The organism is Vibrio sp. 811, from assembly GCF_033339195.1.
This window is the reverse complement of the sequence record NZ_JAWOUB010000017.1, coordinates 57,672-100,081: the sequence shown is the minus strand read 5'-3', so window position 1 is coordinate 100,081 and position 42,410 is coordinate 57,672. Positions and strand designations below refer to the sequence as shown.

32 protein-coding genes and 1 riboswitch (1 of these 33 only partly in view) are annotated in these 42,410 nt (G+C 44.6%); of the genes, 26 read left to right on the top strand and 6 right to left on the bottom strand.

Annotated elements, in window-relative coordinates; translation table 11 throughout:
• Nucleotides 1-810: 810 nt before the first annotated feature.
• A complete protein-coding gene (locus tag R7Q46_RS20110; protein WP_053306797.1) occupies nucleotides 811-2,142 on the bottom strand; it encodes a cation:proton antiporter in 1,332 nt (443 codons plus the stop codon).
• A 191-nt stretch (nucleotides 2,143-2,333) separates the two neighbouring features.
• Between R7Q46_RS20110 and metH the strand changes: the two genes are divergently transcribed.
• The gene (metH, locus tag R7Q46_RS20105) at nucleotides 2,334-6,014 is read left to right on the top strand and encodes a methionine synthase (protein ID WP_318077737.1); all 3,681 of its coding nucleotides are present in this window, start codon (nucleotides 2,334-2,336) and stop codon (nucleotides 6,012-6,014) included.
• 86 nt (nucleotides 6,015-6,100) lie between these two features.
• On the opposite strand, the gene lysC is transcribed toward metH, so the two are convergent.
• The gene (gene lysC, locus R7Q46_RS20100; protein WP_042523508.1) at nucleotides 6,101-7,453 is read right to left on the bottom strand and encodes a lysine-sensitive aspartokinase 3; all 1,353 of its coding nucleotides are present in this window, start codon (nucleotides 7,451-7,453) and stop codon (nucleotides 6,101-6,103) included.
• Nucleotides 7,454-7,554: 101 nt separating this feature from the next.
• Nucleotides 7,555-7,733, bottom strand: a riboswitch (Lysine riboswitch).
• Nucleotides 7,734-7,953: 220 nt separating this feature from the next.
• Between lysC and R7Q46_RS20095 the strand changes: the two genes are divergently transcribed.
• Nucleotides 7,954-9,075, top strand: coding sequence for a pyridoxal-phosphate-dependent aminotransferase family protein (locus R7Q46_RS20095; protein WP_017821323.1), 1,122 nt, complete (start codon nucleotides 7,954-7,956; stop codon nucleotides 9,073-9,075).
• Between the two features lie 59 nt (nucleotides 9,076-9,134).
• On the opposite strand, the gene R7Q46_RS20090 is transcribed toward R7Q46_RS20095, so the two are convergent.
• From R7Q46_RS20090 to R7Q46_RS20075, 4 genes are all read right to left on the bottom strand, one after another.
• On the bottom strand, nucleotides 9,135-10,916 hold the full coding sequence (locus R7Q46_RS20090) for a PglL family O-oligosaccharyltransferase (RefSeq protein WP_031779063.1): 1,782 nt from the start codon (nucleotides 10,914-10,916) through the stop codon (nucleotides 9,135-9,137).
• A 67-nt stretch (nucleotides 10,917-10,983) separates the two neighbouring features.
• A complete protein-coding gene (gene uvrA / locus R7Q46_RS20085) occupies nucleotides 10,984-13,806 on the bottom strand; it encodes an excinuclease ABC subunit UvrA (protein ID WP_017636207.1) in 2,823 nt (940 codons plus the stop codon).
• A gap of 149 nt (nucleotides 13,807-13,955) precedes the next feature.
• Nucleotides 13,956-14,828, bottom strand: a complete 873-nt coding sequence (gene galU / locus R7Q46_RS20080; RefSeq protein ID WP_005381239.1) for a UTP--glucose-1-phosphate uridylyltransferase GalU — start codon at nucleotides 14,826-14,828, stop codon at nucleotides 13,956-13,958.
• Between the two features lie 159 nt (nucleotides 14,829-14,987).
• A complete protein-coding gene (locus R7Q46_RS20075; protein WP_318077736.1) occupies nucleotides 14,988-15,632 on the bottom strand; it encodes a LuxR C-terminal-related transcriptional regulator in 645 nt (214 codons plus the stop codon).
• Between the two features lie 277 nt (nucleotides 15,633-15,909).
• Between R7Q46_RS20075 and R7Q46_RS20070 the strand changes: the two genes are divergently transcribed.
• The 24 genes from R7Q46_RS20070 to R7Q46_RS19955 all read left to right on the top strand — a co-directional run.
• Nucleotides 15,910-16,452 (top strand): single-stranded DNA-binding protein, encoded by a 543-nt coding sequence (locus R7Q46_RS20070; RefSeq protein WP_318077735.1) that lies wholly within the window; start codon nucleotides 15,910-15,912, stop codon nucleotides 16,450-16,452.
• A gap of 242 nt (nucleotides 16,453-16,694) precedes the next feature.
• Nucleotides 16,695-18,704 (top strand): RNase E specificity factor CsrD, encoded by a 2,010-nt coding sequence (csrD, locus tag R7Q46_RS20065; protein ID WP_054728884.1) that lies wholly within the window; start codon nucleotides 16,695-16,697, stop codon nucleotides 18,702-18,704.
• Nucleotides 18,705-18,715: 11 nt separating this feature from the next.
• Nucleotides 18,716-20,161, top strand: a complete 1,446-nt coding sequence (locus R7Q46_RS20060; RefSeq protein WP_167415479.1) for an MSHA biogenesis protein MshI — start codon at nucleotides 18,716-18,718, stop codon at nucleotides 20,159-20,161.
• Entirely contained in the window at nucleotides 20,158-20,808 is a 651-nt protein-coding gene (gene gspM, locus R7Q46_RS20055) for a type II secretion system protein GspM (protein ID WP_005381197.1), read from the top strand. The genes R7Q46_RS20060 and gspM overlap by 4 nt, the downstream gene beginning before the upstream one ends.
• Nucleotides 20,801-21,133 carry a hypothetical protein gene (locus tag R7Q46_RS20050; RefSeq protein WP_005381196.1) on the top strand — a complete coding sequence of 111 codons (333 nt, stop codon included), beginning with the start codon at nucleotides 20,801-20,803 and terminating at the stop codon, nucleotides 21,131-21,133. Before gspM ends, R7Q46_RS20050 begins: the two co-directional genes overlap by 8 nt.
• Nucleotides 21,134-21,153: 20 nt before the next feature.
• A complete protein-coding gene (mshL, locus tag R7Q46_RS20045) occupies nucleotides 21,154-22,794 on the top strand; it encodes a pilus (MSHA type) biogenesis protein MshL (RefSeq protein ID WP_005388471.1) in 1,641 nt (546 codons plus the stop codon).
• A 44-nt stretch (nucleotides 22,795-22,838) separates the two neighbouring features.
• Nucleotides 22,839-23,684: an ExeA family protein gene (locus tag R7Q46_RS20040; RefSeq protein ID WP_005381192.1), complete on the top strand. Its 846-nt coding sequence runs from the start codon at nucleotides 22,839-22,841 to the stop codon at nucleotides 23,682-23,684.
• Nucleotides 23,681-24,775 (top strand): tetratricopeptide repeat protein, encoded by a 1,095-nt coding sequence (locus R7Q46_RS20035; RefSeq protein ID WP_318077734.1) that lies wholly within the window; start codon nucleotides 23,681-23,683, stop codon nucleotides 24,773-24,775. The genes R7Q46_RS20040 and R7Q46_RS20035 overlap by 4 nt, the downstream gene beginning before the upstream one ends.
• Nucleotides 24,772-26,496 (top strand): GspE/PulE family protein, encoded by a 1,725-nt coding sequence (locus R7Q46_RS20030; protein WP_318077733.1) that lies wholly within the window; start codon nucleotides 24,772-24,774, stop codon nucleotides 26,494-26,496. Before R7Q46_RS20035 ends, R7Q46_RS20030 begins: the two co-directional genes overlap by 4 nt.
• Before the next feature lie 8 nt (nucleotides 26,497-26,504).
• Nucleotides 26,505-27,728, top strand: coding sequence for a type II secretion system F family protein (locus tag R7Q46_RS20025; RefSeq protein ID WP_318077731.1), 1,224 nt, complete (start codon nucleotides 26,505-26,507; stop codon nucleotides 27,726-27,728).
• 3 nt (nucleotides 27,729-27,731) lie between these two features.
• Nucleotides 27,732-28,193 carry an MSHA biogenesis protein MshF gene (locus tag R7Q46_RS20020; protein ID WP_225455789.1) on the top strand — a complete coding sequence of 154 codons (462 nt, stop codon included), beginning with the start codon at nucleotides 27,732-27,734 and terminating at the stop codon, nucleotides 28,191-28,193.
• 291 nt (nucleotides 28,194-28,484) lie between these two features.
• A complete protein-coding gene (locus R7Q46_RS20015) occupies nucleotides 28,485-28,979 on the top strand; it encodes a type II secretion system protein (RefSeq protein WP_104969843.1) in 495 nt (164 codons plus the stop codon).
• 73 nt (nucleotides 28,980-29,052) lie between these two features.
• Nucleotides 29,053-29,286, top strand: coding sequence for a Tfp pilus assembly protein FimT/FimU (locus tag R7Q46_RS20010; RefSeq protein ID WP_171058470.1), 234 nt, complete (start codon nucleotides 29,053-29,055; stop codon nucleotides 29,284-29,286).
• Between the two features lie 115 nt (nucleotides 29,287-29,401).
• Nucleotides 29,402-29,941, top strand: a complete 540-nt coding sequence (locus tag R7Q46_RS20005) for a type II secretion system protein (protein ID WP_213871924.1) — start codon at nucleotides 29,402-29,404, stop codon at nucleotides 29,939-29,941.
• Nucleotides 29,938-30,513 (top strand): type II secretion system protein, encoded by a 576-nt coding sequence (locus R7Q46_RS20000; protein WP_158156929.1) that lies wholly within the window; start codon nucleotides 29,938-29,940, stop codon nucleotides 30,511-30,513. The genes R7Q46_RS20005 and R7Q46_RS20000 overlap by 4 nt, the downstream gene beginning before the upstream one ends.
• On the top strand, nucleotides 30,513-31,250 hold the full coding sequence (locus R7Q46_RS19995; protein ID WP_213871925.1) for a PilW family protein: 738 nt from the start codon (nucleotides 30,513-30,515) through the stop codon (nucleotides 31,248-31,250). The genes R7Q46_RS20000 and R7Q46_RS19995 overlap by 1 nt, the downstream gene beginning before the upstream one ends.
• Nucleotides 31,240-31,674, top strand: coding sequence for an MSHA biogenesis protein MshP (locus R7Q46_RS19990; protein WP_213871926.1), 435 nt, complete (start codon nucleotides 31,240-31,242; stop codon nucleotides 31,672-31,674). The genes R7Q46_RS19995 and R7Q46_RS19990 overlap by 11 nt, the downstream gene beginning before the upstream one ends.
• Before the next feature lie 4 nt (nucleotides 31,675-31,678).
• Complete coding sequence (locus R7Q46_RS19985; RefSeq protein ID WP_318077729.1) at nucleotides 31,679-36,226, top strand: DUF6701 domain-containing protein; 4,548 nt, start codon at nucleotides 31,679-31,681, stop codon at nucleotides 36,224-36,226.
• Between the two features lie 151 nt (nucleotides 36,227-36,377).
• Nucleotides 36,378-37,421 (top strand): rod shape-determining protein, encoded by a 1,044-nt coding sequence (locus R7Q46_RS19980; protein ID WP_005381144.1) that lies wholly within the window; start codon nucleotides 36,378-36,380, stop codon nucleotides 37,419-37,421.
• 150 nt (nucleotides 37,422-37,571) lie between these two features.
• A complete protein-coding gene (mreC, locus tag R7Q46_RS19975; RefSeq protein ID WP_005381142.1) occupies nucleotides 37,572-38,468 on the top strand; it encodes a rod shape-determining protein MreC in 897 nt (298 codons plus the stop codon).
• Complete coding sequence (gene mreD, locus R7Q46_RS19970) at nucleotides 38,458-38,946, top strand: rod shape-determining protein MreD (protein WP_005381141.1); 489 nt, start codon at nucleotides 38,458-38,460, stop codon at nucleotides 38,944-38,946. The genes mreC and mreD overlap by 11 nt, the downstream gene beginning before the upstream one ends.
• A 4-nt stretch (nucleotides 38,947-38,950) precedes the next feature.
• Entirely contained in the window at nucleotides 38,951-39,520 is a 570-nt protein-coding gene (locus tag R7Q46_RS19965; protein WP_005381139.1) for a Maf family protein, read from the top strand.
• Between the two features lie 18 nt (nucleotides 39,521-39,538).
• A complete protein-coding gene (gene rng / locus R7Q46_RS19960) occupies nucleotides 39,539-41,008 on the top strand; it encodes a ribonuclease G (RefSeq protein ID WP_005381138.1) in 1,470 nt (489 codons plus the stop codon).
• A gap of 12 nt (nucleotides 41,009-41,020) precedes the next feature.
• A protein-coding gene (locus tag R7Q46_RS19955) for a YhdP family protein (RefSeq protein ID WP_213871928.1) crosses the window boundary here: on the top strand, nucleotides 41,021-42,410 show its 5' portion. It continues 2,492 nt past the right edge of the window; only the first 1,390 of its 3,882 coding nucleotides appear in the window; its start codon is at nucleotides 41,021-41,023; its stop codon lies off the right edge, out of view.

The following is a 42,410-nucleotide window of genomic DNA, read 5'->3' as shown; positions in this document are numbered from 1 at the left end:
GGTAGTTCAGTTGGTTAGAATACCGGCCTGTCACGCCGGGGGTCGCGGGTTCGAGTCCCGTCCACTCCGCCACTTATATTAAGCCTCAGTCGAAAGACTGAGGCTTTTTTCGTTCTGGTTCCCCCGACTTACCTGAAACTCACTTTCATATTGAAACCTTGCATCTAGAGTTACGCTACCCTCTTCACATGGTTTTAATATCGTCGTGAACGAGCTAGCATGTAACTCTGTGCCTTAGTCTTAGCCTTATTCCGATACCAAGCTCTAACCAAAGCTCCTTTTATTCGATATTAGAAAATCTAGTTATGTGACAGAGTTTAATTGTTTGAGGTGTCACTTGTTCCAATTTTGAAAACAGGACGACTTTGAATACAAGTTTAGTCTCACTGAGATCAAGAGGGAAGGGATTTAAACTTCCGTTAAGGCTTTGCTACCTGGGTGCCAGCTCAGTTTTATCTCGGTGAGGTTTCTAACCTGTTTGGGTTCTGAACGCAATCACCCTAAATGTCTCTTTCTCATAAAAATACAAACTCGCTCATTGCTAAGTATTGTGGAAGTTTAGCTTTGATATTTGCGAGGAGCCTATATTGCCAAGAGAAGAGAAGTGATAAATGGGTAAATTAAAAGGCACGTCTATGAATACTATCTATCGGCAATAGTTAGTATCTATGAAAATGCAGCGTAGCGATTCTTCGTATATTTGAAGGTATATCAAAGAATAAGGAGCATTCGTCCTTGAAGGGGAGTCTGAAAATTAGTTATGAAAAAAGCAGCTAGGTAGCTGCTTTTTATCTATTAAGTAACGTGTCTTTAAGAGTCCACTGGCTCCGTATGTTCCGGAGTGGTTATTGCTTGGTTATTCTCTTCCATCTTCTTCTCTTCTGCTTTTGCTTTTTCAATCATTGGGGTGATTGTTGAACCTTGAATGAGGATAGAGAAAACAACGACGGAGTAGGTCATTACAAGAATAATCTCTTTTACATCGATTAACTTATCTTGAATCACCCAAATACCAGATGGAATGGAAAGTGCCATTGCCAATGCAAGGCCCCCGCGTAAGCCGCCCCACGTCAAAATACGTACTGACCACGGGTTATATTTTCTGTAACGCTTAAAGCCAATGTACGAGAGAAATACGCTTAAATAGCGAGCTGCTAGTACAAGAGGGACTGAAATAGCCATCATAATCCAGTCTTCTTTGTGGAATTCAAATAGCAGCATCGACATGCCGATTAGTAGGAATAACACGCCATTCAAGAACTCATCAACAAGCTCCCAAAAATGGTCAAGGTGATCTTCACTCTCTTTTGAAAAGCCAATAAAGCGTGTCCAGTTGCCAATCATAATACCGGATACAACCATCGCGAGTGGGCCTGATACATGGATGTATTCAGCAAATGCGTAACCTGCTGTTGGGACACCAATGGTAAGTAACAATTCCATTGAGTGATCATCGGTGGCACTGATCAAGTAGTGGAATAGCAAACCGAGGACGAAACCATATGTGATACCACCGATAGCTTCTTGGATGAAGAGCAAGGTGACACTACCTACAGTTGGTGCCTCAGTGCCAAATGCAATCGTAAATAGAGTGACGAAGATAACCAAACCGAAGCCATCATTGAAGAGCGATTCTCCTTCAATCTGAGTGGAGATACGTTTAGGAGCATCTAGTTTTTTCACAATAGCCAATACAGCGATTGGGTCAGTTGGCGATATTAGAGCACCAAATAGTAAGCAGTAGACCAAATCAAATTGGATGCCAATTAACTGACAAAACCCATACAGTGCAAATCCAATAAAGAACGTGGAAAACAGTGTGGCTCCAAGGGCTAAAACAGTGATCTCCCACTTTTGATCTTTAAGGTTCGGGAGTTTGATGCCTAGTCCACCAGCAAATAGTAAGAAGCCAAGAATGCCTTTGAGCAAGAAATCTTCGAAGTTAATCCTTGTGACCGTCTCCGTCGCAATTTCGGTGAGATGGAACCAGTTGTTTTGACCCGCAATTAAGATTAGAAGTGAAAGCACCATTGAACCTGCAGTAATCGCAATGGTGGTTTGCATCTTTCCTATCTTGCTGTTTACAAAAGCAATTAGCATCGCAGCTGCGGATAGAAAACATAAAGTATGATAGACCGACATAGAGCTCTCTATTTGTAACATTTTATGAATGGAATTCTCGGCTGATGCTGCTTAAATAGCAAACATTTTTTCGTGATTATTTTGTAAGTTAAGAAGGAGATAAAATAATCATTAATTCCACGTTTAGACGTCTAGACTCCTGAATTTTGTGTGATAGGATGGAAAGATAACTAAAGGAATGAGGCTGTACTGTGGGAAGTAACGTAAGACAACAGATTGAAGCTCAATTGAAGCAACGTATTCTTTTGATTGATGGTGGTATGGGAACCATGATTCAAGGGTACAAACTTGAAGAGCAAGACTATCGAGGAACGCGCTTTGCGGATTGGCATTGTGATCTAAAAGGTAACAACGACCTGTTGGTTCTAAGTCAGCCTCAACTTATCAAGGAAATTCACGCTGCATATTTAGAAGCGGGTGCAGATATTCTTGAGACCAACACTTTTAACGCAACAACCATTGCGATGGCTGACTACGAGATGGAAAGCCTAAGTGAAGAAATTAACTTTGCAGCTGCCAAGCTTGCACGTGAAGTTGCAGACGAATGGACCGAAAAAACACCCGATAAACCGCGTTATGTCGCAGGGGTTTTAGGGCCGACGAACCGCACTTGTTCTATCTCTCCTGATGTAAACGACCCTGGATATCGAAATGTTTCTTTCGACGAGTTAGTTGAGGCTTACTCTGAATCGACTCGAGCGCTGATTAAAGGTGGTTCTGATCTTATTCTTATCGAGACCATCTTCGATACTCTTAACGCTAAGGCTTGTTCATTTGCTGTTGAAAGTGTGTTTGAAGAGATGGGTATTGAGTTACCTGTGATGATCTCGGGGACTATTACTGATGCTTCCGGTAGAACATTATCCGGTCAAACCACAGAAGCGTTTTACAACTCATTACGTCATGTTAAACCGATTTCGTTTGGTTTGAACTGTGCACTTGGCCCGGATGAACTGCGTCCTTATGTTGAAGAGCTCTCGCGTATATCAGAATCTTTTGTTTCCGCTCACCCAAATGCTGGGCTTCCGAATGCATTCGGCGAATACGATTTGTCGCCAGAAGATATGGCTAAGCATGTTAAAGAGTGGGCTCAAAGTGGCTTTTTAAACTTGATTGGTGGGTGTTGTGGTACAACTCCTGAGCACATTCGCCAAATGGCACTCGCGGTTGAAAATATCGCCCCTCGTCAATTACCTGAACTTTCCGTTGCTTGTCGCTTGTCTGGCCTAGAGCCACTCGCTATTGATAAAGACTCTTTATTTATCAATGTCGGTGAGCGTACGAATGTAACCGGTTCTGCGCGTTTTAAGCGCTTGATTAAAGAAGAACTGTACGATGAAGCGCTCGATGTGGCTCGTCAACAAGTTGAAAATGGCGCTCAAATTATCGATATCAACATGGATGAAGGCATGTTGGATGCACAAGCTTGTATGGTTCGCTTTTTAAACCTTTGTGCGTCAGAACCTGAAATCTCAAAAGTACCAATCATGGTTGACTCTTCCAAGTGGGAGGTTATTGAAGCTGGTCTTAAGTGCATCCAAGGCAAAGGCATTGTTAATTCGATCTCACTCAAGGAAGGCAAAGAGAAATTCGTTGAACAAGCTAAGTTGATCCGCCGTTACGGTGCGGCTGTGATTGTGATGGCGTTTGATGAGATTGGGCAAGCAGATACACGTGAGCGCAAAGTAGAAATTTGTACCAACGCTTACCGAATTCTTGTTGATGAAGTGGGCTTTCCACCAGAAGACATCATTTTTGACCCAAACATTTTTGCCATTGCTACGGGGATCGAGGAGCATAATAACTACGCGGTGGATTTCATTGAAGCCGTTGGCGATATCAAACGTGATTTACCACACGCGATGATCTCGGGTGGTGTTTCTAACGTCTCATTCTCTTTCCGTGGCAATAACTATGTACGTGAAGCGATTCACGCGGTGTTCCTCTACCACTGTTTTAAAAACGGTATGGATATGGGGATTGTGAATGCGGGTCAGTTAGAAATCTACGATAACGTGCCTGAAAAATTGCGTGAGGCTGTGGAAGATGTCGTTCTTAACCGTCGCGATGATGCCACTGAGAGGTTGTTAGATATCGCGGCGGAATACGCAGGCAAAGGGGTAGGTAAAGAGGAGGATGCCTCTGCACTTGAGTGGAGAACTTGGCCTGTTGAAAAGCGTTTAGAACACGCGTTAGTGAAAGGAATAACCGAGTTTATCGTTGATGATACCGAAGAGGCACGTGTCAATGCTTCAAAGCCATTAGAGGTGATTGAAGGCCCACTCATGGATGGGATGAACGTCGTCGGAGATTTGTTTGGTGAAGGTAAAATGTTCCTTCCTCAAGTCGTAAAATCTGCACGAGTGATGAAGCAAGCAGTCGCGCATCTGGAGCCCTACATCAATGCAGAAAAGCAGGTGGGACAAACAAACGGTAAGATTTTGCTAGCGACGGTCAAAGGTGATGTACATGATATCGGGAAAAATATCGTTGGCGTTGTATTGCAGTGCAATAACTACGAAATTATCGATCTTGGTGTCATGGTTCCTTGCGAAAAGATCTTAAAAGTAGCGCAAGAAGAGAACGTCGATATTATTGGTTTATCAGGGTTGATCACACCTTCATTAGACGAAATGGTGCATGTTGCAAAAGAGATGGAGCGTCTCGACTTTAACTTACCTCTTCTCATCGGTGGCGCAACAACGTCAAAAGCCCATACAGCAGTTAAGATTGAGCAAAATTACAAGCATCCAGTGGTTTACGTGAACAACGCCTCACGTGCAGTGGGCGTATGTACTTCTCTTCTGTCAGATGAACGTCGCCCTGAATTTGTTGAAAAACTTGAAGCTGATTACGAACGAGTACGTGATCAACATAATCGAAAGAAACCGAGAACCAAACCAGTGACATTAGAAGCGGCTCGAGCGAATAAAGTTGCTATCGATTGGGAAGCTTACACCCCTCCAGTGCCTGTTAAGCCTGGCATTCATATCTTCGATGATTTTGATGTGGCTATATTACGTCAATACATCGATTGGACACCATTCTTTATGACTTGGTCACTTGTGGGTAAGTATCCAACAATTTTCCAACATGAAGAAGTTGGTGAAGAAGCAAAACGTTTATTCGAAGATGCCAACGAGATACTTGATCGAGTTGAGCGAGAAGGTCTGTTAAAAGCGCGTGGAATGTGTGGCTTATTCCCTGCTGCTAGCGTGGGGGACGACATTGAAGTTTATGCTGATGAAACTCGTACCGACGTTGTGAAAGTATTACGTAACTTGCGACAACAGACCGAGAAACCAAAAGGATTCAACTATTGTTTATCCGACTACATCGCACCTAAAGAGTCGGGTAAGCATGATTGGATAGGGGCATTTGCTGTCACTGGTGGTATTGGTGAACGAGAGCTTGCTGATGAATACAAAGCACAGGGAGATGATTACAACGCAATTATGATTCAAGCGGTGGCGGATCGCCTAGCCGAAGCGTTTGCTGAGTATTTGCATGAGCGTGTCCGTAAAGAAATTTGGGGTTATGCTGCGGATGAAGATTTATCTAACGATGATCTCATTCGTGAAAAATACCAAGGTATTCGCCCTGCACCAGGTTATCCAGCGTGCCCTGAGCATACTGAAAAAGGACCGCTTTGGGAGCTACTTAATGTGGAAGAGAATATTGGCATGACTCTAACCTCCAGCTATGCAATGTATCCGGGCGCGTCAGTCTCTGGTTGGTATTTCTCTCATCCTGACTCACGTTACTTTGCGATCGCACAGATCCAAGAAGATCAGCTAGAGAGTTACGCCGATCGTAAGGGGTGGGATAGGATCGAGGCTGAAAAATGGTTAGGGCCAAACATTAACGGTTAAATTGATGTTTACCTCGTCCAAATGTAACAACTAATGAAACAACAAAGGGCTGCAGATACGCAGCTCTTTGTTTTATTGAGTTGAACTTACTTCTCAAACAACTCGGTGTGGAGTTTTTGTATGGCTTGTTTCGATACCGATTCATGGAGCAAGAAGCATAAGTTGTGAGGGCTAGCGCCATAACAAATCATGCGTAGGTTAAAGTCTTCTAGCGTGCCAAAAACCTGTTTCGCGTAGCCTTTACTCTCACTCATGTTGTTACCAATGAGAGCAACGAGGCATAGGTCATGTTCAACTTCTACCTTACATAGCTCTTCTAACTCTTCTCGTACAGCTTGCGGCAGCTGCGGCGCGCCGCCGGATGTATCGGTTTGATCAAGTGTTAACGATACACTGATTTCAGATGTTGTGATCAAATCGACAGATATCTTATGCTTTGCAAGGATCTCAAAAACCTTCGCTAAGAATCCGTATGCGTGGAACATATTGGCGCTGCGTAGCGTTACCATGGTTTGGTTACAACGCAAAGCTAGCGCACGGAATAACGGTGAGCTTTCGACTTGGTGGCGAATCCAAGTTCCCCCTTTTTCAGGCTCTTTCGATGACCCTACAAATACCGGAATGTCGTGGCGTAATGCGGGTACTAGCGTAGAAGGGTGAAGGATTTTAGCGCCAAAGTTAGCCATTTCTGAAGCTTCACTAAAGCTGATCTCGGGAATTGGTGAGGCTTTTGGTGCAATTCGCGGGTCTGTTGTGTAGATACCCGGAACATCAGTCCAGATTTCTAGCCCTGCCGCTTTAACGCTCTCAGCAATTAAGGCGGCGCTGTAATCGCTGCCCCCTCGACCTAATGTTGTTGTATTACCGGCTTCGTCAGATCCTATGAAGCCTTGAGTAACAACAACGGATTGTTGGCAAAGTGGTACGAGTTTATCTTGCGCAAGCGTCGAAATTGCTTCAATGTTTGGCTCCGCGCGACCAAAGTTGTCATCAGTACGCAGCACATCGCGGATATCAAAGCGCACAGCTTGAATGCCTCGCTCACACATTAACTGAGTTAGAATATGCGTCGACATGAGTTCGCCACATGCGACTAAATGATCGGTTAACTTCGCACTAGCTTGGATAGATGCAGCCTCGGCCAGGCTGGTTACGGTATCTAATATGCCATACACCTCGGCAGCAGTTTTCGTGCTGTCTTCGAGCTGAGTTAAAATGGCGTCATGAATGTTGGCCAGATTTTGCAGCAGCTCAGTACGGTGCGTTTGATCCTGAACACCGTTGGCGAGTTCTACCAATAGGTTGGTGACGCCAGAGCAAGCGCTGCTCACGACCAGGCGAGTATTTGGATTGTTTTCGATAATGGTGGCGCAACGACTCATTGCCTCAAAGTTGGCAACACTGGTTCCACCGAATTTAGCTACGTTAAATGCGCTCACTGCGTTCTCCCACGACTTCCTAAAAAATTGTACATCCAATGTTTAGTGAGAAAAGGAACAGAGCAAAAAGAGAGGTATTTAGAATGCTATTTGAAAAATTTACCCTCAGAAGCCCTTCATCAGACTGCGCTGATGACAGTTGATGGGATTCAGCCCAATTCAACCGACAAGTCAAATCCTGCAACTTTGACTTACCTCGGCACTACTCCCCCTCAATGATTGGTGTTGGAATTGCGGTTCCACAAATCATCTACCTGGGTAGCGCTCCTCTTCTACATAAAGCTCAAACATTGAACGGTTTTGAGGCCTTAATGTCAATCAATATTTCAACCTTTATGGTGTTTTTTATTAACGATTTTGTGACACTGGTTTGACCTCTATACTTACGGCTAATTGCTGATAGAGGAAAAATCTATTAGGGTGAAGAACCCTACACCTGAGCCATGTTATTGAATAGAACTTTTAGAATGCTCAGGATAAAAGATAATCAAGGAGCTGACATGTCGATCCAAAGCTTTATTCCACCTCACCGTATTTTAATGGGACCTGGTCCTTCTGATATTTATCCTCAAGTGTTACAAGCACTAAGCCGTCCTACTGTAGGTCACCTTGACCCTCTGTTTATCGGTATGATGGATGAGCTCAAGCAGCTATTGAAGTATGCCTTTCAAACTGACAATGAATTCACTATTGCGGTTTCAGCGCCAGGTAGTGCAGGGATGGAAACCTGCTTTGTAAACTTGATCGAGAAAGGCGACAAAGTGATCGTCTGCCGTAACGGTGTATTTGGTGAACGCATGCGCGAAAATGTCGTCCGTGCTGGTGGCGAAGTTGTTATCGTCGATGATGAGTGGGGGACGCCTGTTTCCATTGATAAAGTCGAGCAAGCACTCGAACAGCACCCAGATACAAAAATTCTTGCTTTTGTGCATGCGGAAACCTCAACTGGTGCAGTCAGTGATGCTCAAGCATTGGGTAAGCTGGCGAAACAGCATAATGCATTATCTATTGTTGATGCGGTGACATCGCTTGGTGGTGTGCCGTTAAAAGTGGATGAATGGCAACTGGATGCGGTTTACTCTGGTAGTCAAAAATGTTTGTCATGTGTACCTGGACTCTCACCAGTGACGTTTTCTCCTGCCGCGATTGAAAAGATTCAAGCAAGAACAACACCAGTACAGAGTTGGTTCCTCGATCAGAGTTTAGTTTTGGGGTATTGGAGTGGAGAAGGCAAGCGTAGTTACCATCATACGGCGCCAGTTAATAGCTTGTATGCGCTTCATGAAGCTTTATTGATACTGAAAAATGAAGGATTAGAAAACGCTTGGGCTCGTCACCAACTGATGCATGAAAAACTCAAAAATGGCTTACAAAAGTTAGGCTTTGAATTTGTTGTGGACGAAGCCCATCGGTTGCCACAATTAAATGCGATTTACGTGCCTGAAGGAATTGATGAAGCAAAAGTTCGTGCTCACTTGCTAGAAACCTATAACCTAGAAATTGGTGCAGGCCTTGGGGCATTAGCTGGTAAAGCGTGGCGTATTGGCTTAATGGGTTACGGCGCTCGATCTGAAAACGTTGCGCTGTGCTTAAAAGCGTTAGAAGAGTCACTCACTGAATAAAATCATACAGCAATGAGATAAAGAAAAGCGAAGGTCATCCCTTCGCTTTTTGGTATTTATTACTCAGCTCCTGAAGTGGGGGCTGGTGAGGCAGAGATTGCTTGAGAAGGTGGTTGGTAATTGACGTCACTGAAATCAATCTTCGGGAACAAAAACTGCGCTTCAGCTCTAATTTGCTCCGCTTTACTTGAGTCATCTAAGCCTTGGTAGGCCAAAATCAAATTATTATAAAATGCAGGGCGAGGCTTATCTTTGATGATTTTTAGCGACCAATCGATATAAGGCTTGATCAAGGTTGCGTCTTGTTGGTACAGCCCAAGGTTTAAAAAAGTGCTATAGACATCCCAATCAAACCTGTCTTTCCAAACTACAGGGTTACTGACTTGATTCAGAATATCAGGGTTAGTTGGTCTAGTGGTCTCAAACTTCGTCAATACATAATTCGTATGTAATGCGCTTACCATGTAAAACGTAAACGCAACGGGAAGTACCAAACTAAAAACACGCAGCAAGCTTTTGGTCACATTACTAAAGCCGACTTGTCGATAACGAGAGACGCGCTGATCGACCCAGTACAGTAGGATAACGAAGATCAACCAATGCACGAGAGAGTGGTAGAAAGGGTATTCCAGTTGTGAGTGCAATACGATAGGTATAAACAAGGCCAGCAACGCAAGACGAGTTCCGCGTTTGGCTTGATAGATTCGATACAGTACTAGTGCCATCGCTAAGAAGATGCCGAGTATTGGCAGCAAGCCACCTTCTACTCCCCAGTAAAGTAGCTCATTATGCGGATGATCCATGGCTGGCAAACCAGCTGGGTAATTCTCATTTAAGGCATGTTGACGAGCCGTATACAGCATGTACTCAGATTCAAACTTGCCATATCCATAACCAGTAAAAGGCTTTTCAATCACCATGTCTAATGTTTGTGGAAAAGTATACGCTCGAGGAGACTCCATATTTACTTTTTCTGCGGCTAACCCACCTCCATCAGGAAAGGCAAGATGCATGACAACGACTGAGAGTAAGAGCCCACTTACAAGTGACACAACCCAGCGGATAAAGCGCCCTTTGGTTGCAAAGCGGTACATGTATGGAATGACCAACAACACGGCGATGACCGAGGCTAACCAACCAGTGCGTGAAGCCAACGCCACAATTAGTGGTAAAGTTAAAACTGGTACGGCATAGAGAAGGTAAACATCGCTTAACTTACGATCGTATTTGTAGGGCTGACGTGCAAGTAAATAGCTGGCAATCACCAACCCTGTCGCAAGAAAGCTGGCCATTACATTGGGCTGTTGGAAAATACCATAAGGACGATTGGCCACCGTGTCGTAACCAAACGGATTGCCTGGTTTGAGATACAGATATTGTGTCAAACCAAAAATGGCTTCGATAACAACCGCAAGGACAATGAACCATAATAGGCGTTGGCGATGTTTATTACTGAAATGAAATTGTTGTAAGACAATAAAGAACAGGACACCACACCACAGGCCAATGAGCTTATTGGCTGCCAAACTGCTATTCGCATTTGGGTACAGAATGGGCACCGTCATGATAAGAGTACTAATGAACAAGCCGATGGTTAGTTTTGAGTAACGTAGTACTCGATTATTCGCAAGTTGGTAACACCCAATGCCTAATGCAAAGCTAAAAGCAATCCAAGTTGTCGCATTGAACGAAAGCGAAAGCCCCGAACCGCCGGGGTTGGGCATGAAAAAGTGCATTGCCAACACAAATAGTGTTGCCAAGGCAATGAGAAACTTGCGATTGAGGGGAACCTGTACTTTTTCGGGAGAAAGCTTTGTTCCACTTACATGTATAGTAGCCATAGTTATTGCGTTGTTTTGAATGAAAAAAGACCAGCACTTGCTGGTCTCGATACTTTACCTGTTTTTTCTACTTCAACATAGGCTTGAGGAAGTGAGCTGTGTGCGACCCCTCGATTTGCGACACATCTTCCGGAGTGCCTTGAGCGATTATCTCGCCGCCACCCTGACCCCCTTCAGGACCAAGATCGATAATCCAGTCCGCAGTCTTAATGACGTCCAGGTTATGCTCGATCACCACGACAGTATTTCCGTGGTCGCGAAGTCTGTGCAGTACAGTGAGCAACTGCTGGATATCATGGAAGTGCAAGCCGGTTGTTGGTTCATCCAAAATGTACAAGGTTTTTCCTGTATCACGTTTGGATAGCTCTCGCGCCAGTTTCACACGCTGTGCTTCACCACCGGAGAGTGTTGTTGCCGCTTGACCCAATCGTATGTACGACAAACCCACATCCATCAGTGTTTGTAGTTTGCGAGCGATGGCAGGAACTGGATCGAAGAAGGTGCGTGCATCTTCGACCGTCATTTCTAGCACTTCATCAATAGTTTTACCTTTGTAACGTACTTCGAGCGTTTCACGGTTGTAGCGTTTACCGTTACACACATCACATGGCACATAAACATCTGGTAGGAAATGCATTTCTACTTTGATAACACCGTCACCCTGACAGGCCTCACAACGACCACCGCGTACGTTAAAACTAAAACGGCCCGGCTTGTAACCGCGAGAACGCGACTCCTGTGTGCCTGCAAACAGTTCACGGATTGGTGTAAAGATCCCCGTATAGGTTGCAGGGTTAGAGCGAGGTGTACGGCCAATTGGGCTTTGATCGATATCGATGACTTTATCGAAGTGCTCTAGACCTTTAATCGATTTATAAGGTGAAGGCTGAGCCGTTGTCGCTCCGTTAAGTTGGGTATGCGCAATTTTAAAGAAAGTATCATTAATCAGCGTTGATTTACCTGAGCCAGATACCCCTGTAATACAGCTGAATAACCCAACAGGAATTGAAAGGTTAACGTTTTTAAGGTTATTACCTGTTGCGCCTAATAGCTCAACCGTTTTTTTCGGATCTCGCGGCGTGCGATCTTTCGGTACTGCGATTTCTTTAACACCGCTTAAGTACTGACCTGTCAGAGAATTCGGATTTGCGATTATCTCTTCCATGGTGCCTTCCGCAACAACATTACCACCATGTACGCCAGCACCAGGACCAATATCTATGACATGATCTGCACAGCGAATCGCATCTTCATCGTGTTCTACCACAAGTACGGTATTACCTAAATCGCGCAAATGAGTGAGCGTTTTTAATAAGCGTTCATTATCACGCTGGTGGAGGCCAATCGACGGTTCATCTAAGACGTACATGACACCAACAAGACCTGCACCAATTTGGCTTGCTAAACGAATACGTTGAGCTTCACCGCCTGATAAGGTTTCAGCACTGCGTGATAAGTTTAGGTAGTTCAAACCGACGTTAACTAAGAATTGCAGGCGGTCGTTGATTTCCTTCATCACTTTTTCAGCGATTTGGGCTCGTTGACCTTCCAGTTTCAAGGAATGGAAGAACTCCAATGCATCAGCAATGCTGAGTTCAACAATCTCAGGTAGTGTCGTATCAGCAATAAACACGTTACGTGCTTCGAGGCGTAGACGAGTACCGCCACAGCTTGAACAAGATTTAGTGGAGATGTATTTTGCAAGCTCTTCACGGACAGAGTTGGATTCTGTATCACGATAGCGACGTTCTAGGGTATTCAGAATACCTTCGAATGGATGGCGTTTAACGCGAATATCGCCACGATCGTTGATGTATTTAAACTCAATCTCAGTACGACCTGAGCCCTTTAGAATGACATCTTGCGTTTTCTTTGGCAGAGAATTAAAAGGGGCATGGAGGTCAAAACCATAATGATCGGCCAATGAGGTGAGCATTTGGAAGTAGTAGTAGTTCTTTTGATCCCAACCGCGAATCGCACCTTGTGCCAAGCTTAATGAATCATCTTGAATGACTCGGCTTGGATCGAAGTATTGTTGAACACCCAAGCCATCACAAGTGCCACATGCACCAGCAGGATTGTTGAATGAGAAAAGTCGCGGCTCTAACTCTTGCATGCTGTAACCACATTGTGGACAAGCGAAGTTGGCGGAGAAAATAATCTCTTCACCGTCGCCATCCATTGGCGCGACAACCGCAATTCCGCCTGATAATTCGAGCGTGGTCTCGAAAGATTCGGCCAAGCGCTGTTGTAAGTCTGGACGAACTTTAAAGCGGTCTACCACGACTTCAATGGTGTGCTTTTTATGTAGCTCAAGGGTTGGAGGATCGGAAAGATCGCAAGTTTCTCCATCAATACGCGCACGAATAAAGCCTTGAGCCGCTAAGTTCTCAAGCGTTTTAACATGCTCACCTTTACGTTCTTTGACAATAGGCGCCAATAGCATCATTTTGCTGCCTTCCGGCATCTCTAGGACTTTGTCCACCATTTGACTGATGGTTTGCGCAGCAAGAGGGGCATGGTGCGTTGGACAGCGGGGTTCGCCCACACGAGCATACAATAGACGTAAGTAGTCGTAGACTTCGGTAATTGTACCGACGGTTGAACGCGGGTTATGAGAAGTAGATTTCTGTTCAATAGAAATCGCGGGTGATAACCCTTCAATGTGGTCGACATCGGGTTTTTCCATCAGAGACAAAAACTGACGAGCGTAGGCAGAGAGAGACTCTACGTAGCGTCGTTGGCCTTCTGCATACAATGTATCGAAAGCGAGAGAGGATTTACCGGAGCCACTTAGTCCAGTAATGACAATCAGTTTATCGCGAGGGATTGTAAGATTAATGTCTTTAAGGTTATGGGTTCGGGCACCGCGAACTTCTATTTTATCCATCGTTTTTGCTCTATGTATAACCAAGTGGGGCAAGTATTACATAGTGTGAGAAATGTGCAAAGAAAATTACTGGATAAAAAAACAGTAAAGTAAAAAGCCCAGCGTTGTGCTGGGCTTTCGATACAGTAATTTCGTACTACGACGATGCTTTATACTGCTTTTTGTGTTGCGTGCTTACCTAGCTCAGAGGTTTTTTCATCTTTTAGATACAGGTTTTCAAAACAATAGTTAGTTGCTTCGATGTAACCTTCAACGCTACCACAGTCAAAGCGTTTGCCCTTGAATTTGTAAGCCAATACACAGCCCGCTTTTGCTTGCTTCAGCAGCGCGTCAGTGATTTGAATTTCACCACCTTTACCTGGTTCGGTGTTTTCGATCAGTTCAAAAATATCGGGAGTCAGGATGTAGCGACCAATGATCGCAAGGTTGCTAGGTGCCGTGCCTTTCTCTGGTTTTTCTACCATGTCGTCTACGCGGTAGATGTCGTCTTTGATCATTTCACCAGAGATAACGCCGTATTTGTGCGTTTCTTCGGCTGGTACTTCTTGCACTGCAACGATAGAACAGCGGAACTGCTTAAATAGTGCCACCATCTGAGCCAGTACGCCCTCTTGCTCGTTCACACAAAGGTCATCAGCAAGAACAACAGCAAATGGCTCATCGCCTACCAATTCTCGTCCAGTTAGAATCGCGTGGCCCAAGCCTTTCATTTCGCGTTGACGTATATAAGTGAAGTTTGCAGATTCAATGATTTCACGGATATCTACCAACAGCTCTTCTTTGTTGGTACCGCTAATCTGATGTTCCAGTTCGTAGTTCTTATCAAAGTGGTCCATGATCGAGTGCTTGCCACGACCTGTCACAATACACATGCCGTTCATACCAGCTTGGATTGCTTCTTCGACACCGTATTCAATAAGCGGTTTGTTCACGACTGGCATCATCTCCTTTGGCATAGATTTCGTTGCCGGTAGGAAGCGTGTGCCATAGCCTGCAGCAGGGAACAGACATTTTTTTATCATTGGGGGAATATCCTATCTCGTTTTTATCAAGAATCTGCGCATAACTTTAACACGAGAGGTATCAATGAATCATGAATAAAGTAGGAAAAAATGTGAGACTCGGTGCGGAAAAAAGATGAGCGACTCGTCATTTCAGTTATCAGAGCCGCTCACATTGCATCATGACATTAAGTTTTGGTCTGCCCAGGCGATTGCCTGTACTCGGTTCTTTACGGATAGCTTTTTGAATATCTGATACAAGTGCGATTTGATGGTGAATTCACTGACGAATAACTCCTCGGCCATCTGACTGTTCGAGGCGCCAGCTTGTAGGCAACGCAGTACTTGTAGCTCACGAATGGTTAGGTCTACCGTAGCTGGTGCAGTATGAGTATTAATGACATTGCGGTAATAGTGTAAAAGTTGACTGGTTACATTACGCGGCAGCCAGTTTTGACCGTTAACAATGCCTTTTAACCCTTCTCCAATTTGCTCTAGCGTATCTTCAGAATAAAACACACCTTTTAATTGACCAAATGAAAGAAGTTCATCTGTGGTTAGTCTTTTAGGCACGTTGAAGACAACGGTTTCAAAGTTTTTCCATACAAGAGGCAAGTTTTTGATCGATTGAACAAGTGATTTATGTTCACTGAAGTCGATCAGTAGAATTTTATTACGGTGTTGTGGCTTGGCTTCCATGAGTGCTGCGGTTGAAATCTCCGGGATGCTCATATCAACGTACTTTTCGAGTGCCGCCACTTTTTTTTGCGCATTATCTTCCATACTGATCAGAAATAGCTTTCTTGCGTAAGCCGACTTTCTCACGTGTTCCAATCTCCCTGGGTTCAATAGAAGCCATAAACTGGCATTAAAGAGAGGCCATAACCATCGCTTTACTGAATAAATGCGTTCGAATTCAAAGCTTCACGAAACGATGTCTGCAACGCGAATCAAAAATGCTACACACGTAAGTTGAAATACGATTTGGGTTCTAGAGGATGACTCAATAGATCACAATGGTATTAGACTTTAATCAAAACATTAAAGCGTGCTATTCTAATGCGCTAAAATTTTATATATCCAGAGTGAAACGGAGCACATCATGGCCAGCCGTGGAATTAACAAAGTTATTTTGGTGGGGAATCTAGGTAACGACCCTGAAATTCGTTACATGCCGAATGGCGGTGCAGTAGCAAACATTACTATTGCGACTTCTGATTCATGGCGTGATAAAGCGACTGGCGAACAGCGCGAAAAAACGGAATGGCACCGTGTTGTGTTGTTCGGCAAACTTGCGGAAGTAGCAGGTGAGTATTTGCGTAAAGGCTCTCAAGTTTACATTGAAGGGCAACTGCAAACTCGCAAATGGCAAGATCAAAGTGGTCAAGATCGCTACTCAACTGAAGTCGTTGTTCAAGGCTTCAATGGTGTGATGCAAATGCTTGGCGGTCGTGCTCAAGGTGGCGGCGCACCTATGGGCGGTCAACAGCAGCAAGGTGGATGGGGTCAGCCTCAACAGCCAGCTCAGCAGCAGTACAATGCGCCTCAGCAACAGCAACAGCAACCACAACAACAGGCTCCGCAGCAATCACAGCAGCAGTACAATGAGCCACCAATGGATTTTGACGACGATATCCCGTTCTAAATTCTGCTTATGCTTGAATCGAAAAGGCCGCGAATATCGCGGCCTTTTTTATTGTCGCAATCTAATGATCTCACAGGCTTATCTTGGCAAGGTTAGGCGTAACAATAAAACTTATCAATGAGTGTGATTTTCTTTATGCTCCAGCCTCTCACTATCAGACTAATCCGATTGTTTGATGAACTCTTATCAAGTATAAATATTTCAATAAGGTATATGATGAATAAAAAAGGAATTTGGTATTCATGAGGTATACCCCAACTCTTAAGTTAAGCACACGGCTGGTGGCCTTTGTCACCATGATCGTTATCTGCGCCATGTTTATCTTGTTTGTCGGTGGCACCCTCTCTTTTAAACGTCTTGGGCAGGAATATCTCACCCATTATTTAGAAGGGATCGTAGAGGTGGTCGACAAGGAGATGGAAGATCCTGACGCTGCTTATTCTATGCAGCGCTGGATGCCGAAGATGCTGCAGGCTTCCAATATTGTCGAAATGACGTTGTCGACCAACAACGCCGTTGTTTATCGCTTCAAAGATACTTCTCATCAAATGGAAGCGTCAGTCTTGTTTGAGGCTGAGTACCAGTTGACTCACAATCAAGATTACACGATTCACTTTAAAGCAATTCCCCCTTACTTAGGTTACAGCTACTCAATGCAGGCGCTTTGGTCGATCACGCTTGCCGTTGTATTGATCATCTTCTGCTTAATGCGCGGCGTGGCATGGCTTAAAGAGCAATTAGAAGGCTCCGAAATGCTCGAAGAGCGAGGCAGAATGATCCTGGCTGGTAGGGTGGAGCAGTATGCCAAAGGTGACAAAAAAGAATGGCCTTACACCGCCAGTGAAGCGCTCGATGTATTAATCGAAGAGTTACAAGATGCGCGTCAAGAGCGAAGCCGATTTGATACCTTTATTCGAACTCAAACCTTCCTTGATAAGCTAACCGGTACCGCTAACCGAGTGTTATTTGATAGCAAGTTGGAATCGGCGTTACTAGAAAGTGGGGCTCGCGGCGCCGTGTTGCTAGTGCGTATTCAAGACTGGAAACTGGTTGAAGAAGAGCAAGATAAGCAAATTACGGATGAGTTTATTGTTGAAGTTGGGAGTTTATTGTCCAATTTAGTTCAACGATACCCAGATGTTGTATTTTCCCGTTATTACGATGCTGATTTTGCGCTTTTTCTACCGCACCAAAGTGCGAAAGATGTGGCTAACCTTGCCTCGCAATGCATTCGCCAGTTAGAAAAGTTAATGCCGCCAGAGCCACTTGATCCAGACAACTGGTGCCATATTGGCATCACCACTTATAAAGAAGGTGAGCGACACAGCCAAATCATTGATGAAGCCGAGACTGCTTTGCGTAGTGCGCAACTACAAAATAACAATAATTGGAGTCGCTTCAAAAAATGGAACCACGATGAAGAAGCTCGCGGAAGTGTGAGGTGGAGAACGTTATTTGACACAGCACTTACACCTGAAAGTGTGATACTCTACGCACAATCTGTGCACCCAATAAGTGACGCGACGCATAAAAAATCATTATATGAAGAGTTAACATGTCGGATTCGCGATCCTGAGAATGGGATTGTTAAAGCGTCTCGGTTCATTTCTGCGATCAGACAGGTTGGTTATGAAGCGCAAATGGATAAGTCGGTTATTAATAAATTCTTAAGAGAGTTTAAGGATAATTTTGATAACTCAAGATCGTATGCGCTCAATTTGAATGTAACGCCATTTTCTAACCGAGAGTACTTTAAATGGTTTCGTGATGAACTCTTACAGTTGTCACGTGAGCAGAGAAAGTGTCTCAGTTTTGAGTTTGTTGAAGCACAATTTGTAAGACACTTAGACTTTATGCGACCAGTCGCTAAAATGCTGGCCGGTTTAGGGTGCCACTTAATGGTTGGGCAGGCTGGGCGTACCATAGTCAGCACTCACTATTTAAAAGAAGTGGACATTCGTTACCTTAAACTTCATCGCAGTTTAGTAGCAAAAATCGACCAACGTCATGAAAACCAGCTATTTGTTCGCAGTATGCTAGGTGCGGCGGCAAACAGTAAAACTAAAATTATAGCAGTGGGAATTGAGAATCAGAACGAGCTCAACACATTAATTGAGCTCGGGGTTTATGGTGGGCAAGGGCGTTACTTTTCTGCGGAGCAGCAGTTTCTTCCTCGTCCCCAAGCGTTGCCGAATTCTCAATCAGAATCCCAAGTTAAATTGGGAAGACGAAATCGCTGGCGGAAAAAATAAAGATAATAATCATGGATTTCAAAGCACTATTCGACAAGCTTAAGCGATCATCTAGTGGTGGTCGCTCCTGCTTTTTGGTTATTCAGCCAGACGCCGTTTATTTATCATCTTCAATCAAAAGTAGTCGTCCATACCAATTTGATATTTCTGAGTCCAATTGGGAAAAAGCCGTTGAGCAAGCATTGAGCGTTGCAGCGAGTGCGTATGATTCATTAACGGTTGTTCTTTCTCATAACTATTACCAGATGTACCAAATCGACAAACCGGTCATGCCGCGTCAAGAATGGCCAGCCGCATTACCATTTTTGTTGAAAGAACTGATCTCTGAGCGTGCTATCGACATTATTGCCGATGCGGTCGAGTTACCGAATTCAACCAAAGTGCAAGCATACGTCTTATCGCGAAAAATATTGGATAAGATTGTGTTACTGGCCAGCCGAGCCCAGTTACCATTAGAAGCTATTCTTCCTGAAGACGATATTTGGGGAGAGACTGCGGGTGAACTAGGAAACTTCCTATTGTTACAACGCAGTGTGCGTGGTCATTTCCGTATAAGCGCTTTTGTTGAAAATACTATTGCGTTCCACCGCTCTATTCGCAGTGTGACGCCACCGTTAACGGGGGTTCCGTCTAGCGATTTACAGATGGACAGTCTGTCGTTAGAACTGCAACGTTCGATTGATTATCTTTCATCTCAGTTACGCCACGTGCAATTACATCAATTGAAAGTGTGCTGCGATGAAGAGGATGAGAGCGAGCTTGTTCAGGCTCTGAACTACCGTTTAAGTACTAAGGTTTCACCGTTATTACCACCAGAACATGAGCTATCAGGACATGTTTTGGCTGACACTGCGGCTACTTCAAATACTCGACGCGTCAACTTATATCCCGATTACTTAAAGCCGAAAAAAGAGCTCCTGACGCTAAAAAATATCGCGTTATCTTGGGGCGTTGCGGCGGCTGCAATTCTATTTTCTTACGGTTATGTCACTTGGCAGAGCAGCGGTTTGGAAGATGAGATTGCTATTGTAAAAAGTAAAGGCGATATCATGAAGTCAGAGCTTGAACGTTATCAAGTCAAGCTACGTAAGCATCAACCTGACAATAATAAGCTGGCAGCTAAAGCCCGCTTAGAGCGTGAAGTCAAGGCGAAGCGAGACTCGCTTAAAGCTGTCGGGAAATACGATGACTCGCAACGCACGGGTTACTCTGGCGTGATGCAATCATTAGCGAAGCTAGGAAACCAAGAAATTTCTTTGTCCGAAATTCGAATCAATACCCATACCTTAGACCTGAAGGGACTAGCGAAAAAACCGAGCTCAGTGCCAAATTGGGTCAGCCAATTTAAAAATGAAATTAGCTTGGTTGGCCGAACGTTTGACGACGTCAAAATAGGTCGAAATGATAAGGATATTGTGACGTTTGAACTAAAAACGCGCGAGGATAAAGAGAAATGAACGAATTCTGGCTCTCATTAGAAGGGCGCTTTGGCGAAATGAGTACGCGTGAAAAAGTGCTCACCGCATTGTGCGGTTTAGTTGTCGTGATCATGTTGCTCTTTACGCTGGTATTGGAGCCAAAGCTTAACGAGATCATCAGTAATGAGAGGCAACTAAGTAATTTAAAGCAAGCCAATCAAAAGATTGAAATCGATACGCTACGTATTCAGGCGCAACTTAAGAAAGATCCAAATGCTGAGATTGATCGCGCGATATCTAATCTGTTAGCTGAGAGTCAGCATCTTTCGATGCAATTAGCGGAGATCATCGAGCATCTTATTACACCTTCGCAAATGGCTGAGCTGCTTGAAAATGTGTTGGAGCAGCAAAGTGGCATTCACCTTTTGTCTCTGCAAACCTTGCCATCTGAGCCAATAACGGAAGATAAAGAAGCATCGCAATACTCTGGTTACTACGTGCATCCTGTTCGTATGGAACTGACTGGTGACTATTTTTCTATTGCTAATTATCTGAATAAATTGGAGAGCCTTCCTGCGAGTTATTACTGGCGCAGCTTTAGTTATAAAGTCGAAGAGTACCCGAAAGCGAAGCTTGTGTTAGAAGTCTACACACTAGGATCTAGAGAGGAGTTTATTGGTGGTTAACAAACTCATCATCTCATTGCTTGTTATGGCAGCGGCAGGAACCGCTTGGGCAAACCAGGACCCAACGGCCCCACTTGGTTGGGAAAAGCCAGCGGTTGAAACGTCAGCGAAACCAAAAGTTAAACGGTATCGACTGCCTAAGCTCAACAGTATTGTGTGTAAGCCAAGTACTGATTGTATCGCGATTATGGATAACAAACTTGTCGAAAAAGGCGAGCTATTTAAGGGTTATCGCGTCGCGAGCATTAATAGTGAATTTGTAACTTTAAAGCGTGGTAACCGTCAGTGGGACCTAGAGCTTTTTGATTTAAACGTAAAACAATAATAACCAGAGCCCGATCAGATATGCGCAAATTAGTTGTAGGAATAACGATTGCTTCTTTAATGGGATGTTCAATGGGTCATCGGAATCCAGTGGAAGTTAAAGAAGCGCTCAATGAATCGATCAATCAAGCGAACAGCCGCACATTGGAAGAAATCCCTTCTTCTGTTGAGGCAGACTTGATGCCAAATTTAGACTCGAACGTTGCATCAGAGCAAGGCACCTCGAAGCGTTTTCGTATTCAGGCGAATGCGGTCGATGCAAGAAGCTTTTTCGCCTCGTTGGTGAAAGGCACAGAGTACAGCGTGGCGATTCACCCGTCGGTACAAGGTAATATCACTGTCAACTTGTCAGATGTGACATTGGATGAAGTTCTGAATGTCGTACAGAATATGTATGGCTATGACGTGGTGAAGTCTGGCAAAGTTATTCAAATCTACCCAGCAGGTATGCGTACGGTGACCATTCCAGTCGATTACCTGCAGTTCAAGCGTTCTGGTCGCTCATTAACCAGCATTGTTACGGGCTCTGTAACCTCGGCTGGTACGTCTAATTCTGGTGGTAGCTCAGACAGTTCTGACTCGTCAGACTCTAACAATGGAAACAACAACGATAGCTCGACCACATCTACGGGTGGTACACGCATTGAAACCATCACTGAAAGTGATTTCTGGCCGATGCTGCAGCAAGCTGTTGCGAATCTAATTGGTTCAGGCAAAGGGCAAAGTGTGGTTGTAACGCCACAAGCGGGAGTTATTACGGTTCGAGCATTTCCAGATGATATTCGCGAAGTACGCGAGTTCTTAGGTGTATCGCAGGAGCGCATGCAGCGCCAGGTCATTCTTGAAGCTAAAATCCTAGAAGTGACGTTGAATGATGGCTACCAACAAGGCATCAACTGGTCAAACTTATCGGCGTCAATTGGTAACTCGGGTAGTATCGTAGTCAACCGCCCTGCGTCGACATTACCACCATTGGATGCGATTGGCACGCTATTGGGCGGTCAAACTAACGTGACTATTTCGGATGGTAACTTCAATGCTGTATTGAGCTTCATGTCTACGCAAGGTGACTTGAACGTCCTTTCGAGCCCTCGTATTACCGCTGCCAACAACCAAAAATCTGTCATCAAAGTGGGTACCGATGAGTACTTTGTTACCGAGCTATCGAGCAATGCAGGCAACGGTGAAAACTCAAATGCAGTTCCTGAAGTGGAACTGACGCCATTCTTTTCGGGTATTTCCCTCGATGTGACTCCGCAAATTGATAACAAAGGCAATGTGTTCCTGCATGTTCACCCCGCAGTTATTGAAGTCACGGAAGAAGTGAAGCAATTGAACTTGGGCGGAGATTTCCAAAACATCCAACTGCCATTAGCGAAAAGCTCTATTCGTGAATCAGACTCGGTTATTCGTGCTAAAGATGGCGATGTTGTGGTTATCGGCGGGTTGATGAAACAGCAAAATCGTGAGCTTGTTTCTAAAGTCCCATTTTTGGGCGATGTACCAGCACTGGGGCATTTGTTCCGCAACGTGAATAACGTAACTGAGAAAACAGAATTGGTCATCTTGCTAAAACCGACCGTAGTTGGCGTGAACTCTTGGCAGAAAGAGCTAGAGCGCTCTCGTGATCTGCTGCAAGAGTGGTTCCCAGATGCGCAATAAGCGCTGGGAAAGGTTCTGTTTTTCAATAGGTTTGTGATTCGAGTATGTACTTGTCACACTTTGGGTTCCGAGTTCAGCCTTTTTCGTTAACCCCAAATACAGAAATGTTCTTGGGGTTAGTCCCTCACTATGAGGCGATCCAAACCATCCTAGCTGCCGTGCAAATGGGAGAAGGGGTGATTAAGGTGACGGGAGAAGTCGGCACTGGAAAAACCATGGTATGCCGTAAGCTGATCGAGCAGATTGAATCTGAAGTTGAGCTTATTTACTTACCCAATCCAGTGTTGAATGGGGAACAGTTGCAGTTTGCTGTCGCCAGAGAGTTGGGTATCGAGAACGATGATCCGCTGCGCATCGTTTCCCTCATTCAAGAGCACTTGATTCAAGTACATGCCTTGGGAAAGAAAACCGTCTTGATCGTTGATGAAGCGCAAGCTCTTTCCCCACAAGCTTTAGAAACATTGCGTCTATTTGGCAACCTAGAAACGGAACAAGATAAGCTCATTCAATTGGTGTTATTCGGACAACCTGAGTTGGATGAAAGATTGGCTAACCATGAGCTAAGGCAATTTCGTCAACGCATTACGTTTAGTTGCCAGTTACGTCCTCTCTCTATCGATGAAGGCGTGGCTTACATCAATAATCGTTTAGATAAAGCAGGCAATGGGGCGCACATTTTTTCTATTGAACAGAAAAAAGCGATTTGGCGTTCATCCATGGGGATTCCGCGCTTGATAAACCAAATTAGTCACAAGTCGTTGCTTGCTGCATTTAATGATCGTTGCACACTATTGAAAAATCATCACGTTTACGCCGCTATGCACGATACGTTTGATGCCCGTAAACCTAAGTTTAAAACACCCGTATTTTGGGGATGGAGTCAACCTTGAGTGCTATCAATAAAGCATTATCAGAACTTGCTGAAAAAACATCGCCGTCAGAGTTTACTCGTGCGGAGATTCCAAGTGTCTCACGCAGTAAACCTTGGCTTTGGCTTGTGGCCGGTTTTTCGTTAAGCCTTGCGGTCGGAAGCTGGGCGGTTTCTCGCGGTCCTGTCCCTTCAGGCGAGCTATCACAATTTAAAACCGATGCTATGCCATTGTCGTCTGTGAATGTCTCACCAATTGTTTCATCGGAGCGCACTCACTCGCCAACGAGTAAAATGACGCCCGATACAACTCAAGTGGTTTACACTAAGCCAGCCACACAGCCGGTCGCGCAACAGCCTCACATGCAAGAGACTGATAGGTTCACGCCAAAATCTGAGATAAATATCGCCTCTGATGATTCAGTTTTACTCGCGCAGTTAGCAACGATGCCGAGCGAGGAACAATACGATCACGTAACCCACACGACAGCAGAAAACAGTTCAATGAGTATTGAGCAGGTTGAGCTTACACATCGTCAGCTTTCCCTTAAGGCTGTTAGTCGAGCGGAAAAGGCACTCGATGCTAACGATATGCAAACAGCGTTATCGGCTTATGCCGAGGCGTTGCGTTATGAGCCAATGAATGCAGACACGCGTCAAAAGTTATCAGCGTTGTACTTTGGTAAAGGTGACACGCGTAAAGCATATGAGATTATTCAAGAAGGCATCAACCTAGATACGAACAACCAAGTACTCCGCTTGGCCTTGTCTAAGTTGTTAGTGAAAGCTAATCAACCTGAAGCGGCGCTGAGCCCGCTTGTTCATTTGCCTCCAGTACCAAGTCGAGATTACTTGGCGATGCGTGCGGCATTGGCACAAAAACACAAGCAAAATGACATTGCGCTTGAGAGCTATCAACTCCTCACTCAGCGTGAACCGGAAAACGCGCGCTGGTGGTTAGGTTTAGCTATTCAACAAGAGCGTGCCCTGGCTTTTACTGCCGCGATCAACTCTTACAACCAAGCCCTGGGTAAAGTTGGCATTTCGAATCAATCGCAAGCATTTATCCGTGACCGTTTGAGCATCTTGAAAGAGTTGGAGAGCGCACAATGAAAATTCAGTTGAGAAAACGCTTGGGCGATCTTCTGGTTGAGGAAGGTATCGTCTCTGAAGAACAAATCCAGCAAGCACTAAACGCACAACGCAGTACCGGGCAGAAGCTAGGGGATGCGTTAATTGACCTTGGCTTTATTACCGAAAAGCAAATGTTGGACTTCTTGTCTCAACAGCTTGGTTTGCCACTGATCGATCTTGGTCGTGCGCCTGTGGATGCTGAAGCCGTGCAGATTTTACCTGAGGTACACGCACGTCGCTTACGTGCGATGGTCGTTGCTCGAAGTGGGGACACACTGCGCGTTGCTATGAGTGACCCTGCGGACTTGTTCATCCAAGAATCATTGATGAACTTGTTAGGTCAATACAACCTTGAGTTCATTGTGGCTTCAGAGCGTCAGCTCATTTCAAGCTTTGACCGTTATTACCGCCGTACTAAAGAGATAGCCTCCTTTGCTGAACAGCTGCATGAAGAGCATAAAGATGTACAAAGCTTTGATTACGGTATTGATGAAGCCGATAGTGAAGAGGTTACCGTTGTAAAGCTGGTTAATTCCATGTTTGAAGATGCGGTACAGGTTGGAGCTTCGGATATTCATATTGAGCCAGACGATCAAGTATTGCGTTTGCGCCAGCGTATTGATGGCGTATTGCATGAAACGCTCTTAAATGAAGTGAATATTGCATCGGCTTTGGTTCTTCGACTGAAGTTGATGGCACACCTAGATATTTCTGAAAAGCGCTTGCCGCAAGATGGCCGATTCAATATCAAAGTTCGTGGCCAATCAATTGATATTCGTATGTCGACGTTACCAACGCAGTACGGAGAATCTGTAGTAATGCGTCTGCTTAACCAGTCCTCTGGTTTGCGTCCGTTAGAAGAGTCGGGCTTGCCGCCAGACTTGCTTGCTCGCTTACGTCGACAGCTGGCGCGTCCGCACGGCATGATTTTGGTTACCGGGCCGACAGGTTCCGGTAAAACCACCACGCTTTACGGCGCATTGAGTGAGCTCAACGAACCTGGGAAAAAGATCATTACAGCAGAGGACCCGGTTGAATATCGTCTGCCTCGCATCACTCAGGTACAGGTTAACAGTAAGATCGATCTAACTTTCTCGCGTGTCCTTAGAACCTTTTTACGTCAAGACCCAGACATAATTCTTGTTGGTGAGATGCGTGACCAAGAGACGGTAGAAATTGGTCTGCGAGCTGCACTAACGGGGCATTTAGTATTGAGCACTCTCCACACCAACGATGCTGTCGACAGTGCGTTACGCATGATCGACATGGGGGCGCCGGGTTACTTGGTTGCTAGTGCAGTCAGAGCCGTGGTGGCGCAGCGTCTTGTGCGCCGAGTTTGCCCAGATTGTAAAACAGAAGACCACTTAGATGAGTCTCGCCAGCAGTGGTTAGCTGGGCGTTTCCCAAATCAAGTTAGCACCATTTTTTATAAAGGCGCAGGTTGCCAAAACTGTAACTTGACTGGTTATCGAGGCCGAATCGGTGTGTTTGAAATGCTCGAACTTGAGCAAGAGATGATGGATAAATTGCGCGCCAATGATGCGGTTGGCTTTGCGCAAGCCGCGCGCTGCTCAGAAAACTATAAGCCACTGCTTGCTTCTGCAATGGAACTGGCGCTACAAGGCACCGTCAGTTTGGATGAAGTGATGACCCTAGGTGAGGGTGATGCTTCTGGTAAGACTGATCCCATTTTCATATAGGTAAGTGAATGCCAACTTTTCGTTATCAAGGTCGCACGCTAGACGGCTCATCCACTAACGGCAAAATCGAAGCAGTGAACTCAGAAGCTGCGGCGGAAGCATTGATGAACAAAGGGGTCATCCCGCTCAATGTACGGTTAGAGAAAGAGTCGGCAAAAAGCCAAGTGAGCTTGTCTAAGCTGTTTGTGCCTGCTATTCCGTTGGAAGTAATTATTCTTTTCTCTCGTCAGTTGTTTAGTTTGACTAAAGCTGGCGTACCTTTGCTGCGCTCTATGCGTGGCTTGTTGCAAAATTGCGAAAACAAACAGCTCAAAGAGGCGCTAGAAGATGTCGTTTCTGAACTGAGTAATGGCCGAGGTTTGTCTTCTGCGATGCAGCAACACAGTAAAGTATTCAGCCCTCTGTTCGTTTCTATGATCAACGTCGGTGAGAATACGGGTCGGCTTGACCAAGCGCTATTGCAACTGGCGAATTACTACGAACAGGAACTTGAGACTCGCAAACGCATTAAAGCGGCGATGCGTTATCCGACGTTTGTCATTATCTTTATCACCATTGCCATGTTTGTATTGAATATCTTGGTGATCCCTGAGTTTGTATCGATGTTCACGCGCTTTGGGGTTGAGCTACCACTGCCGACGCGTATTTTGATCGCGACTTCTAATTTCTTTGTTAATTATTGGGTGTTGCTGGTTGTGGCAATGATTGGTGCGTTTACGGTGTTCAGAGCGTGGGTGGCGACGGCTGATGGTCGGGAGAAGTTCGATAAGTTTCGGCTTCGGCTGCCAATTGTAGGCGATATCGTTAATCGTGCGCAGCTTTCTCGTTTTGCCAGAACCTTTTCGTTGATGCTGAAATCAGGGGTGCCACTTAACCAGTCTTTGGCTTTGGCCGGGGAAGCCTTAGGGAACCGTTTTTTAGAAAATCGAATTCTTGAAATGAAGTCCGCAATTGAAGCGGGTAGCACCATTTCAGTGACGGCCATCAACAGTAAAATATTCACCCCATTGGTGATTCAGATGATTGCAGTAGGTGAAGAAACTGGTCGTATTGATGAGCTGCTGCTGGAAGTGTCGGATTTTTACGATCGAGAAGTTGATTACGATCTAAAAACACTGACCGCAAGAATAGAACCATTACTTTTGGTGATTGTAGCAGGTATGGTCATGGTGCTGGCATTGGGTATCTTCCTACCAATGTGGGGAATGCTCGACATCATCAAAGGCGGCTAATAGGTGGTTGAAAATCAAAGCCGAGCAACGCTTATTGTATTTGGGGTTATTGCTACGATTATGGCGGTGGGTTTGGTGGTCAAATTACGTCCTGTGACCGAGCAAGCACAAGTAACTGGAGCGAAGTTAGCGAGAGTTTGGATGCAAGACAGTGTTCAGCGTTATCGTCAAGCTTGGCTAGTACAAGGCGAGCCAGAACATATGCTGATGGATGGCTTAAACCTTACTATGACTGAGGGAGGGTTAGTGTCTCCCTTTACTCAGCAAGGTGTATTAGATTGTGGTTATTGGCTAGCGGTGCATTACCCCCAACGTAAAATAATGACCAACAAGTTAATAGATATCAGTGGAGCCATCAAAACTGATCGTTATGTCTGTCAATACACTTATGAAAATGGTCAGTCGATTGTAGTTATCTCAACTGCTAATCAACTGAAAATATACGTCGAAATGTCGGCGGAGTGAATTTTTTGACACCTAAGCACTATAATTGGTAATGAAAGTCGGTATAATGCAATCATTACCATAAGTAACAGGCTGTAATAGTGGGTAAACAATAATGTGTTTTTCTCATTTCAGCATGAACTGAATAATGGCGAATCGTCATTCTGCTCAAGCGGTAGATACAGTATCCACTTCACGGTCAGTTTTAGTGAACGTTGCTGCCCCAAACCGTTTTGACAATATCCAAAATGGTCGCGTGACCTAAACAAAACTTTGCAGTTGTACTGCATGCTTACATAGAGAGAGTAAACAATGAAAAGACAAGGTGGTTTCACCCTTATCGAATTGGTAGTGGTAATTGTAATCCTAGGTATTCTAGCGGTCACTGCAGCACCACGTTTCCTTAACCTGCAATCTGATGCTCGTCAGTCTTCATTACAAGGCTTGAAAGGAGCAATGACTGGAGCTTCTGGTATTGCGTATGGTAAGGCGGCTATAGAAGGAGTTGAAACTGAAAAATATGATTCTACCACTAATAAATACCCTACTCTCGACGACGGCACTGAAATTCATGTCGGATACCCTGCTCCAAATGCTGACGGGATTATCGCCTTGGTTGATGGCTTAGAAACTGGAACTGAAGGTGATTGGTCCGTGTATGTTGATGAGGCAAACAGCACAGTATTTGCTACTTTCCAAACAGGTGAAGATTTAACAGCAGCTCCTTCTAAATGCTATGTTAGTTATGCTCTAGATAAGTCAGACGCTGATGCAGTTCCTGTTTATAAAGTAAACAAAGATTGTTAAGTCTAGTTATCGTACAGAGGCCAGCTAGTCTGGCCTTTATCTCTTTATTTTGATGAATATCGGAATAGTTCATATGCGTAAAACATCGGGTCTTAGTGCGATAGAGTTTGTCGTTGTGCTGATTATCTTAGGTGTGATCGGTTATGTGGTATTACCAAGATTTATCAGCTTTGAGCCAGAAACTTACGAAGCGAAGTGGGAGAAAACTAAGCAGACCGCAGAGCATGTTTCTGAGACGCTGAGCAACAAAGAAACTTACGATCGAATAGAAGAAGAGATTGGCCGTTCAAAAGGGCAAAATAACTAGATATTGGTTATTTGTTCGTCTGTTCACATTTCGAATCGAAAAATTATAAACCTATCATTAATCTCATAATTTCATCGTATACTTATTTCGCTTGTTCTAAGCCTAAGGTTGGGTTATGAAAATTCGCAGCTCTACATTAGGGTTTACCTTGATGGAATTGATCTTAGTGATCGTTCTCTTATCTATTCTTTCCCTTTTTGCTGCCAGCCGTTTTATGGGCTCTGGCAGTTTTTCTGCATTTGCACTTCAGGAACAAGTCATCTCAGTCATTCGTCAGGTACAAGTTAATCGAATGCAGTCGAATATTGATATACCTGATAAGCCTTACCCAGAACGATGCTTTCCAAGTAGCTATAAATCAGAAGAAGATCCAAGCTATACCAATTTTTGCTTATCAATAACTAGTGCTTGTATTGGTTCAACAGCAGCATGTTCATTGACGGGTAATGCACAAGATGCTCGCAGTGATGTGGTTATCGATAAGTCGGCTAAGTTTTCAATCATCAATGGTGCAACTAGCCCAATCGAGTTTAACCTGTTAGGTAACCCTGTAAGCGGTGCAGTAAACATCTTAATTGAAGACCAAAATGGCCAAAGCCGCTGTGCAGTAAACATCAATAGTCAAGGCTATGTTTCCAAAGGATCATGCTTATGAGAAAAGTTCGCGGCATGACCTTAATTGAAATGATCATCGCGATTGTCTTAATGGGCATAGCGATGGTGGCATTCACCTCTTTTCTTGTCCCTCAGGTTAGAGATTCTGCCAATCCTCATTATCAAACCCGCGCCTCTGCTCTAGCTCAAAGCTTTATGTCACAAATTCTTGCGCGTGGTTTTGACGACAACAGTAACTTTGATGGAGGGCTGGTTCGTTGTGGTGAGAACTCCGTCAATTGCACTTCGTCTGAAGATCTTGGCGCTGAAACAGGGGAGTCACTTCCTACAGATTTTAATGATGTTGATGATTTTATCGGTTGCTGGAGCACGCCTAATACGCTCGCTCAATGTAAGAGCGTGTCTCGAGGAAATATTACCGATGTGTTGGCGAATGTCGGAGAAGATAGTGCAGAACAATATAAAAATTTTAGGGTAGAAGTCCAAGTTGCCTATGATGATTTAGGTGGTTCGGAGACAAGTTCTCAACCTAAGTATAAAAAAGTTACATTGACTATCTTTGCGGGCACGGCTCAACCCCTGACTTTAACGGCTTTAAAAGGGAACTACTAATGAAAGAACGTGGTTTCACTTTAATTGAGATGGTCGTTACGATAGTTATCGGTAGTATCATCATGTTGGGTATTGCCGGTTATATTAAACTAGGGATAAAAGGGTACGCAGACAGCATAGGCCGTCAGCGAGTACAGACAGAAGCACAGTTTGTGATCGAGAAAATGTCCCGTGAAATTCGCCATGCCGTGCCAAATAGTTTTCATGAGCCAACTGGGACAAGCAATTGTTTGGAGTTTGTACCCATTGAATATTCGGGCTTTTATGCTTTTAGTGGTAGTACTCTGGAGTTTCTTATTGGCAACGATACTAAGCTAAAACGTATTCCTAATGAGCGATGGTTGGTGATAAATCCTAGTCGGTATGAAGATCTTTTCCCTAAAAATCCAGATAACCCAGAATCATCTCAACGAATTGAATTAAAAGAGATATCAAGAGATAAAGTTGATGAGCCTTTTATTGTTTCTGTAGGTGAAAGCAGCATCAGCTCTAGCTCTATTTCTAGCCGTCATTACATTTACCAAGATAAATCTCAAGTCCGTTATTGCTTCGATAGCGGTCAAGTACTTCGTAATAATGTCATTGTCACGGATAGTATTGATACATCAGCGAGTTACATGCGTTATGTTGAGCCAACTCTACAACGTGGTGGGCTAGTACATATTAACTTAGAGTTTTTACAGGATGGGGAGCGTAGTGTGTATCAGCAAGACGTGCAGGTGCTCAATGTTCCGTAAACGAAATCAGCAAGGTAATGTTCTCATCGTGGTGCTTTTTGTCATTATTGTGATGGGTTATTTAGCCGCCTCTCTTATGAGAATAAGTTGGTCAAATCAAAGTGGACTAACCCGGGAGTTCTTAGGCACAAAAGCTTGGTTTGTTGCTCAATCTGCCAACGAATGGGCACTGACACAGTTGTACCCGCTTAACGATGATGACCCTGATATCGCAGATATTTGTTTGAATGAGGTCAGTGGTGCAACCCCTAATGTTATACAGAATACGGCATGTAGGATTAATAAGATGAGTTGTTTAAAGTTGGGGGTTCTGAATGAGGGAACCTCAGAGGCACAGTCTTTGTTTAGAGTGCAAGCAACCGCCATTTGTGGTTCAGGGCTGTCTCAAGTGCAGCGTCAGCAAGAAGTTTGGGTTAGGGAGTAGAACAATGAACAAGATAGTCTTAATGTTTGCTTTGATAACTATGCCGTTTTTTTCTCATGCTGACGATTGGGATGAGACTGAGTCGTGTCGTGTAAAACTCAAAGATTCATTTGCTATTGAAGCTAAGTATTGCGATGACTGCGATACTGATGACATCAAATTTTATGTTCGAGGGAAAAAAGACAACACAATAGAACTGAAAGAGGATGTTATTTATCTAAAAAAAGAAGGTAATGTTAATGGCAATGGCAATAGTAAAAGTGTTTTATACCGTTTATGGTCTGCCAATGACGATGTCGATGGTATTTTTAATGAAGACGAAGACCATTTAGACGGGGATACAGTTTATACCATTCGTATTGAATTTAATGATATCGAAAAGAGCGGGAATAGTTATACCGTAAACTTGTCTTACTTTTTATATGATGGAACAACACTTCTTAAACCAGGAATCGAAAGTAGAGTTGAGTTTGATGATCTGTCGAACAGCTCTGATGTGTTTTTCGAACAAGATGAAGACTTATTCGATTTAAACTGTCAACCTTCTTCGAGACCAGAGCCCAATCCAGATCCAGAGTTTTCAGTACCTGACAATGTTTGTAAATCGTTTCCTGAGCCAATTCAAGGGTGGAAGCAGGCTGAGAGCGAACTCATCGTGACTAACTCGGCAGTGAGAGCGTTAGGCTGGTCCCCTGAGTACCTTGCGGATAGCCAAAATAGGTACACTCAAGAAACCAATGGCCAAAGTTGGCAAACACTAAGAATAGGTTTTGATTCCGGGGGGCAAGCTTGGCAACTTTATCAGAACTCAAATTCAAAGGTTTGTGACGATAATATGGGATGTTTACCGGACGATGCCGAGCCAGGAGGTGGTGACGGTCTTGTTGAAACACGCAAAGCGAACAAACCTACGCCTATAACAGAGTCTTTTAATTCCGGTCGCGATCTACTGATTCGCATGAAAGACACTGATGCGAACTTCTATGAAAAAGTGTGCTCGTCAGGCTCTGATGCGTGTTCGTTCAGTGAGACTAATGGCAAGGTTGTTATTCGCCTGAAACGTGACCTGAAGAGCCTGGATATTAATGGCTATAACACAAATAAGACGGTAGAGCTGCAGTTGGATGGACAACGAACCATTGAAGAGTTTGTTTATGACTCTGGCTATGATCTATCCCTTTACTTCAGTGACAATGCCGAACTAACGGTAAAAACGTTTAGAAATAAAGGTTCAAACCCGAAACTTATTTTCGGTAGTAATGTGAAATTTAATGTTGTAGGCACAAATCAGCCTGTTGGCCCAGTTAACTCAGCAGATTTTAAATTAGAAGACGCGCATTTTGATTATCGCACTGTTAAAGACGAACTTATTTTGCCTGTTATTTATGGTCCTGAAGCGAGCTTCCATTTTAAAACGGATTCAGGACAGGTATTCAAAGGCTTTATTTTAGCTAAAAGCATCATGCTTGATACCAGTGAGTATATCTATGGTGCGGTTACGAGTCTTAGACTGGATATGCGTGGGTCAACAAAAATTGAAAAGCCTAAATATCCAGGATCATGTTGGCTTCCGCCTCAGCCTCAGCAATGTACACTATTGCCAGAAGAAAATTTCAATTCAGGCTCACTGTCAAACTGGTCGGTTATGGGATTTAAAGACAACGAGGGTAATGTTAGTGATCCCCCTGTCGTGTCTGACCAACGTTTCATTTTAAACTCAAATAAGCAATATCAGGCCACAGCATCCGCGTACAATTATGTGTTCCCGTCAGATCAAAATTATTTAGAAGTTGAGTTTGATCACTATGCCTACGGCGGTAATGGTGCAGATGGTGTTGCGTTAGTTATTTCTGATGCGAGCATCCCTCCTAAAACGGGGGCGTTTGGCGGTCCGCTTGGCTACGGGATGAAACTTAAGAGTTATCCGAACACGGATGTTTCCGAAGATGCGGAAGGTTTCGCTGGTGGTTGGCTAGCTGTGGGTATTGATGAGTACGGTAACTTCAGACGCGAAGGCGGTGAACAAGTCACACGAAATGCTGTTGCAGACAACGTAGTGGTGCGTGGTGCCGGGGCTCAAGACAGCCAAGGTAAGTGGCTTAAAGGCTATCCGTTTATTACAGAGAAAAACTTCGGTGGTTCTTTGGATGGCAGAAACAATAAACTGCATCGATATAAAGTGGTTTTAAACTCTCGTAACGCCAATACGATGACGTTAGCTGTGTTTCGAAAAATAGGAGAAAATGGCGACTGGGACCGCGTCATTGATGAATTCGATGTATTAGAAAAAGGCGGGTTTACCGATATCCCAGAAAATTTCCGCTTATCGGTAACCGCTTCAACGGGCTATGACACAAACACACATGCGATTGATAACTTCCAAGTTTGTGCGGATGAATATCAGAAAATCACAAACGGTATTCACCACTTTGAATTCGAATATGCAAAGACTGGCAGCATTTGTCAGGCCTCTGATGTGATATTAAGAGCCTGTATGAATGAAGCTTGTTCAGAGCAATATCCTAGAGATGCGGACGACAGTGCCTCTTTAACGCCTTTATCTGTAACTTTAAGTACATCTGGCTTTGAAAAAGTTGCTACTTGGGTTGGTGGTGCAAATATTCTGCTTCAAAATGAGAAACAACTTGAATTACAGGGCTTAAGTGAAGGAACAGTCACCTTAAAGGTTGAGAGTAGTAAACCAGTGACACAGTCTGGTTTTGAAGAGACTCTTTGCTACTACAGTGATGGCTCGCGTTCGGACTGCACAATCACTTTTGCACCAGGTGTACTTGCAGTAAATGTTGACGATGTTGTGTCTAGTCGTGAAACTGAAGGTGAGGATTACCTCTCATTCTGTGCAAATCTTACTGAAAATCAAGGTGAGTCTCGCGATGTCAAAATGTCTATTTATTACGACTTCGCACCTGTAGACAACTCTCAACCAGTTTCGATCACTTACAAGAAAAAGGTTGGAGACAATGATCCAGAGTGGAGTTCTGCCATTGATGTGACTACGACTGACCAAGATTTACCAAGTGTGTTTTTTGACAACGAAGGTAAAGCGTATTTTAAATTGAAATACGAAGAAGTTGGGCAAGTGACGTTAAAAGCTAGTGTGGCTGGATCTGTTGGTGATGATAGTTTTGTTAGTTTCCCTTCAAAACTGAAAGTGACTGCAAAGAGTGGTAATAAAAGTGGAGAGTGCACTAACAGTGAAGTTGGCTGCTCTGGTAGGTTTGTTGCTGCAGGTGAAGTTTTTGAGTTAACCATCTCGGCATTGCAGGATGATGACTCTGTAGCGAAAAACTACCAAGAAGAGACTATTGTAATCAGCAACAGCGTTAAGTATCCGTCAACTGGCTCATCAGCCAAACTTCTGAATGAGAAGCTACCTGAATCAAGTCAATGGTCTCGTGGCAGTGTGACGTTTGATCAATCTGTGTCTGACGTGGGGGCTTTTGAGCTTAAGGCACAAGCACCTATTGCAACCGATGAAAATGGCGATGAATTGGATAAATCACTCTATCTTGGTAGTAACGCGTTCAAAATCCAAGATGGCAATTTGACGGTCGGTCGTTTCTATCCAGATTACTTTAAAGTCACCGGGACAGAGTGGACCTACCCTGATAATCAGAATCAATCTGTATATATGGGACAGAATTTTGAATCGGTTAAGTTTGAAGTCACAGCATATAACGCTAACGGTTACACAACTCAAAATTATGGTGGTTTTGCTAATTCTTTGAAAGCAGATTTGTATTTGGCTGGTGGTTACTCAGATAGACTTAGCATTTTGGATTCCGATTTGGAGAGTGATAACTGGTCGGGAGCTGTGTGGAGCAAAACTTGGGATAACTCAGTTTATTGGCGTAAAGATTTATCTTTGCCGAGTCCCGATGGTCCATTTAATTCAAAACTACCGGCAGACAAGGATAGTTCCATCGAAACGTCTATTTCGCTTTCACTTAATAATAATGGAACTAAAGTATCTGGCTATGTTGATCCTACGATGTTCTTAAAAGAAGGGCAAAATAGCACTGAAGATAGAATGGTTTCGCAACAGCTACTATCGCAACCTGATGTCAGGTTTGGTCGCATAGCTCTGGATGATGTGGGAGTGAATCAGGGTAAATCTGTTAATATCCCCCTTAGAGTGGAGTATTGGAGAGATAACCGATTCGTTTTAAACAGTAAGGATAACGGGACAACAGTGTCCCCAACTCTAAAAAGCCAGGAGCCAGTTTGGCCTGATGATGGCTCCGACTGCGACATTTTACTTGAAGGCGTCAGAACGACGGTTAACGATGGTGCCATGCGTGAACTTATTGCTAAGCAAGAGCGCGCAGACTGTGGACGTCAACAAGCTGAAGTTTGGCTTAATCTCGACCCTAGTGGTAACAACCTCCCTTGGCTCAAATACGACTGGGTAAAAGAACCTGCCGGAAAAGCTCCTGCCGAAGAAAACCCATCCTCCGTCGTCACCTTCGGTATTCACCGTGGTAATGACCGTGTGATTTACCGTGGTGAGCCAGGGTTAACCGGACAGTAACAACTTAGGTTTTTGCCCTTAAGTTAGGAAACTGCAAGAAATTGAGGCTTTCTGCTCATGTTTGTGTACCAATACCTTGCTGTGACAGCGAGGCATTGGTACATTTAGAGCAATTTTTGTCTTCTATATTTTTGCAGGATGAGCGAAGAGTATGTTTAAGAAACTTCGTGGCATGTTTTCTAACGATCTATCTATCGATTTAGGTACAGCCAACACTCTAATTTACGTAAAAGGGCAAGGAATTGTCCTTGATGAACCTTCTGTAGTTGCTATTCGTCAAGATCGTGTAGGTTCTGCAAAAAGCGTTGCTGCAGTCGGTCACGCAGCAAAACAGATGCTTGGTCGTACACCTGGCAACATTTCCGCTATTCGCCCAATGAAAGACGGCGTAATCGCTGACTTCTACGTAACCGAAAAAATGCTTCAGCACTTTATCAAGCAAGTGCACGATAACAGCATCCTAAAGCCAAGCCCACGTGTTCTTGTTTGTGTTCCTTGTGGTTCTACCCAAGTTGAGCGTCGCGCAATTCGTGAATCAGCACTTGGTGCTGGTGCGCGTGAAGTTTACCTAATCGACGAGCCAATGGCGGCGGCAATTGGTGCTGGTTTACGCGTATCTGAGCCGACAGGTTCAATGGTGGTCGATATCGGTGGTGGTACAACTGAAGTTGCCGTTATCTCTCTAAACGGTGTGGTTTACTCATCGTCTGTACGTATCGGTGGTGACCGCTTTGATGAAGCTGTGATCAACTACGTACGTCGTAACTACGGCAGCTTGATTGGTGAAGCAACGGCTGAAAAGATCAAACACGAAATCGGTTCTGCTTACCCTGGTGATGAAGTTCAAGAGATTGAAGTTCGCGGTCGTAACCTTGCAGAGGGTGTGCCACGCAGCTTTAGCTTGAACTCAAACGAGATCCTAGAAGCGCTTCAAGAGCCGCTATCTGGCATCGTATCAGCAGTCATGGTTGCACTAGAACAGTGTCCACCAGAGCTTGCTTCAGACATTTCTGAAAACGGTATGGTACTAACCGGTGGTGGTGCACTACTTAAAGACCTAGACCGTCTACTAATGGAAGAAACTGGTATTCCTGTGGTTATCGCGGAAGATCCACTAACGTGTGTTGCGCGTGGTGGCGGTAAAGCACTAGAAATGATCGACATGCACGGTGGCGATCTGTTCTCTGAAGAATAAAGGTTTAGGTGAAGCTCATGTCGGGCTTCACCTTCATTTCTGCTCTCTCTGTAATTCAAACATGCTCCATACCTAAAAGTATTTAGTTAAGTATTTTTAGGTTGCCAAGTAAGGCTCAATAATCATGGAAGCAATCAGGTCAAAAACAAGATGAAACCGATTTTCGGCAGAGGTCCGTCTCTGCAATTACGTCTGTTTTTTGCTGTCATCGTGTCGGCGAGCTTAATGCTGGCCGATAGTCGTCTAGATACGTTTTCCAACGTTCGATACCTACTAAACAGTATGGTTGCACCGATTCAGTACGCAGCGAATTTACCTCGTAGTATGTTCGATGGCGTATTTGAACGTTTTAATTCTCATCAGGCATTGGTTGAAGGCAATCGCAGCTTAAAGCGAGAAGTGCTACGCCTGAAAAGCGAGCTTATCTTGCTCGACCAGTATAAAGAAGAAAACCAACGCTTACGTAAGTTGTTAGGATCTTCATTTGTCCGTGATGAAAAGAAAGTCGTGACAGAAGTAATGGCGGTTGATACTTCACCTTATCGTCATCAAGTGGTGATCGATAAAGGCCGTATTGATGGTGTTTACGTTGGTCAGCCTGTTATCAATGAGAAAGGCATCGTTGGTCAGGTCACGTTTGTCGCAGCGCACAACGCACGTGTTCTGCTGCTAACGGACGCGAAAAATGCAATTCCTGTCCAGGTGATCCGCAATGATATCCGAGTGATCGCATCGGGCAATGGTGAAATGGATGAAATCCAACTGGAGCACATTCCAACCAGCACAGATATTCAGGTTGGTGATTTATTGGTGACATCCGGTTTAGGTGGTATTTACCCTGAAGGATATCCAGTCGCGACGGTTACCAATGTGGATCACGATACGCGTCAAGAGTTCGCCTCAATCAAGGCTGAGCCGGTTGTGGAATTTGATCGCTTACGCTACCTACTGCTGATTTGGCCGAATGAAGACCGTCAACACAAAGTACTGCGGTCCAATGTAGATGAAGGGTTAGAGCAAGAACAAGAGGTAACCGATGGCCAATAATGTATTGAGTAGCCGAATGGTGATTGGCGTCAGTTTCTTCGTTGCGCTGGTACTGCAAACCATTCCATGGCCAGGTGTGTTAGATGTGTTACGTCCGTCATGGTTGTTCCTTGTCACGTGTTATTGGGTGTTGGCACTACCGCACCGAGTGAACGTCGGAACTGCGCTAGTGTTGGGCTTATTGTGGGATATCTTGATCGGCTCAACGCTTGGAATTCGTGGCATGATGATGTCGATCGTTATCTACCTTGTGGCGCTGAATTTCCTGTTGATTCGCAACATGGCATTGTGGCAACAGTCGATTTTAATTGCCTTTTTTACTGCGTTATTGGAAGTTTTGATATTCTGTGGGGAATATTTGAACCAGGACGTAGTATTTAATCCATTATCTCTGTGGACGGCGGCAATAAACTGTATACTTTGGCCATGGATGTTTTTATTAATGCGACGAGTTCGTCGTGCATGGCACGTAAGGTAAGGCGGTGAAGAAAAGCTTATCTCTCGTTCTCGCATCGGGTTCTCCGAGAAGAAAAGAGCTGCTTGCTCAACTGGGTTATGATTTTGAGATCGTATTGCCTGATATTGAGGAAGCCAAACAGGCTCATGAGCAAGCACGAGATTACGTGTTGCGTCTTTCTTTGGAAAAAGCTCAGGCAGGCTTAGCGTTGGCTAAGCCTGATTCCGTTGTATTGGGCTCTGATACGGTCGTAGTATGCGATGACCGTGTGCTAGAAAAACCAAAAAGTTTTGAAGATTCAAAGCGTATGCTTACTGACTTATCCGGTCGTCGTCATCAAGTGATGACTGCGGTGAGCGTTGTATCATCGGAACAACAACATTCAGTGGTCGTTACCACTGACGTGTGGTTCAAACCACTGACTCACGAAGAAATCGAACAATATTGGCAGTCAGGAGAGCCATGCGATAAAGCTGGAAGTTATGGTATTCAGGGACTCGGAGGGCGATTTGTCACCCGAATCGAAGGCAGTTATCACGCTGTAGTAGGCTTACCTTTGTTCGAAACCGATCAGCTAATTCAAGAATTTTTATAATTGTTTTGAGGTGTGCACATGAGTGCAGAATTGCTGCTTAACGTGACCCCGAGTGAAACTCGTGTGGCCATGATTGAAGGTGGAGTACTACAAGAAATACATATCGAGCGCGAATCGCGTCGCGGTATTGTGGGCAATATATACAAAGGCAAAGTAAGCCGAGTGTTACCAGGTATGCAGGCGGCTTTCGTCGACATTGGTTTAGATAAAGCGGCGTTTTTACATGCGTCAGATATTGTTCCTCATACCGAATGTGTGGCAGAAAACGAAAAACAGCAGTTTCAAGTCCGTGATATCTCTGAACTGGTACGCCAGGGACAAGACATTGTTGTGCAAGTGGTCAAAGATCCGCTCGGCACGAAAGGTGCGCGTTTAACGACGGATATCACCTTACCTTCGCGTTATCTTGTTTTTATGCCGGGGGCCAGCCATGTCGGTGTTTCGCAGCGTATTGAAAGTGAAAAAGAGCGCGAGCGTTTGAAAAAGGTGGTGAACCATTACTGCGATGAGCACGGTGGTTTTATCATTCGTACCGCGGCAGAAGGCGCTGATGAAAAAGAGCTATCTCAAGATGCGGCATTTCTAAAGCGTTTGTGGCTAAAAGTCATGGAGCGTCGCTCAAAATACAAAACGCGTTCAACACTTTACGGTGAACTCGGCTTAGCTCAACGCATTCTGCGTGACTTTGTTGGCACAGAGCTCGATAAGATCATGGTCGACTCCCGCCTTGAATACGAGAACCTGAAAGAATTCACTTCTGAGTATGTACCGGAGTTAACAGATAAGCTTGAGCTTTACGAAGGTGACAAGCCAATCTTTGACATGTACGACACCGAAAACGAAATTCAGCGTTCTTTAGAGCGCAAGGTCGAGCTAAAATCGGGCGGCTATTTGATCATCGATCAAACCGAAGCCATGACCACCATCGACATCAACACGGGTGCATTTGTTGGTCGTCGTAATCTCGAAGAGACTATCTTCAATACCAATATAGAGGCAACGCAAGCTATTGCGCGTCAGCTACGTTTACGTAACCTCGGCGGTATCATCATTATTGATTTTATCGATATGGCATCCGAAGAGCATCGTCAGCGAGTACTTACCTCACTGGAAACGGCGCTGGCGAAAGACCGAGTAAAAACCAACATCAACGGCTTTACCCAGCTTGGCTTAGTTGAAATGACGCGCAAGCGCACACGAGAAAGTATTGAACATATCTTGTGTTCTGGCTGTCCTACTTGTGAAGGCCGTGGCAGCGTGAAAACGGTCGAAACCGTATGCTTTGAGATATTACGCGAGATTACTCGTGTGAACCGTGCTTACGACGCCGATAATTTTGTCGTGTACGCATCGCCGTTTGTTGCTGAAGCGCTATTGGGCGATGAGTCTCATGCGTTGGCTGAGCTCGAAGTATTTATTGGCAAGCAAGTGCGAGTTCAGGCTGAACCCCTGTACATTCAGGAACAGTTTGACGTCGTAATGATGTAATTTGGAACATTTGTGAATTCTGGTGTTAACCGTTTTGGGCGTTTTTGTGCGTGGAGTTTAGTTACTGTATTGGTGTTATTAGCCATATTAGTAACCACGCTTCGCGTCACACTGCCGCAACTTAACCATTTCCAAGATGAGATCAAAACCTGGGTCAAACAAGGCACAGGTTTTGACGTTTCTATTGCCAATGTCGCAGGGACGTGGCGCAATAATCATCCCTCAATTGCGTTACTGGGTTTAGAGGCAAATCTACCAAACGTGCAAGATGCACGCTTCGCTGTTGAAGAAGTCCAAATTGAGTTCGACCTTATTCAATCTCTTTTTCAACTTAAACCTGTAGTTGCAGACCTTACCATTCATAACCTCGCTTTAGACATTCACACGGTAGACATTCTGCCGACTTCTCATCGTCAAGAACCGAAGCCTGAAGTGGATAAGAGCGAAGTGAAACTCATTGACCAACTCGACTCACTTCTTTTACGTCAGTTCGAAGACTTCACTATTAGCGATTCACGGATTTGGTATAAGTCTGTGTCAGGTGAAACTCGCCGTTTAGATATTGAGCACCTTCGTTGGAGCAATCAAGGGAAACGTCACGTAGCCGAAGGCACGGTTAGCATTGCCGATGTTCGCCTGAACTCGTTGTTAGTAAGCGCTAACTTTAAAGATCATGGCTCGTTGCGCGATGTATCTGGTGAGTTTTACGTGAGTGCTCAAGATGTCTCGGTCACACCTTGGCTGACCACTTACATGCAAGAAGAGTCAGGAGCAGAGTCGGGTAAAGTCAGCTTAAATACTTGGCTAACGCTCAAACATAGCCAACCGCATGATGCTTATGTTGAATTGCTGCCTTCCGAGTTGGTGTGGAATGAAGATGGACATCATGAGCTGTTTATTGAGTCTGGAATTTTCAATCTTCGACCAGATAAACAAGGCTGGAAAGTAAATGGCCACTCACTTCAGATCAGAACCGATAATACCCCTTGGCCAGAGCTAGACGTCGCGTTTGATTGGCAACCAAACGGCTGGATGCTTAATCTCTCTCAACTCGACATTGAAGCACTCATTCCGCTCATTAAGCTGGCTCCAGAGTCAGAGTCGACCAGTGACCTTATTAACAAACTAGCACCGAAAGGTCGGGTCGAAGATGTCCGATTGTCAATGAACGGTGGTTTAGACACCTTACGCTACTCGGCTGAACTGGATGAACTCGCGATGACACAATGGGAGCTCCTACCCGGGTTTCATCACGTACAGGGCAGCGTATCGGGGGATGTGAATCAAGCTAAAGCAAAAGTCACCGTCATTGATGATGTCTTTCCGTACGGCGATGTATTCCAAGCTCCGCTGAATATCAAACAAGGTGAAGTCGATATTATCTGGCAGCAAGATGATGCGG

What these genes read in the sequence shown, in the direction of transcription:
- R7Q46_RS20095 (WP_017821323.1), top strand. Translation starts at nt 7,954, where the DNA reads ATGTCGATCCAAAGCTTTATTCCACCTCACCGTATTTTAATGGGACCT.
- mreC (WP_005381142.1), top strand. Translation starts at nt 37,572, where the DNA reads ATGAAACCGATTTTCGGCAGAGGTCCGTCTCTGCAATTACGTCTGTTT.
- R7Q46_RS20025 (WP_318077731.1), top strand. Translation starts at nt 26,505, where the DNA reads ATGCCAACTTTTCGTTATCAAGGTCGCACGCTAGACGGCTCATCCACT.
- gspM (WP_005381197.1), top strand. Translation starts at nt 20,158, where the DNA reads ATGAACGAATTCTGGCTCTCATTAGAAGGGCGCTTTGGCGAAATGAGT.
- mreD (WP_005381141.1), top strand. Translation starts at nt 38,458, where the DNA reads ATGGCCAATAATGTATTGAGTAGCCGAATGGTGATTGGCGTCAGTTTC.
- R7Q46_RS19985 (WP_318077729.1), top strand. Translation starts at nt 31,679, where the DNA reads ATGAACAAGATAGTCTTAATGTTTGCTTTGATAACTATGCCGTTTTTT.
- uvrA (WP_017636207.1), bottom strand. Translation starts at nt 13,806, where the DNA reads ATGGATAAAATAGAAGTTCGCGGTGCCCGAACCCATAACCTTAAAGAC.
- R7Q46_RS20070 (WP_318077735.1), top strand. Translation starts at nt 15,910, where the DNA reads ATGGCCAGCCGTGGAATTAACAAAGTTATTTTGGTGGGGAATCTAGGT.
- R7Q46_RS20090 (WP_031779063.1), bottom strand. Translation starts at nt 10,916, where the DNA reads ATGGCTACTATACATGTAAGTGGAACAAAGCTTTCTCCCGAAAAAGTA.
- R7Q46_RS20015 (WP_104969843.1), top strand. Translation starts at nt 28,485, where the DNA reads ATGAAAAGACAAGGTGGTTTCACCCTTATCGAATTGGTAGTGGTAATT.
- mshL (WP_005388471.1), top strand. Translation starts at nt 21,154, where the DNA reads ATGCGCAAATTAGTTGTAGGAATAACGATTGCTTCTTTAATGGGATGT.
- R7Q46_RS20110 (WP_053306797.1), bottom strand. Translation starts at nt 2,142, where the DNA reads ATGTCGGTCTATCATACTTTATGTTTTCTATCCGCAGCTGCGATGCTA.
- rng (WP_005381138.1), top strand. Translation starts at nt 39,539, where the DNA reads ATGAGTGCAGAATTGCTGCTTAACGTGACCCCGAGTGAAACTCGTGTG.
- R7Q46_RS20000 (WP_158156929.1), top strand. Translation starts at nt 29,938, where the DNA reads ATGAGAAAAGTTCGCGGCATGACCTTAATTGAAATGATCATCGCGATT.
- R7Q46_RS19980 (WP_005381144.1), top strand. Translation starts at nt 36,378, where the DNA reads ATGTTTAAGAAACTTCGTGGCATGTTTTCTAACGATCTATCTATCGAT.
- R7Q46_RS19995 (WP_213871925.1), top strand. Translation starts at nt 30,513, where the DNA reads ATGAAAGAACGTGGTTTCACTTTAATTGAGATGGTCGTTACGATAGTT.
- R7Q46_RS20030 (WP_318077733.1), top strand. Translation starts at nt 24,772, where the DNA reads ATGAAAATTCAGTTGAGAAAACGCTTGGGCGATCTTCTGGTTGAGGAA.
- R7Q46_RS20005 (WP_213871924.1), top strand. Translation starts at nt 29,402, where the DNA reads ATGAAAATTCGCAGCTCTACATTAGGGTTTACCTTGATGGAATTGATC.
- csrD (WP_054728884.1), top strand. Translation starts at nt 16,695, where the DNA reads ATGAGGTATACCCCAACTCTTAAGTTAAGCACACGGCTGGTGGCCTTT.
- R7Q46_RS20060 (WP_167415479.1), top strand. Translation starts at nt 18,716, where the DNA reads ATGGATTTCAAAGCACTATTCGACAAGCTTAAGCGATCATCTAGTGGT.
- galU (WP_005381239.1), bottom strand. Translation starts at nt 14,828, where the DNA reads ATGATAAAAAAATGTCTGTTCCCTGCTGCAGGCTATGGCACACGCTTC.
- R7Q46_RS20010 (WP_171058470.1), top strand. Translation starts at nt 29,053, where the DNA reads ATGCGTAAAACATCGGGTCTTAGTGCGATAGAGTTTGTCGTTGTGCTG.
- R7Q46_RS20040 (WP_005381192.1), top strand. Translation starts at nt 22,839, where the DNA reads ATGTACTTGTCACACTTTGGGTTCCGAGTTCAGCCTTTTTCGTTAACC.
- R7Q46_RS19990 (WP_213871926.1), top strand. Translation starts at nt 31,240, where the DNA reads ATGTTCCGTAAACGAAATCAGCAAGGTAATGTTCTCATCGTGGTGCTT.